This window comes from Rhodovulum sp. BSW8 (assembly GCF_003314725.1).
GTDB lineage: Bacteria > Pseudomonadota > Alphaproteobacteria > Rhodobacterales > Rhodobacteraceae > Rhodovulum > Rhodovulum visakhapatnamense.
This window is the reverse complement of sequence record NZ_QNVX01000004.1, coordinates 1-57671: the sequence shown is the minus strand read 5'-3', so window position 1 is coordinate 57671 and position 57671 is coordinate 1. Positions and strand designations below refer to the sequence as shown.

Genomic DNA, 57671 nt, shown 5'->3' with positions numbered 1-57671 from the left:
CGATCACTGCCAGACCGTGCAGATGGTGTCCTCGGCCAATGGCGGGGCGGTGACCGGCCCGGCCGGGGTGACCAACCCGACCCAGGCGCTGGACGAACAGTTCTGCAGTGCCAGCACCTATGCCGTCAGCACCACCGAAAGCATGCTGAGCGGCGCCGGGGTCAGCGACGATCAGCTGGCCCAGAACTGCCAGCAGGTCGTCGACTTCATGCAGCCCGAGACCGACGCGCTGAGCGGCCGACAGGCCTCGGATCTGGCCGCCGCGGCCGAACAGAAGATCCGGCAATCCGCGGGCGCCGATCCGCAGGGTCTGATCCAGACCGGCGAGGTCTGCCTGGGCTATGGCTACCGCACCGACGATTCCGATCTGGTGCTGGCCGCCTCGATGCTTCTGGTCGGCGCCGGTGCCCGGCCCTATGCCGAGCTTCTGGGCCACCATCTGCGCGACGGGTTCGGGGTCGGGTCCGATCCGGCCAGGGCGCGCGGCTGGTATGACACGGCCTTCGCCGCGCTCGATAGCGGCGCCACGCCGGTCTTCCTGCCGAGCCAGAGCGCCCAGCGCGTGGCGATCATGCGGGCCGCCCTCGATGGCGGAGCGCCCGCCCCGGTGCTGACCGGTGCCTCGGCCGCGGGGGCCGCAGCGCCGGCCCCGGCCGCGCTGCCGAGCTTCAACATCGGCAACTGAGCCGGAGAAGCGGGCGGGGCGCCTCCGGAGCCCTGCCCGCCACAAGACCCGCCACGGGCATCAAGCCCAAGGGGCCGTCCTCGCCCGGGTCCCGGATCGGCGGGCGCCTGCCGGGACGGGGTCCAACCGCCGCCTCCGACGCCGATCAGCGGTCGACCCCGGCTGACGATACGCTATGTTCGGGCAAAACACCGTCCGGTCGCCGGATGTCAGTTGGAGGACATCGAGATGACACCCAGGGCTTTCCTGATCGCCGCCACCGCCACAGCCCTCAGCCTGCCGGCCCCGGCCCCCCTGCGGGCCGATACCGGCGATGTCGTCAAGCTGGGCATCGCCGCAGGCGCCTTCTTCTGCATGGCCAATCCGGGCCGCTGCGGGCTTGGCGGAAACCGCCAGACCCAACCCAGCGGCACCCCGCAGCGCGCTGCCGCGCCTGCGCCCGCCCCCCGGGCGGTCGCCGATCCGACGGTGCGCACCGACCAGCAGGCGCTGAACTATTTCGGCTATGAGGCGGGCGGCGCCGACGGCGTGATGGGCCGCAACACCCGCCAGGCGATCTCGCGCTATCAGACCTACATGGGCTATCCGGCGACCGGCCAGCTCGACCCCTATCAGCGGCAGACTCTCGTCGGCGCCTATAACTGGGCGCAGGCGGGCCGCGGTGCAGCCTATCCCGGGATCTACGGTCAGGAGCTCTTGCGCGCCTATCAGACCGAGACGCGCGGCGGCGACTATTGCCGCGAGACCGGACGCTGCCCGGTGCAGGGGGCTTCCACCGGCCAAACCACACAGCCCCGCCTGCCCGAGATGCCGACGCCCAGCGCCTCGATGGCCAATGCCTGCGCCAGCAGCCAGATGGTCACCAATGCCAGCGGTCCGGTCCTGACCCCGGCCGGGATCACCGGCCCCGACCGCGCGCGCCAGGCGATGGACGAACAATTCTGCAGCGCCAGCAGCTATGCCCTCAGCCGGTCCGAAAACCTGCTGGACGGCAGCGGCATGACCGATCAGACCCTGTCCGAGAACTGCCGCTGGGTCGTGGACCGGATGGCCGACCAGATCGGGCAGCTTGGCAGCCGCTCGGCGGTGGAACTGACCGAGGCCGCCGACCGGCGCGTTCGCGACATCGGCGCCGACATGCGCCAGATCACCGACGCGGCGACGGTCTGCCTGGGCTATGGCTATCGCACCGACGATGCCCGGGTCGCGCTGGCCTCGGCGCTGATGCTGGTGGGCACCGGCGCCCGGCCCTATGCCGAGCTGGTCGGCCACCACCTGCGCGGCGGCTACGGCACCGCGCGCAATCCCGATCAGGCGCAGGGCTGGTACGACATCGCCTTCGACGCGCTCGACCGGGGCGCCGATCCCGCCGTCCGGCCCAGCCAGAGCGGCGAGCGCGTGGCGGTGATGCGCGCCGCGCTGCGGACCGGGGGCCTTGCCGGTGGCGGCAATGCGACCTCGTCGACCGGGACCGGCATGCCGAATTTCAACCTCCGGCAGAACTGACCGGCGTCCGGACGCGATCCGGGTCCGTGCAGTCCCGGGCCGTCGGGTCCGGGACCCGCGCGGCGGTTGACCCGCTGTTTCAAATGCCATTAACTCAAGGCATAATTTCGCTTTGCGAATGCGTTTGATGACGGCGGATTGAGATGCTGCGTGCGGCGATTTTGGGAATGGCGCTGGGACTTCTGGCCATTGTCGGCGCAGCCGGATATGCGGCCCTTGCCGCCTGCCGGATCGAACTTGCGGTGCTGGACAGATGGCTTCCGCAAAGCTGCCCGTCGGATGCCGACATCGCGGCGGCCGCGCGGCTCGACGCGCTGCGCGACCTCAATCTGGCGCTCACGCGCGATATCCGCCGGACCGAGAACGAACTGGCCGCGCTGCAATGCGAAGCGGTGCCGCCCGCGCCCCCGCCCGCCCCTCTGCCCGCCCCTCTGCCCGAGCCCGAACCGGCCCCCGCGCCGGACAGCGCCGGGATCGACCCGGGCAGCTGGAACCGGGGCGACATCCGCGTGCTGGACGGCTGCTGGGAACTCGATTCCGATTTCCGCACCCGCGACATCCAGACCGGCCGGATCACCCATTACACCCAGTGGGAGATGTGCTTCGACCGCCAGGGCAACGGCCGCGAGACGATGACCGCCACCAATGGCACCACCTGCCGGGGCGCGGTCTCGGGCCAGTTCCTCGACCCAAGCGGCGCGGCGGCCGGCGACCAGCGTCTCGAGGTTCGCGAGCCGGGCAATCTGCGCTGTTCCGACGGCGGCTACATCCATCAGCGCATCATCACCTGCGAGCTGGCGGGCGACGGCAGCGCCAGTTGCGTGAACTTCCAGCCCGAGACCGGCGGCCGCGGCGAGGTCCGCCTGCGCCGCAGAACCGAGGACCAGTGACCATGGCCGAGCATTTCCTGACCAAGTGCCAGATCGAGCTGAGCCAGTGCCTCGAGATCGGCGGCGGGCTGGCGCTGGAAAGCCATGGCGCGCTGACCCAGGCGCTGCGCGAGCGGGTCTCGCCGGAGGCCGCCGCGCTGTTTGCCGAGCCGCTGCTGAGCCGCGGCAACGATTCCGCCCCGGCCAGCGTCGCCTGGTACACCGATCATCCCGGCGAAGGCCGGCCGCTGCGGGCGCTGGACGAGGCCGACCGGGTCAGGGCCGAAGCGGCGCTGAGCGAACGGCTGCGCGGCATCCGCGCCCATCTGGGCGATCCGGAGGACGGGCCGCTCTTTGGCGCGGCGCTGCATCTGGCAAACCATCCCGATGGCGATATCTGGGTGGTCGACGGCCAGCCGGTGATCCTGAACTGGGGCATGCTGCCCCCCGGCATGAGCCGCGACCCCGACACCCGGGGCGCCCATGTCGCGGCGACGCTGGGGCGGTTCCTGCCGCTGGCCGGGGCCCCGCCCCTGAGTGCCGCCGAGGCACTGGCCCGCCGGGGCGATGCCGCGCCCGCCGGGGCCGAGGCGGCGCCTCCGGTCTCTGGCGCCGGTCCCGCCGGGGCCGTCATCGCGCCCGACCCGGTCGCGCCCGAGCCCGTGCGGCGCGTCTGGCCCGGCCCCATCGCCTGGGTGCCGCTTCTGGTCCTGCTTCTGATCGCGGGCGGCGCGCTGGCCTGGCTGCTCATGCCCGGCACCCGGATCTTTCCGGCCCGCGCCCCCGACCCGGCCATCGACCGCGCCGAGGCCGCAGCCGCCGTGGCCGAGATCAACGCCTCGCTCGAACAGCGGCTGGCGCGGCTGCAGGCCGCGCTGGACGGCGCGCAATGCCGCCCCGACGGGACGCTGACCATGCCCGACGGGCGCACCATCGAGGGGCTGCTGCCGCCCGATCCGACCAACCCCGCCGACGCCCCCGGCAGCCGTGCCGCCGCAGATCCGCGCCCGATCCTGCCGCCCGATCCGGCGCGGGTGCAGGTGCCCTCGGACGGCGCCTCGGCGATGGACCTGACCTCGCTGCTGGAGCTGATCGAGGCGCGCACGGTGATGGTCGTGCGCTATATGGCCGATGCCGATACCCAGCCCGGCCAGCAGGTGCGGGCCGAGCGCGGATCGGGCTTCTTCGTCGGCCCCGACCTTGTGGTGACCAACAACCATGTGGTCGAGGGCGCGCCCGAGGACCGGATCTTCGTCACCAATCGCGGCCTTGGCCAGCAATATCCGGTGACGGTCATCAAGACCGCGGGCCCCTTCGGCAGCACCGGGCGCGATTTCGCCCTGTTGCGGGTGCATGGGGTGAACGCGCCCTATTTCACCCTGCTCAAGCCCGACCATTCGCTGAAGCTGCAAAGCGTGATCGCGGCGGGCTATCCCGACGACCTGCTGGGCGACTGGCGGGGCGGCACCGACCCGGTGCCGGACCTCGCGGTTACCGACGGCACCGTCAATGCCGAACAGGTGCTGACGCAGGGCACGCCCGCCATCGTGCATTCGGCGCCGATCTCGCAGGGCAATTCCGGCGGGCCGCTGGTCGACATGTGCGGCCGGGTCGTGGGGGTCAACACCTTCGTGCGGCAGGGCGCGCTGCGCAATCTGAACTTTGCGCTCTCTTCGGACGATCTGCTGGCCTTCCTCGAATCCGCCGCGCTGACACCTGCGACCGTCACCCGGCCCTGCCAGCCGCAACTGCTGCGCCCGATGGTGACGCCCGCAACACCCGACACGCCGGAGGATGCAGGCGCGGCCGCGCCCTCGACCGGGGTGCCGAACTTCAACCTCCGTTCCTCTCCCAGCGAATAGGACGGCGGCGATGTTCGAGGCGCTCATCGTCACCACCTCGTCGGCCGGGCTGACCGCGCTGGGCAGCCGCGAACAGCGGTCCTACGAACTGATCGCCGATACCGTGCGCGACCGGCTCGGCCCCGATCACGCGGCGCTGTTCGCCGAGCCGGTGGCGACCGAACAGGGCGACCGCTACGACTGGTACGCGCCGGTGCCGGGCCGGGTACGGCGGCTCGATGCGCTGACCCCCGAAGAGCGCGGGGCACTGCTGCAAAGGCTCGAGGCACTGCGCGCGGATATCGGGGCGCTGGCCGACGAGATCGGCGCCGAGGGGAGCCCGGCCGCCGAACGGCTGTCCGAGGCGTTGCGGAATGCGCTGCAGGTGCCGGGCGAGGACTGCATCCATGCCATCGGAGACGGTCCTGCACCGCAGCCGGTTCTGGTCAACTGGGCCTGGACCGGCGACCGCCAGCGGTCCGAGCGCGGGCAGTTGACCGGCGCGGCCCGGACCCCGCCGCGCGCCCCGGTCGCTGCGGCTGCGGCCGGGGCGTCGGCCACCGGCGCCGGGATCGGCACGGTGCCCGACGGCGCCGCCGCTGCGGTCGCGGCGCGGGGCGGCGGAATCGGGCTTTGGCCGCTGCTGCTCTGGCTCGGCTGGCTGATCCTTGCGCTGATGCTGGCCGCGATCGTGGCGCTTCTGGTCCCGGCCTGCGGATTGCGCGGGCTTGCGGGTGTCTCGTTCTGCCCCGCGCCGCCGCCCGAGGCCTCGGCCGCCGATGCCAGCACGCTGATCCTGCAGGATCAGATCGACCGGATCGAGCGCGAGATCGCCATTGCCGACCGGGCCTGCCAGCCAGCCCCCCCTCCGCCGCCACCGGCCGCCGCGCCCGTCGAGGAAAGCCGCTATGACCGCGCGCTCGACGATGCGGGGGCGACGCGGGGCGATCTGAACTTCTCGCTGTTCTGGACCGGCGCCTCGGATATCGACCTGGCGGTCACCTGCCCGACCGGCGCCCGCATTTCCTATCGTGCCAAGAACGTCTGCAACGGCCGACTGGATGTCGACAGCAATGTCGACGATATCCGTCCCGACCCGGTCGAAAACGTCTATTTCAACGGTCCGGCCGCCGGCGGCTACCGCGCCACGGTCACCCTGTTCTCGGACCGCACGCGCGGTCCCGACAGCTTCAAGCTGCTGATCCGCCATGGCGACGTGTCGCGGATCGAAGAAGGCACCCTCGGCCGTCAGGGCGAAAGCTGGACCACCACCATCAACTATCCCGGATTGCCATGATCTCTGACCGCAAGGAACAGCTTCGGCCGCTCGTGAACTGGCACGAGGACATCACCGTGGTGCCCTTTTCCGGCATCCAGATGCTGGATTTCGGCTTTGCCATCGACAAGCTGACCGCGCGCCCCTGGCGGTTCATCGAGCGCACCGTCGATGACGCGCCCGAAGAACGGATGCTGATCCCGCTGACCGGCAACGAAGACCTCGACGCGCCGCTCGAAGCTGCCGCCAGGCCCGATGACGATGAATATTCGGTCCGTCCCGCCGCAGCGCTGGAACCCTTCCTGTCGAAATGGGTGCCGGTGCCGGTCCTGCGGATGAAATCCGAACGCGGCCCCGCGGGCGAGGAACGCTTCGATCCCGGCCCCTCGACCTGGGCGCGGATGCGGGTGGTCGAGCTGGCCGCCCCCGACCCCGAGACCGGCCATACCCACCGGGTGCAGATCGCGCTCGATACCGCGCTGACCGCGCAGGATCAGTCGGCCCATTACGTCGCCCCCCAGATCGCCGATGCCGAGAACCCGCGCGATTTCCGCTTCGTCTCGGACCCCGCACAGATGGACTGGTTCCTGCGCCGGATCGAGGACGGCGAAGACGGCCAGCCACGCGACCCGCAACTCTGGGTGTCGGACTGGCTGAAGGAGCTGTTCCTGGGCTTCAAGCGGGCCGAACGGCCCGGGCGCAACATTTCCGAGGACACCCTGCCGCATCAGTTCGAGCACTGGGCGCGCTATCTCACCTGTCTGCAAGTCATCGACCAGGCGGTGAAGATCCCGAAGATCCGCTTCGTCAACACCGTCTCGGAACGCGATGCGGTGACGCCGGTCGATGTCGATCTGGTGCTGGATGTGGGCAATTCGCGCACCTGCGGCATCCTGATCGAACGCTTCCCGGGGGAATCCCGGGTCGATCTGGTGCGCTCCTTCCCGCTCGAGATCCGCGATCTGTCGCGGCCAGAGCTTTACTATTCGGGCCTGTTCGAAAGCCGGGTCGAATTCGCCGAGCTGAAATTCGGCGATGACCGCTTCGCCAGCCGCTCGGGGCGCCGGAACGCCTTCATGTGGCCGGGCTTCGTGCGCGTCGGCCCCGAGGCGCTGAGGCTGATCCAGCGCGAGGAAGGCACCGAGACGATGTCGGGGCTTTCGTCCCCGAAACGCTATCTCTGGGATGACGAGGCGCGCCAGCAGGACTGGCGCTTTCACAACCATGTCGACCCGAACAACCTGCCCAAATCGGTGCGCGCCGCGATGCGCCAGCTGAACGAGGCGGGCGACGTGATCGAACAGGTCCGCCATGAGGAAAAGCAACGCCTGCGCCGCCGCGGCCGCACGCCCTCGGACCGCGCGATCCGGCCGCGCTTTTCACGCTCGTCGCTGTTCGGCTTCATGCTGGCCGAGATCTTCAGCCATGCGCTGGTGCAGATCAACGACCCCGCCTCGCGGTCGCGCCGGGCGCAGTCGGACCTGCCGCGCAGGCTGAACCGCATCATCCTGACCCTGCCCACCGCGACGTCCGTTCAGGAACAGGCGATCATGCGCAGCCGCGCCGAGGGCGCGCTGAAGATGGTCTGGGCGATGCTGGGCATGGACGAGGCGCTGGACCGCTACAAGACCAAGCCCGCCGTCACCGTCGAATGGGACGAGGCCAGCTGCACCCAGCTGGTCTATCTTTACAGCGAGATCACCCAGAAATTCGACGGCAATATCGACGCCTTCCTGCGTCTGAAGGGCCGCGACCGGGTCCGCCCCGGCGAGGCCGCGCCCAGCCCCAGCCTGCGCCTCGCCTGCATCGACATCGGCGGCGGCACCACGGACCTGATGATCTCGACCTACTGGTCCGAGGCCAACCGCGTGCTGCACCCGGTGCAGACCTTCCGCGAGGGCTTTCGGGTTGCGGGCGACGACATGCTGCAACGCGTGGTCTCGGGCATCGTGCTGCCGCGTCTGCAAACCTCGATCGAGGCCGCGGGCGGGCGCTATGTCGGCGAGAAGCTGCGCGAGCTTTTCGCGGGCGATATCGGCGGGCAGGACCAGCAGGTGGTGCAGAAACGCCGCCAGTTCGCGCTGCGCGCGCTGATGCCGCTGGCGGTCGCGATCCTGACCCATTCCGAGACCGCCGCCGAATACGACCGCTTCGATCTGTCGGTGGCCGAAACGCTGGGCCTGCCCCGGCCTGCGCCCGAACCCGACGAGGATGGCGTGGCGCCGCCCCGGACCGGCCCGGCCGAGCCGCTGATCTCGACCGAGATCCTGGCCTATATCGAACAGGCCGCGCGCGATGTGGGCGCCCCGGACTGGCGGTTTGCCGATGTGGTGCTGACCACCTCGCGCGAGGATGTCGACGCCATCGCCCGCGAGGCCTTCCAGAAGGTGCTGGGCAACATGGCCGAGGTGATCGACCATCTGGGCGTCGATGTGGTGCTGCTGACGGGTCGGCCCTCGCGGCTGCCGGCGGTGCGGTCCATCGTCGAGGAACTGCTGGTGGTGCCGCCCTATCGGCTGGTCTCGATGCATACCTACAAGACCGGGCGCTGGTATCCGTTCCGCGACCCGATCACCCAGCGCATCGGCGACCCGAAAAGCACGGTCGCGGTGGGCGGCATGCTGATCGCGCTGTCCGAAAGCCGGATCCCGAACTTCAAGGTCACGACCGGCGCCTTCCAGATGAAATCGACCGCCCGGTTCGTGGGCGAGATGGATTACAATGGCCAGATCCTCGACGAAAAGCTGATGTTCTCGGAACTCGATCTCGATACGAAGGGCGGCGCGCAGGAAGCCACGGTCGCCATGTTCTCGCCCGTCCATATCGGCTCGCGGCAATTGCCCATCGAACGCTGGACGACGACGCCGCTGTTCCGGCTCGACTTCGCCAACCCGAATGCCCAGCGGCGGCCGACGCCGATCCGGGTGACCTTCGAAAAGGCCGATTACGACGATGACGACCGCGAGGATTCAGAAGCCAAGCTGCGACGCGAGGCGCTGCGCGAGGCCTTCGAGATCACGCAGGTCGAGGATGGCGACGGCGGCGGGATGAAGAATGGCGATGTCGTGCTGAAGCTGCACACGCTGGGCTTTGACGACGAATACTGGATCGACACCGGCGTGTTCCGGTACTGAGGGGGCAGGATGACGACGAAGGACCAGCTTGCCGAACGATGCGCCCGGGTCGAGGGCGCGGCCCGCCGGGCGCTTGACTGGGTGGCCGACCCCGAGAATGCCGAAACCGTCGGGCTCGAGCGCAAGTCGCTGGTGCAGGCCTTGCGCAAGGGCGCGCGCCGGGCGCAGAAGCTGGGGCGCGCGGCACGGACCAAGATGTCGGTCAGCGTCTTCGGCCCGTCGCAGGCGGGGAAATCCTTCCTGGTCTCGGTGCTGGCGCGGCCCGAAAACGGCCGTCTGGTGGCCGATTTCCAGGGGCCCGGCGGCCAGCTCGACTATATCCGCGAGATCAACCCAGAGGGCGAAGGCGAATCGACCGGGCTTGTCACCCGCTTCACCATGACCAAGGCGCCCTGTCCCGAGGGATTTCCGATCCGGCTGGTGCTGCTGTCCGAGGCCGATGTCGCGCGGACCATCGTCAATTCCTTCTACATGGATGGCGACCAGTCCGAACCCGTGCCCGAGCCCGAGGCGATCACCGCGCATCTGGCCGCCTTCCGCGCGAAAGCGGGCGGCGCCGAGGTGCCGGGGGTCAGTTACGAGGACGTTCTGGAAATCGCCGATTACGTCAATCGCAGCTTCGGGCGCGCGGCCTATGCCGCCGGGCTCAAGACCTTCTGGGAGGATGCCGCCCTGATCGCGCCGAAGCTGGCCGTCGCCGACCGCGCCGCCCTCTTCGCGATCCTCTGGGGCGGGCATGCGCCGCTGACCGATCTTTACATCCGTCTGGGCGAGGCGCTGCAGACGATCCGGAACGCCGAGGAAGTGCATGCGCCGCTGGCCGCCCTGACCCCGCGCGAGACCTCGATCATCGACGTGAAGACGCTGCACGGGCTTTATGGCGAGGCGGGCGACAGCCTGCCGCTGTGCCTGCCCTCGGGCGCCCGGGTCGAGCTGCCGCGCGCGCTGGTCTGCGCGCTGGCGGCCGAGCTGGTGATGCCGATGCAGACCCGGCCCTACGATCTGTTCGACGAAACCGACCTGCTGGACTTCCCCGGCGCGCGCAACCGGTTCGAACAGCCGCTGTCGAAGACCCTGATCGAGCCCGAGAAGACGGTCACCCAGCTCTTGCTGCGCGGCAAGGTCGCCTATCTTTTCGACCGCTATGTCGAGAACCAGGAAATCACCTCGATGCTGCTCTGCGTGCCGGACAGCAATATGGAAACGCTGGACCTGCCGGGGTTGGTCGAAAACTGGATCGCGATGACCCATGGCGCCAGCGCGAAACAGCGCGCGGCAAGCCGCTGCATCCTGTTCTTCGTTCTGACCAAGTTCGACAAGCATCTGGGCGAAAGCGCTGCCGGCGGCGGCGAGGAAACCCGGTTCGAACGCCGGATGCAGGCCTCGCTTCTGGAGAAATTCGGCCGGGGCAAGGACCCCTGGGTCGACAGCTGGACGCCGGGGCGGCCCTTCGACAATTGCTACTGGCTGCGCAACCCCAACTTCTTCGTCGAAGGGCTGATCGACTATGACGACGCCAAACGCGAAATCCGCATCCGCCCCGAAAAGGAGGCGCGGCTGGCCGAGCTGCGCGCGGGCTGCCTGGAGGCCGCCAGCGTCCAGCGCCATTTCGCCGATCCCGCCGCCGCCTGGGACGCGGCACTCGGGCTGAACGATGGCGGCGTCAGCTACCTGATCGGGCGGCTGGCCGAGGTCTGCACCCCGGACAGCAAGATCGGCCAGATCGGCGTGCAGCTCGACAAGCTGGCGGGCGATCTCGCCGCCGATCTGGCGCCCTTCCATGTCTCGGACGATATCGGTCGGCGCATCGAGGAAAAGCGCGAGGCGGCGGCGGCGATCATCGACGAGTTGGAAATCGCGCTGCAGCGGCATCGCTTCGGCGCGGTGCTGGCGGCGCTGATGGTCGATCAGGATCTGGTGCAGGACCGGATCTCGCGGGTGCCCTCGTCGATCCGGATCTCGCAGGCGGTCTCGAGCGCGGCCATCGCCCGCCCCTCGGCCGACACCGCGCACGCGGCCGCACCCGCGCGCCCCGGACGGCCGCTGCGCCCCGGACGGGCCGCGGGCGCCGATCTGGCGCTGGCCGAGGCGCCCGCCGCCGCCCCCAAGTCCGGCAATGGCAATGGCACTGGCAACGGCACCGACATCCGCACCATGACCGCCGAGACCTTCCAGGCCGAAAGCGCGGTCGAGGTCTGGATCGAGGGGCTCAAGCGGTTCCGCGAGGATGTCGAGACGGTGGGCCATTTCGGGCTGAGCCCCGCATCGGTCGCGACGCTCTCGGCCGAGCTGACCCATGCGCTGCGGCGGATCGGCGTGGTCGACCGGGCCCGCGCCCAGCTCAAGGCGATGGCCTTCGGGCTGACCGTCGACAAGCAGGCCGAGCCCGCCGCCATCGTCTGTGCCGAGCATATCAACCGCTTCGTCTCGGTGCTGGGCACCGACGCCCTGCCCGAGGCCCAGCGCGCCCGGGTCGAGCTTCCGGAGGGCGGCAGCCGCCCGGTCTTCGCGCCCCGCCCCGGCGCCGAGGATGCCGACGGCCTGCCGCCCGAGCCGCGCCCGACTGCCGAAGAGACCTGGACCGACTGGGTCTTCGCGCTCGATGCGATGTTCGTCGCCAATGCCAAGGACACCGATGCGGGCACGGTCAATATCGCGCAGAACCTCAGGCTGGGCGAGATCCTGGCCGATTTCGGCGCGGGAGGCGCATAGGCCATGGCCCTGACGGTCCGCCCCGATCCGCACCGCCCCTCGGGGGGCTATGCCGAACTGTCGGCCGCGTCCGACGCGCTGCCCGAGACCGAGGCCACGGTGTCGGTCTTCGACGCCTTTTCGGAACGCTTCCTCGGGATTGACGGCTGGCAGTCGGACCGGGCCGAGTTCGGACCCTATCCGGTGGTGCAGGACGGCGGCCGCGCGACGCTGGTGATCGGCCCCGAGATCGTCAACCGGATCGAGGAATATGCCGCGCTGAAGATCCGGGTGAACCGGGTCGAGGCCGATATCAGCTGGCCCGACGACGTGGTCCCGATGCCGGGCGCCGCCCGGATCGGCGGGCTTGCCGTCGCACGCGCCGCTCCGGCGCGGGGGGCCGGGGCGCTGACCGGCAAGGCGCCGGGCGCCGGGACGCCGACGCCCGGGACACCCGAAACGCCCGGGACCGCCACCGAGACCGCAACCGAGACCGCAACCGGGACCGCTGCCCCCAAAGCCCGCTCGCGCCTGCCGCTGATCGCCGGGCTGTCGGTGCTGGCGCTGCTGATCGCGGGCGGTGCGCTGGCCTGGTTCCTGATGCAGCCGCCCGCGCCGATCGTCACCGAGACCCGCAAGACAGCCCCCGCGCCTCCGCCGCCCCCCGACCCCTGCGACGCCGAGGCGCTGGCCGGGCTCGCCGGTCTGCCCTTCGCCGAAGGCCGGGCGCTGATGACCAGTTGCGGGGCGCGGGTGACGCCGCAACAGGCGCTGGCGGCCCTTGAGGCCGGGGCCGATGCGGGCGACGCCGGGGCACTGCTGCTTTTCGGCGAGATCTACGACGAAGGCGCCAATGACGACCCAGTCGAGACCGAGATCGGGCTAAGCCTGACGCCCAGCGGCTCGAAAGCCGCCGACTATTATGCCCGGGCACGGGCCGCAGGCAGCGCCGAGGCCGGGGCCCGTCTTGACCGTCTCTGTCCCGAGTTGCGCGCGGCCTCGGACACGCTGTCGCGAAGCGCCGCCGAGGAGTATTGCCGTCCATGATCCGCGCCCGCCTTTGCCCGGCTCTGTCCGCCTTCGCCCTGTCGCTGGCCCTGATCCAGACGGGACCGGCGCTGGCCCGGCCCCTGCTGATCGAGGGCACCTCGACCGTCTATCAGCGCGTTCTGACCCGGCCGGGGGCGGCGCTTCACGACGCGCCGGGCGGCCCGGTTTCCAGCCGCTATCCGGCCTTCCAGCCGCTTTACGTCTTTGCCCGGCAGGACGGCTGGGTCCAGATCGGCCCGTCCTCGGCCGCGGCCCCCGCCGGCTGGGTCGAGACCGAGACCGTGGTCGACTGGAACCAGAACATCGTCGCGGCCTTCACCAACCCCGCCGACCGCGCCCGGTCGCTGATGTTCAGGACCGAAGGGGGCTTGCGCGGCTTCATGGAGGACGAGGCGCTGGTCGACACCCTGGCCCGGCTGATCGAGAAGGCCGAAACCGGGATGCTGACGCCCGAGGATGGCGTCGTCTCGATCGAGCCCGAGAATTTCGTCAATATCCGCGACCGCTTCTACATCCTGCCGATCCTCGATTTCGTCGAGGACCTGCACCCGATGACCTATGACCCGAACCTGCTTCTGAAGGTGGCCTCGGTGCCGCTGCGGGACGAATTGCCCGCGGCGGCGGCCGAGGCCTCGTCCTCGGCCGGAAGCTTCGATACCGGCGTCGTCTTCGTCTTCGACACCACCAAGTCGATGCAGCCCTATATCGAGCTGACCCGCAAGGCGCTGGCCAAGATCATCTTCGACATCAACGGCACCGATATCGGCGACCGGATCAATTTCGGCATCGAGGCCTTCCGCGACAATCCAGAGGCCGCCCCGGGGCTCGACTACCGCACCCGCCAGGTGATCCCGCTGGCACGCCGCATCAACCAGCTGCCGGTGCTGGAGGCAATCGACAACACCCGCGCCGCGACCGTGTCATCGCCGGGCTTCAACGAGGACAGTCTGGCCGGGGTCGAGGACGCGATCCGCCAGACCGACTGGGACCAGACGGCCTCGGGCGACCCGTTCGACGCGCGCTACATCATCCTCGTGACCGATGCCGGCCCCAAGGACCCGCGCGATCCCAATGCCCGGTCGGAAATCGGCCCGGTCGAGATCCAGCGCGATGCCGAGGACCGCAACATCGTCATCATGACGCTGCACCTCAAGACCGATGCCGGGGCCGCCAATCACGATTATGCCGCCGACCGCTACCGGCAGCTGTCGCGCTTTGCCGGGCGGCAGTTCTACTACCCCATCGAGGGCGGCTCGGAACAGGCTTTCGAGGATACCGTGACGTTGCTGGTCACGGCCCTGACCGATCATGTGCGGATGGCACTGGGGCAGGCCCGGGTGCAGGCCCCCGAGGACCGCGACGACGATCTGGAGTTCCTCGGCCACGCGCTGCAACTGGCCTGGCTGGGCACGCGCGAGGGCACCCGCGCGCCCGATGTCTTCGAAAGCTGGGTGACCGAACGGGCGGCCGAAAAGCCGCAGGCGCTGGCCATCGAGCCGCGGCTTCTGGTCACCAAGAACGAGATGGCGACCATGGCGGAGCTGCTCGACAACCTGACCCGGATCGCCGAGACGACGCGCGGCGAGGACGAGGCGCGGGATTTCTTCCGGCAGGTGCGCGGCGTCATCGCGCAGATGGCCCAGAACCCCGACCGGCTGGTCGCGACCGATGCCGACAGCCTCGGCGGCGCGCTCGAATATCTCGAGCGGCTGCCCTATCGCAGCCAGCTTCTGCAAACCGACGAAACCCGCTGGATGTCGGGGCCGATGGTGCGGCGCGAGATCATCGACGGCATGCGCCAGAAGCTGACCCAATATCGCAAATGGCTGTACGATCCGTCCGTCTGGACCGCGCTTTACGAGGGCGCGCCCGATGGCGAGCAGGTCTTCGCCATGCCCTTCGACATCCTGCCCTGAGCCGATGGCGGACGCGCTTGTCCTCCGCGATCTCGGGGTCTCGCTTGCCGATGGCGACCGGGGCTTCGCGTTGCGGGTGCCGGAGCTTTCCATTGCCGCGGGCGAGACCGTCGGCCTGACGGGACCCAGCGGCACCGGCAAGACGCTGTTGCTGGAACTTCTGGGCCTCTTGCGCGTGCCCGATGCGGGCGGGGTCTACCGGCTCTGCCCGGGCGATGCGCCAGAGCGCGATCTGACGGCACTCTGGACCCGGCGGGGCCGGATCGCGCGTCTGCGCGGGCGGCTTTTCGGTTTCGTGCCGCAAACGGGCGGGCTTTTGCCCTTCCTGACGCTTTCCGAGAATGTCGCTCTGCCCCAGCGGATCTGCGGCCGTCCCGACCCCGGTCTGGTCCGCGACCTGATCGACCGGCTCGGGCTTGGCCCGGTCGCGGGGCTGCGTCCCGAACGGCTGTCGATCGGCCAGCGCCAGCGCACGGCCATCGCCCGGGCACTGGCACACCGGCCGCGCTTCGTGATCGCGGATGAACCGACCGCGGCGCTCGACCCGGAAAATGCCGCCGAGGCGATGACGCTTCTGTTCGAGGCCGCCGGGCGCACCGGCAGCGCGGTGATCGTCTCGTCGCACGATCTGGACCTGCTTGGCCGCTTTGCGCTGACCCGCTACCGGCTGGCGCTTGACCCCGACCATGCACCGGGCCGCCCGGTCAGCCGCCTGATCGCCGCAGAAGACGGACAGGAGGCGGCATGACACTGCTGGTCACACTCGCGCTTCGGGCGCTTTTCCGCGACTGGATCTTTGTCTTTTGCAATGTCGCGGTGCTGGCCGGCGTGATCGTGCCGCTGCTGGTGCTTTATGGGGTGCGGAACGGGGTCTATGACGCGCTGATCGGCGATCTGATGGCAAACCCTGCGACGCTGCAGATCGACACCGCGGGCAATCAGAGCTTCACCCCCGCCGATCTGGCCGAGGTGCAGGGCTGGGAGGATGTGCGCTTTGCCACGCTCAAGACCCGCAGCCTCTTCGATTACGTGAACGTCCGTGCGACCGGCGGGCGCGGGCGGCAGGAGGCGCTGATCGCGCCCTCCGGCACGGGCGATCCGATGATCGCGCCGCTGCCCGGGCTGGGGCCCGACGAGGTCGCGGTCTCGCCCGCGCTGGCCACTCAACTCGGACTGTCTGCGGGCGATGGGGTCGAGATCTTCACCCAGGCCGAAAACCGGCCGCGTCAGCTGGTGCTGAACGCGCGGGTTGCGGGTGTGCTGCCCCCCGGGCGGATCGACGGGCGGGTGGTGATGGCCGATATCGTCCTGCTCGATCTGATCGAGGCCTTCTATGACGGCTACGCCCTGCCCGACCATGGCATCGACAGCGGCAAGCCGCTGGCCGGGCGCGCCGGAAGCTTCGAGGGGATGCGGGTCTATGCCGCCGCGCTCGACCGGCTGGCGCCCTTGCAGGACCGGCTGGAAACCCGCTTTGGCGTTCGGACGCTGGCGCGCACCGCCGAAGTGACCTCGGTGCTGACGCTCGGGCGCAATCTGGGGCTGGCGCTGGCGCTGACCGTGGCCGTGGCGGCGGCGGGGCTTGCCGCCTCGCTGATCTTCGGCTTCTGGGGCGAGGTCGTGCGCACGCGCCGGACGCTGGCCAATCTGGGGCTCTTGGGCCTGCCGCAATGGCAGCTGTCGCTGTTCCCGGTGGTGCAGGCGCTGGTCACAGCCGTTCTGGGGCTTTGCGTGTCCTTCCTGCTGTTCCGCCTGACCGCCGCGCTGGCCGAGCGGCTGTTCGAGACCGGGCTGACCGAGCGCGGCGGGCTGGTCTCGGTGTCGCCCGCCGAAGCCTTGGCCATCGCGGCGGCCGTGATCGCCTTCGTCGGCTGCGCCTCGCTGGCGGCGGCGCGGGCGGCGCTGACAACCGACCCGGCCACCGTCCTGAGGGAAGAGACATGAAAGCTGCGGCCCTTGCCATGTCGCTTCTGCTGGCCGCGCCCGCCGCTGCCGGGGTCACCTGGGACAGGGACCAGTACGATCCGGGCGGTGCGACCGCGTCTGCCGACCTGATCCTGCCGATGCCCTGCGGCGGAGCGATGGCCTTCCAGCGCGTCGTGGTCCCGGTCGAGGCCGACGACCCGCTGGCCGACCGCCGGATCCGGGTCGGCCAGTCCGACCCCGAGACCGGCTATTCCGACTATCTGCGCACCGCCTATCTGCGCGGCGCCTTCCCCGGCCCCGCGCCTGGCGACAGCGTCTATTACATCGCCCGCTACGAGATGACCCGCGCCCAGGGCCGGGCGCTCATGGGCGATTGCAGCCCGCCCAAACGGATTGACCGGACCGCGCTGGGGGGGCTGTCCTGGTTTCGCGCGGTCGAGCTGTCGCGGCGCTATTCCGAGTGGTTGTTGACCGAGGCCCGCGACGCGCTGCCGCCCGAAACCGACGGCCGGGCCTATCTGCGGCTGCCGACCGAGACCGAATGGGAATTCGCCGCCCGCGGCGGAGCGGCCGTCGACCCCACGGTCTTTCCCTCGCGGCGCTTCTTCGGCGAGGGCGATCTGTTCGATTATGCCAAGGTGGTGGGCTCGGCGCGCGGCGCGCTGCTGCCCGTGGGGCTGACGAGGCCCAACCCGCTGGGGCTTTACGACATCTACGGCAATGCCGAGGAACTGATGCTGGAGCCCTACCGGCTGAACGCGGTCGGGCGCGAGCATGGCCAGGCGGGCGGGCTGGTCACACGCGGCGGCTCGGTCCTGTCGGCGCCCGCGCAGGTCTATTCGGCCGAGCGCACCGAATACCCGCTTTACAGCGCCTCGGACGGCAGCGCGACGGCAGGCGAGACCTTCGGTCTGCGGCTGGTGCTCAGCCGAAGCGTCGCCTGGTCCGACCCGGTCCTGCGCGAGATCAAGGCGGGCTGGATCGCGCGAACCGAAGATACGGGCCGCGGCGGGGCCGACCAGACCCCCCTGGGTACGCTGACCGAAATGATCGACGAGGAAATCGACCCCCGCCGGAAGGCCGCGTTGCAGGAATTGCAACTCGAGGTCCGCCGTTCGGCCGAGGAAGCGACCGCGGCCTTCGGCGAGGCTGCCAAGTCGAACCTTCTGAACGGCGCGGTTCTGGTCGGCGCGATGCTTGCGGGCCGCCAGGAAGAAGCACGGATGAGCAGCGAACTGATCGGCATCGCCGACCAGACCCGGCTGTGCAGCCGCCCCGAGCAATGCACAGCCCTGCGGGGCGCGGGTGCCCAGCTGATGACCAAGCTCGCCACCCTGCGCGAGGTACAGAAAACCTACCTGCTGTCGCTGCGCTCGGCGGTCGAATCCCTGACCGAAGGCGCCGATTCTCAATTGACCGGCGATGCGTTGCGGCTTTTGCAGGGCGAGCTTTCGGCCTCGTCGCAACGCCAGATCCTCGACAACCTGACCCGATTCTCGGCAGTGCTCGACGCCTACCGCGATCATCCCGACATGTCAGAGGACGAATTGCACGCGCTGGTGCTCTCTCGCTGAACGCAACCGGAGCGACCTGCCCGGTGCGACGTCGGGCCGCGGGAAAAGCGCAGTTCCCGCCGCATGTATTGGTGTCGGGGGCCCCCCTTTGAACTGAATGTTAAGACCCCGAACGGTATCGCATTTCGGAATTGCTCACGAAACCGGGTGTCCGATGCGCGCCGTTTCCTTCCTGCTGCTCATGCTCGTCCTTGCCTGCCCGCCGACCCCCGGCCGGGCCGCCGGGGGCATCGACCGCGATTCCGTCCGCTTCGCCCAGCTCGCCACGACCGAGGGGCCGTCGGGCGATATGGGCGCCGACATCCGCGACGGCCTTCTGGCCGCCTTCGATGAAGTCAACCGCGCAGGCGGTGTGCGCGGCCGCAAGCTTCTGCTCGACACCTTCGACGATCATTACGAACCCGGTCGGGCGATCGTGCTGGCCCGCGATGTGGCCGAGGGCGACACCCATGCGGCCTTCATCGGCCAGGTGGGCACCGCGACACTGAAAGCGGTGCTGCCGGTCGCGAACCGCTCGGGCATGCCGATGATCGCGCCCTTCACCGGCGCCGATTTCGCCCGGGCAGAAACGGCCGGACGGGTGTTGAACCTGCGCCCGAGCTACGATCAGGAGACCGAGGCCGCCGTGGCCGAACTGGTCGACCGGATCGGGCTGAAACGGATCGCGGTCTTCTATCAGGACGACTATTTCGGGGCGGCCGGGCGCGACGGGGTGATCCGGGCGCTGGCCCGGCGCGATCTCGAAATGGTCGCCGAGGGGCGCTACACGCGCAACACCGTGGCGGTCAAGGTCGCCGCACTGATGCTGGCCGATGCGGCGCCCGACGCGGTGATCCTGGTCGCCAGTGCGGGTCCCGCCGCACGCATGATGGGCATCGCACGCGAGCTGGGCCTTGAGACCCGGTATCTGGCGCTGTCGACCGTCGATCCCGCGACGCTCGCGGCCGAGGCCGGGGCGGACGCGGCCGGGACATTGTTCTGCGAGGCCGTGCCCTCGCCCTTCGACACGGATCTGCCGGTGGCTGCGGACTACCGCGCCGCGCTGAAGGCGGCGCTGCCCGAGGCGACGCCCGGCTTCGGGTCGTTCGAGGGGTATCTGTCGGGCCGGCTGGCCATCGAGGCCCTGCGCGAGGCAGGGGCAGAGCCCACGCGCGACAAGCTTGCCGAGGCGCTCGACCGGCTTGGCGACATCGATCTTGGCGGTCTCGTGCTGCGCTTCGGCCCAGGCGACCGGCAGGGGCTCGATGCGGTCGGGATCTACCGCCTGACCGGGGATGGCACCCTCGTCCCCGCAGGGACCGCTCCCTCGGGGACGTGACATGCCCCGCGGGGCCGAAGGGATCCGCAGGGCAAAGAGGACTTTCGCACGCCGGAGGATACGATGGCGAGTTTCATTTCAAGAGTGTTCGGAAGCATAGCGCTCAAGGTCGCGACCGGCTTCCTCGCCATGGGCGCCATGACGGGCGGCGCGATCGCGATCAGCCTCATGGTGTTCGCCGCGATGTCGGGTGCGCTCGACCGTCTGCTGGGCGAACAGCTGCCCGGCATCAAGGACAGCGTCTCGGTGATCGAGAATACGGGCGAGATCCGCGGCGCGCTGACCGGCATGCTGTTGGCGGGCAGTCCCGCCGCCGTCGACGTTTCCTTCGCCGCGCTGAAGGCGCGCGAGGAAGACCTCGGCCGGTCGATCGACAACCTTTCGCCCGAGGTCGCGCGCGATCTTCACCCGATGCTGAACAGTCTCGATGCGGCGGCGCACGAGATGCGCGCGGCGCTGGGGCTTCGCTTCGACAGCAGCGACCGGATGACCGGCCAGGTGGTCAGCTTCACGCGCCTGGCCGAAGAGACCCGCGCCCGGCTCTTTCAGCTCAGCGACGACGCGGCCTATGACATGACGCTTGCCGGCCAGCAGACCGGCGAAACCGTCACCTACACCCTCGACCATCTGGTTGGCACCGACTTCGTCGCGGCAACCCTGATCCTGAAGGTCCGCGCCGAAATCAACTTTCTGGGCGGTCTGGCGCTGGCGATCTCGAAGTCCGAGGATGCCGCCTATACCGCGATCATGCGCGACATGGCCGATACCAGCCTCAACGCCCTCGACGTGGCGCTCGGCCGCCTCGCCGAGATGCAGACGGTCGAGGACTACCTGCCCGCCCTGGTCGAGACGCACGAGTCCTTCGAAAAGCTCGCCCGGCGCGGCTTCCGCCTGCGCAAGGGGTTGACCGAACTGGTCCTGGAACAACGCGAAACCAGCGAGAAGGCCCTGAGCGGCGCGATGGACGACCTGACCTTCGACCTGATGACCGGCGCGCGCGATGCGGCCCAGTTCAACGGCGAGGCGATCGAGCGGCTTCTGACCAACGAGGTGCAGCAGATCCGCGACACCGCCGATATCGGCCTGTCGGTCGAGAAACTGATCGCGACCGCCTTCCTCGGGGCCATCGCCCAGGATGTCGACGAGGCGGCGAAGATCCAGGACACGCTCGATGGGCTTGTCGCCGAACTCGAGGCGGTGGTCGCCCGCAGCTACGTGCCCGACGACCTGCAAGAGTTGATCGCCCGGATCGCGGGCGAAACCTCGGCCGAGACCGGCATCGTTGCCACCCGTCTGGCGCTTCTCGATGCCCAGGACCAGGCCGAAGACCGGTCCCTGACCGCCAATGACCGGCTTGGCGAGATCGCGGCGGCCGTCCGGCTCACCAGCGAAGAGGCCATCGCCAATGCACATGAGGCGGGCGATGCCATCCTGCTTCAGGCGGGTGAGGCGCGCGACCGGCTGATGATGCTGGCCGTCGCCAGCGGCACCGTCGCAGTGCTGGCCATCGTGCTGTCCTGGGCGCTGATCGTCTGGCCGATCGGACGGCTGACCGGCATCACCGACCGCCTGGCCCGGGGCGAGATGACCGAAATTCCGGGTTTCCGGCTTTTTGGCGGCGAAGTCGCGCGGCTCGCCGGCGCGCTTCTGGTCTTCCGCGACAACCTCGCCGAACGTGAGCGGCTGCGCGCCCATGAACGCGAGGCCGAAGCCGAGGAACGGCGCCGCGCCGACGAGCAGAAGGCCATGGTCAGGGAATTGGCCGGCGGCTTGCAGGCGCTGGCGGCGGGCGATCTCACCCGGACCCTTTCGACCCCCTTCCCGCCCGATTACGAGGCGCTGCGGGCCGATTTCAACGCGACCCTCGCCACACTCAACGACATGATGGCGACCATCGCGCTCAATGCAACCGCGATCCGGTCGCGGGCGGCCGAGATGGGCGCCTCGTCGGACGACCTGTCGCGCCGGACCGAGAATCAGGCCGCCACGCTTGAGGAAACCGCAGCGGCGCTCGACCAGCTGACCGCCAGCGTGCGCGCGGCCGCCGAAGGCGCGGCCGAAGTCGACCGCGTGGTCAAGGAGGCCCATGACCAGGCCGAGCAAAGCAACACGGTGGTGGTCGAGGCCGTGGCGGCGATGACCGGCATCAAGGATTCGTCGGATTCGATTTCCCAGATCATCGGGGTGATCGACGACATCGCCTTCCAGACCAATCTGCTGGCCCTGAACGCAGGCGTCGAGGCGGCGCGGGCGGGCGAGGCGGGCCGGGGCTTTGCCGTTGTTGCCTCCGAGGTGCGGGCGCTCGCCCAGCGCTCGTCTGACGCGGCCAAAGAAATCAAGGGCCTGATCGCGGCCAGCACCGACCATGTCGCATCCGGCGTGACGCTGGTGAACCGCACCGGCGAGGTGCTGACCGACATGGCGGCGCGGATCGGCAATATTGCCGAACTGGTCGACGCCATCGCCACGGGCGCGCGCGAACAGTCGGTCGGCATCGCCGAGATCAACGCGGGCACGGCGCAGCTCGATCAGGTGACCCAGCAGAACGCCGCCATGGTCGAGGAAGCGACCGCCGCCAGCATGCAATTGCGCGAAGAGGCGACCACCATGGCCGACCTTGTCGCGCGGTTCCGGCTGGATCAGGGCGGCACGTCGCTTTCATCGCCGGCCAATGCCGAACCGGATTGGGCCAGCGGTCCCGCAAACGAGGCCCCGCGCCGCGCGGCGGCCGGAACCGGCTGGGCCGACTTCTGAACCATTTCGGGCCGCCGCCCAAAGCGGCGGCCCGGACGACCTCTTTCCGTCACATGAAATGCCGTGGCGGGACCTGCGTCGCGACCTGCCCGTTTCCGCCGCAGGATCTGGGGCGACGGGCGCCATACCCCGTATCGGATCCTGCACAAGAGGATCGGGTCCCGGGTGGTGGTGTCGTTCGCGATGAGCCTCGCGCTGACCGGCAGGCCAAGCCGGTCAGCTGACCGCGACACTGACCTCTCGGGGACAGTCTCGACCGCTCGGGAACAGTCTCCTCAGTCCGGGACCGGACTCGCCTGCCGCGCCCCCCCATTCCGGACCGACGCATGAACCGACTGCGCCCCTCCGACACCCGAACGGGGTGTCCGGACGGACCGAGGACCGGACCCGCCGGAAGCCGGGCGCAGGGCAAGGGCCTCCGGCTGGCCGAGTGCCCAGGCGGCGACTTGCGCCACGTCCCCGCCGAGGAACCGGCGCGCCTTCCTGTCTAATCGGGTCCTGCGCGCGGCCCCGATCCGCGTCCGGCCGGAAATTGGACGAACCGCAAGGCGCCTCAGTTCGACTGGATCGCCGCCTCGAACTCGCGCCACTCGCCCTTCGACATGCCCGAGTTTTCCTGCGTCACCGGCTCACCTTTCAGCATGCGACGGACGCAGTCCATGGCCGGGGCCGACAGGGTGACGCCGCCCATGCGGTAATCCTCGAAGGCCTTGAACGCCAGGGGCACCCAGTCGGCCACGATCTCGCACATGGTCTGGGCATAGACCCGGATTTCATATTGCGCATGGCTGTCGGCGCGAAGCCGCAGGAAATGGAACAGGTTGTGCAGGTCGCATTTCCAGTACCATTGGGTATAGATGTTCGCGGGCAGGTTCATGCGTGCCAGCTCGCGGGCCAGCCCCCTCTGGCCGTCCTGGCTCAGCATCGCTTCGTAATTGTCGTAGCTGCGCGCCGAATCCGCTTTCAGGATCTCGAGAACCCGGGCCGCCTCTTCGCCTTCAAGCACCTCGCCCCGGCCCTGGTGGTTGACCGTCGACTGGGCTGCCAGCGCATCGGGCGCGGGAATGTAGAATTCGCGGTCGAGGATCGAGTAGCGCGCGGAATATTCGTTCACATTGGCCGTGCGATGCCGGATCCATTGCCGGGCGACGAAGACTGGCAGCTTGACGTGGAATTTCACCTCGCACATCTCGAAGGGCGTCGAGTGCCAGTGCCGCATCAGGTAGCGGATCAGGCCCTCGTCATTGCTGACTGCCTTTGTGCCCCGGCCATAGCTGACCCGGGCAGCCTGACAGATGGCGGCATCGTCGCCCATGTAGTCGATCACCCGCACAAAGCCGTGATCCAGCACCGGATGCAGGGTATAAAGACGCTCTTCCATCCCGCGCGCCACGACACGGCGGGTGGGCGCGGTCTCGGCGCGCTGCGCCTCGATCTCGGCAAGCTGGTCCTCGGTGACGGGCATCAAGCGTCCTTTCCGGCAGAAGGTGAGTCGGACCAGACTATATCTATGCAAGCCGGACTACAAAACAGCGACATGCAGTAGGGCGCGCGGGGTCCTCAGCGAGGCTTTCCTGCAACGCCCACAGCGGTCAAAGCCACCGCGGCCACGCGCGACTGTCTGTCATAAACGAACACCAAGGCTGCATTTAGCGGCGTACTCTATGCCAATACGGCGCCCATATTGATGCCATGCCCGGCGGCGCTGCGGCTCTGGACAGAAGACATCATGACGGACCCCGGCCAGCATGTCCCGTACCGATCGCACGCAAAAACAAGAACGGTACGGCGCACCTTCCCTCAGGCCCGCCGGGCTTCGGTCCCGACAAACGATCAAAGGAAAGGACTTTCGCATGACAAATGTCGCTCTTGTCGGGGCGTCCGGGAACGCGGGCTCGGAAATTCTCAAGGAATTGTCGGCCCGGGGCCATCGGGTGACCGCCATCGCGCGCAACCCCGAGCGGATCGCGGCGCTGCCCGGGGTCACCGCCGAGGCGGCCGACCTGCATGACCGGGACCGGATCGTCGGGCTTCTGTCCGGCCATGACGCCGCGATCTCGGCCGTGCATTTCACCGCGACCGACCTGCCCGCGCTGTTGGCGGCGGTTCGGGTCTCGGGCGTCAAGCGCTATCTGGTGGTCGGCGGGGCGGGCAGCCTCGAGATCGCTCCGGGGCAACGGTTGATCGACACGCCCGATTTCCCCGAAGCCTACAAACCCGAGGCCGCCCGGGGCGCCGACTATCTTGAGATGCTGCGCAAGGCCGACGATCTGGACTGGACCTTCCTGTCGCCCCCGGCGCTGTTCGAGCAGGGCGCGCGGACCGGAACCTTCCGCCTTGGCAAGGACCGGCTTCTGACCGGCAAGGATGGCAGCCGCATCAGCTTCGCGGATTACGCCATCGCGATGGTCGACGAGCTGGAACGGCCCGCGCATCGCCGCGAACGCTTTACCGTCGGCTATTGACGGCCCCCGCCCGTCAGGGTGCCGGGTGCCGGGTGTCGGAGCCGAGACCTGCGAGATGGCGTTTCAGGACCGCCGCGAAGGCATCGACCTTTTCCAGCCGGAAGGCCGTGGGCAAGGTCAGCAGGTTCAAAGGATGTGCAGCCGTCCCATGGCCGGGCAACAGCTCGACCAGCGCACCCGATGCCAGATGCGGCGCAAGAAAGATGTCGGGCGCCCGCATCACGCCTTCCCCCGCCAGCGCGGCCCGGATCGTCTGCGAGGCGCTGTTGACGGCGAACCGCCCCGAGACCGTGACGGTCAGCGGACCGTTCGCATCCCGGAACTGCCAGCGCCCCGCCGGGTGCTCGTTCAGGTCCAGAAGTGCCGTATGGCCTTCCAGATCGCGCGGATGCTGCGGCCGCCCGGCCCGCGCCAGATAGGCCGGGCTGGCCGCCACGCAAAGCCGTGTCGTCCCGATCCGCCGCATCTTCAGGCTGGAATCCTGTGGAATGCCGATCCGCACCGCCAGATCGAACCCGCCGGCCGCCAGATCGGCCAGCGCGTCCGACAGGTGCAATTCGACCTGCATTGCCGGGTTTTCGTCCAGAAAGCCACGCACCGCGTCGGCCACGACCAGCTCGCCCATCGTGGTGCCGCAGGTCAGCCGAAGCCGCCCCGACAGCCCGTCGGCCGGATCGCGCAGCGCGCTGTCCGCCTCTTCCAGCGCGGCCAGGACCTTGCGGGCATGGGGCAGCCATTTCGTACCCTCATGGGTCAGCGAGACCGCGCGCGTGGTCCGGTAGAAAAGCACGTGCCCCAACCGCTCTTCCAGCGCGGCCACGTATTTGCTGGCCACCTTGTTGGTGATGCCCAGCTGTTCTCCGGCCCGGGTGAAAGACCCGCTTTCGGCCACAGCCACGAAGGTGCGGAGTCCGTCGACCAGATCCATGCTTTTATCCCCATTTCGGCGATAGTGTTCCCCAGTTTCATATCATTCCTGCGACAATCGCAAGCCGCTATCTCGGGGTCATCGCACAACGCCGCCACTGGCGGCACCGCAATGGGACACAGATCATGACCACTCTGCTTCAAGACCTCGGCTTCGGCTCTGCCACCGCCATCGACGTCGCCGCCCTGCTGCTTCGCGTTGCTCTGGGCGCGCTTTTTCTCGCCCATGCCTGGCTGAAGATCTTCGTCTTCAGACCGGCGGGCGCGGCGGGCTTCTTCCGCTCGCTCGGCCTGCCCGGCGTCCTTGCCTATCTGACCATGGCTGCCGAGATCCTGGGCGGGCTTGCCCTGATCGTCGGGCTCTGGACCAGCCTCGTCTCGATCCTGCTGATCCCGGTGATCGCCGGTGCGGGCTGGTTCGCCCACCGCGCCAACGGATTCTGGTTCAACAACCAGAACGGCGGCTGGGAATACCCGGCCTTCTGGACCCTGACCCTGCTGGTGCAGGCCCTGCTGGGCAGCGGCGCCCTGGCCCTGACCGCGATCTGACCGCCACGCGGCCCGGACCGCCGGGCCGCGCCCCTCTTCCTCGCATTCGAGAAAGGCTTTCGCCGTGACCACCAACACCGTTTCCGAAACCGTTTCCAAGATTGCCCCCGTCGCCATCGACCGCGTCGCCCTGACCGTCCGCGACCTCGACCTGATCGGCGACTTCTACCAGCGCATCCTCGGGCTCGACCACATCTCCGGCTCGGGCGAAGAGCTGATCCTCGGGCAGGGCGGCCGCGCGCTGATCGAGCTGCGCCGCGACGCGGCCGCCCGCCCCTACCCCCATGCCGCGGGCCTGTTCCACACCGCCTTCCTGCTGCCCCACCGCGACGATCTGGGCCGCTGGCTGCGCCATGCCCATGCGCGGAAGGTCCGGATGTCGGGGGCCTCGGATCACCTGGTCAGCGAGGCGCTTTACCTGCGCGACCCCGAGGGCAACGGCATCGAGATCTACGCCGACCGGCCGCGCGCGAGCTGGCTGCATGACGGCGACCGCGTGGTGATGGATACCCTGCCGCTCGATCTTGCCAGCCTCCGCCGCGCAGAGGGCCACTGGACCGGCGCGCCCGAAGGCACGGTAATCGGCCATGTCCATCTGCAGGTGGGCGCCATCCCCGAGGCCCGCGCCTTCTATGCCGGCGAGCTGGGCTTCGATGTCACCGCCGAGATCCCGCAGGCCAGCTTCTTCTCGACCGGCGGCTATCACCACCATGTGGCAACCAATACATGGAACAGCGCGGGCGCCGGGATGCGGCCCGCCGATGCGACCGGGCTTGCCGAACTGGTGCTGGCCGCAACCGACCCCGCCGCGAGCCGCTCCGGGCGTTCGGTCGACGACCCCTGGGGCAACCGCATCCGCGTGGCCTGAGGATCGCCCGCAAAGCCCAAGGCGCACGGTCGGCCTTTCAGCCCGCAAAACCGAAAGGCCGGTTCCCGGCCGCACCGCCCCGGTCACCGTCGGACCGGGGCGGTGGCGTTTCGGCGCGGCAGAGGCGCCAGGCGACGCACGGGAAAGGCCCGCCCCTCGCCGCCGCGCCGATCCGTTCTAGATGGCAGCCCACAAGACGGAGAGACGCATGAAAGTTCGCTACCTGCATACCATGGTCCGCGTGAAGGACCTTGACGCATCGATGGCTTTCTACCAGCTGCTCGGCCTGACCGAGACCCGACGGATCGAGAACGACAAGGGCCGCTTTACCCTCGTTTTCCTGGCGCCCCCCGGACAGGAGGACTGTCCGGTCGAGCTGACCTACAACTGGGACGGAGACGACGGCCTGCCGTCGGACAGCCGCCATTTCGGCCATCTCGCCTACGGGGTCGAGAACATCTACGACATGTGCGACCGCCTGATGAAAGCGGGCGTCACCATCAACCGCCCGCCGCGCGACGGGCATATGGCCTTCGTGCGCAGCCCCGACAACATTTCGGTCGAGCTGTTGCAGATCGGCGAGTCGCTGCCCCCGGCCGAGCCCTGGGCCAGCATGCCCAATACGGGGCATTGGTAAGGCTCGCCGCCCTTCTGGCGCTTGCGCCCATCCAGGCAGAGGCCGGCTGCCGGCTGGCCCTGCTGCTGGCTCTGGACATTTCGTCTTCGGTCGATCCGGGCGAGGACGCGCTGCAGCGGGCCGGACTTGCGGCTGCGCTGAAGTCCTCCGAAGTCCAGGCCGCTATCCTGTCGGTGCCCGACCGTCCAGTGGCGCTGGCGGTCTACGAATGGAGCGGGCGCTATCAGCAACGCGTGGTGGTGCCCTGGCGCCTGCTGGAAAGCCCGTCGGCCATTCTGGGCGCAGCCGAAGCCATCGCGGGGTCGCGCCGGTCCTATGCCGCATTCCCGACCGCGATGGGCTTCGGCCTGGCCTTCGGGGCCAGGCTGTTCGACAGCGCGCCCGACTGCACCGAACGCACGCTCGACATGTCGGGCGACGGCATCAACAATGACGGTTTCGGGCCCGAGCTGGCCTATGCCAGCTTTCCCTTCGGCGACATCACCGTGAACGGGCTGGCCATCGGTGGCGGCAGCCCGAACGACGCCGAGGTGTTCGACTTTTACCGCGACCGGGTGATCCGCGGACCCGGCGCCTTCGTCGAGACCGCCCGCGACTTTTCCGATTTCGAACGCGCGATCCGGCGCAAGCTGATGCGCGAGGTGGCCGCGCGGGTCTATGGCGGGACCAGCCTGCTGCCCCGGGACGGGGGCTGAGCGGTGCGGGCGGGACCGGGGCTGTGTCGGGTCTTGGTCGCGCTGGCGGGAAGTGCGCATGCCCCCGCATCGGCCGGTGCCGCCGAGTGCCGCCAGGCGCTGGCCATCGGGCTTGACGTCTCGGGGTCGGTCGATGCCGAGGAATACCGGCTGCAGCGCGACGGGCTGGCCGCGGCGCTGATCCATCCCGACATTCAGGCCGCCTTCCTGCAGATCCCCTCGGCACCGGTGGCGCTGGCGATCTATGAATGGAGCGGGACGCTGGACCAGCGGCTGATCCTGCCCTGGACGGTCATCGACAGCCCGGCCGCGCTGGCAGAGGCCTCGGCCACGCTGAGGCGCGCGGGTCGCAATTCGGCGGCGCGGACGACGGCGATCGGCACGGCGCTGACCTGGGGCGCCGCCCTGTTGGCCGACCGGCCCCAGTGCTGGCAGGCCACGCTCGATCTGACCGGCGACGGAAGCTCGAACGAGGGGCCGCGTCCGGCGGCGGTCGAGATCGGCGAGGTGACGGTGAATGCGCTGGCCATCGGGATCGGTTCGTCCCTGCGGCTGGATCAGGCCGAAACCGAACTCGACGAGCTGGTCGCCTATTTCGAGGCCGAGGTAATCCGCGGCCCCGGCGCCTTTGTCGAGGTTGCCAGCGGCTTTTCCGACTTCGAGGCCGCGATGGAGCGCAAGCTGTTGCGCGAGTTGCAGACCATGGCCGTCGGACAGGCGCCGTCAGGGCCGGGACCGGGCCCGCGACGGGCTCAGTAGATGTAGCGGATCTGGTCCGACCAGTAGCGTTCCATCCGCTTGAGCGCGGCGGTGATCTCGCGCAGGCCGTCATCGTCGACCACGTTGCGGGCGACCAGCCCCTCGGCATGGCGCGCGAAAAGCCCGCCCACGACTTCGCGGATCTCGCGGCCCTTGGGGGTCAGGCGGACACGCACGGCGCGGCGGTCGATCTCGCAGCGCTGATGGTGCATGTAGCCTTTCTCGACCAGTTTCTTGAGGTTGTAGGACACGTTCGAGCCCTGATAGTAGCCGCGGGATTTCAGTTCGCCCGCGGTCACCTCGTTTTCGCCGATATTGAACAGCAGAAGGGCCTGGACCGAGTTCAGCTCGAGAACGCCGAGGCGTTCGAACTCGTCCTTGATCACGTCCAGCAGCAGCCGGTGCAGCCGCTCGACCAGGGAAAGCGCCTCGAGATAGTCGGTCATGACTTCCCGATGATCGCCCTCCGGGATGGGGGAATGGATGCTCATACTTGTCTCCGCCGTTCGCAGTGTCCGGACAGGAATATGAAATGAGTCGCGAATATTCGGTTAAAACGTGGAAAAGGCAGGAATTCCCTACCCGTTCACCGGGCGTGCGACGAGCCTTTCGATCAGCGGCGCGAACTCGTCCGGCGCCGCGACCTGACCCGTAACCCATTGATAAAGATCGTGATCGTCTTGGGCCAGCAGCGCATCGAAGGCCTCCAGCGCGGCGGCGTCCATTGCGGCAAGATGGGCATCGGCATAGCGGCCCAGGATCAGGTCCATCTCTTTGGTGCCCCGCCGCCAGGCGCGGATATGCATCCGCTTGCGGCGGGATTCGGTCGACTCGGTCATCTCAGCCATGCTCCTTCAATGCGTGCCGAAGCCGCTTTTCGAGCACGCCGAGCCGGTTCGCAAGCCGCGCCATGTCGGCCCGGACCGCCCGGATCTCGCCCAGGATGCCGCGCACGTCGCCCGGGATGACAGCCTCTTCGCCGGGCCCGTCCAGCCCGTCGCCATGCCCGTTCAGCAGCCACATGATCGACACGTTCAGGACCCCGGCCAGCATCTGCAGCTTGTTCGAGCGGGGCTCGGAGACATCGTCCTCCCAGCCGCGCACGGTCTCGAGCTTGACGCCCAGCCGCTTGGCCAGTTCGGTCTGGGTCATGCCCAGCGCCTCGCGCGCGGCGACCACCCGGTCGCCGAAGGTCGCGGCATCCTCGGAATACCAGTCGGCGGCGTCTGTCTCGGAAGTGTCCATCGGTGCAAGCTCCTTTCGGCAAAGCCGCTTGAACGGTGTCCTGAGGCACCCTATGAGAAAGCGATCCCAACTTCAAACCGGAGACGACCATGTCCTTCCTGTCTGCGACACTCGCGCGTGTGAAACCCTCGCCGACCATCGCGGTAAGCACCAAGGCGCGGGAACTCAAGGCCGCGGGCAAGGACGTCATCGGTCTTGGCGCGGGCGAGCCCGATTTCGACACGCCGCAGAACATCAAGGACGCGGCCAAGGCCGCCATCGACCGGGGCGAGACGAAATACACCGCCGTCGACGGCCTGCCCGAGCTGAAAAAGGCGATCTGCGCCAAGTTCAAACGCGACAACGGCCTGGATTACGAGCCCTCTCAGGTCAGCGTCGGCGCGGGCGGCAAGCAAATCCTCTACAACGCCCTGATGGCGACGCTGAACCCCGGCGACGAGGTGATCATCCCCGCGCCCTACTGGGTCAGCTACCCCGACATGGTGCTGCTTGCGGGCGGCGAGCCGGTCTTCGTCGAGGGCCGGATGGAAGACGGCTTCCGGATCACGCCCGAGGCGCTGGAAGCCGCGATCACGCCCAAGACCAAGTGGTTCATCTTCAACTCGCCCTCGAACCCGACCGGCGCGGGCTACACGCGCGCGCAGCTGAAGGCGCTGACCGACGTGCTGATGATGCATCCGCATGTGCACATCATGTCGGACGACATGTATGAAAAGCTGACCTATGGCGATTTCGAGTTCTGCACCCCCGCCGAAGTCGAGCCCGGGCTTTACGACCGCACGCTGACCTGCAACGGCGTGTCCAAGGCCTATGCGATGACCGGCTGGCGGATCGGCTATGCCGCGGGCCCCGCCCCCCTGATCAAGGCGATGGGCAAGATCCAGTCGCAATCGACCTCGAACCCGTCCTCGATCGCGCAATGGGCGGCGCTTGAGGCGCTGAACGGGCCGCAGGATTTCATCGCCGAAAACAACGCGGTGTTCCAGCGTCGCCGGGACATGGTGGTCGAGATGCTGAACCAGGCCGAGGGCATCGACTGCCCGGTGCCGGAAGGGGCGTTCTACGTCTACCCCTCGATTGCGGGCTGCATCGGCAAGACCACGCCCGCCGGTGTGAAGATCGAGAATGACGAGGTCTTCGCGACCGCGCTTCTGGAGGAAAAGGGCGTGGCCGTGGTCTTCGGCGCGGCCTTCGGTCTGTCGCCCAACTTCCGCGTCAGCTACGCGACCTCGGATGAGGCGCTGAAAGAGGCCTGCACCCGGATCCAGGACTTCTGCGCCAGCCTGAGCTGAACAGTCGCCCGCTGCCCCTTCCGGGGCGGCGGGCCTTTTTCTCAGCGTGCGGGCACCCAGTCCCGCGACCAGAACCGGGTCATCATCAGCACACCGGCCAGCGCCAGCCCCGAGGCGAGCCCCAGCCAGATGCCGATGCCGCCCCAGCCCAGCCCGAACCCGAGCCCGTAGCTGACCGGCATCCCCACCAGCCAGTAGCTGATCCCCGCCATCACCATCGGGACCCGCGTATCCTGTACCCCGCGCAGAAGGCCAAGAGCCATCACCTGCGCCGCATCGACCAGCTGGAACAGCGCGGCCGCCGCCAGAAGCCCGGTGCCGACGGCCATGACCGCCGCCCGGTCGGGCGAGGCCGGGTCGAGGAAGAACCCCACCAGCACCTCGGGCCAGGCGAGGAAGGCCACCACGGAGACCGCGACCGCGACGGCCGACACCCCGAAGGCCGCCACCGCGCCGCGGTAAAGCCCGGTCCGGTCCCCCCGCCCCAGCGCCGCGCCCGCCCGGATCGTCGCCGCGTTCGACAGCCCCAGATGAACCATGAAGATCGCCGAGGAGATCTGCACGGCAATCCCGTGCGCCGCCAGCGCGACCTCGCCGATCCAGCCCATCATCACAGACGAGGCGACGAAGAGCCCGACCTCGGCAAGGCTCGTCAGCCCGATGGGCCAGCCCAGCCGGAAGACGCGCCAGAACGCCTCCCAGTCGGGGCGCCAGATCCGGCGGAACAGCTCGTGTTCCGGCGTGGCCAAGAGCGCGTAAAGCACCACCGCCGCCATCGACAGGACGTTCACGATCAGAGAGGACAGTGCCGCGCCTTGCAGACCCAGCTCGGGCAGGCCGAAATGGCCGAAGATCAGCAGGTAGTTCCCGACCGCGTTGACCGCGACCGCCCCCAGCGTGATCCACAGCACGACGCGGGCGCGTTCCAGAGCCGAGAGATAGCTTTTCAGCACCATCACCACCAGCGCGGGCAAAAGACCCGGCCCGGCGATGGCCAGATAGTCCTGCGCCATCGCCGACAGATCGGCGGTCTGGCCCAGCGCGAGGAAAAGCCGTTCCGAGACGAAGAAGACCGGCAGGCTCAGCAGCCCGACGCCAAGGCAGATCCACAGCGCCATCCGGGTCACGCGCCGCACCTGGGTTTCGTCGCCCGCCGCCGCGGCGGTGGCGATCATCGGCATCACCGCCCAGGCAAAGCCCGAGATCACGATGAACAGCACGAAGAACAACGAGGTTGCCAGCACCTCGGCCGCCAGCGCGCCCACGTCGTACCAGCCCAGCATGACCGCATCGGTCAGCGAGATGCCGAATTGCGCGAGGTGGCTGCCGACAAGCGGCAGCCCAAGCACGAGGGTCGCGCGCAGATGCGCGGACAGGGGAAGGGGCGAAACGGAGGCCATCCCCGGGGCATATCGCCGCCCCGCGCGCCCGGCAAGAGGCCCCGCCGGAGCGACCGGTTTCAGCCCTCCGGGCGCGGCTTTCGGGCAACCATCTCGACCAGCGCCGAGCGGCCGGAATGGCCCCGCCCTTCGGCAAGATCGGTGTCGTAATCGCGCAGCAGCAGGATCTCGAACCCGGCGAAGCGGTCGCGCAGGAGCGGCTCGGTATACATCTGCGCCGGATCGCCGGGCCCGCCGGTGCCATAGCCCACCTGCCGCGGTGCATAGCCCTGCAGCAAGACCAGCCCGCCCGGCCTCAGCGTCTGGCGCATCCCCGCGAAGAGCCGGTCCTGGGCTGCGCGGTCGCCGAACTGGATGAAGACGCCCAGAACCGCATCGAAGGCGCCCGGTGCCCAGTCCCAGCGGTCGATATCGGCCTCACGCAGGTCGAGCGTCACGCCGCGCGCCTCGGCCAGCCGCCGCGCCTTGGCCAGCGCATTGGGCGCGGCCTCGACCGCAGTCACCTTGTGCCCCTGCCCGGCCAGCCAGACCGCGTTCCGCCCCTCGCCCTCGGCGACCGACAGCACCTCGGCGCCGGGTGGCAGGCGGGAGGCCTCGTGCCTCAGCAGGGTCGAGGGCTCGGTCCCGAACAGATAGTCCTCTCCGGCGTATCGGTCGTTCCACATCGGCAGGTCCCCCTGCCCGCCGATATGGCGCGCCGGGCGGGGCGGGCAAGGCGGGCGGGCAGGATCAGTCCTCGCGCCCCTTGCGCAGGTCGGGATGCAGCGAAGTGCCGAGGATATGCTCGGCCTTGTGGATCACATGTTCGGCCCGGCCGACGATCAGCGGGTCGGGGGCATGGGCGACCCTGGGGTTCTTGCCCGGATAGTCGAGCCCGTGCAGGAAATGGCGCATGCAGTTCAGCCGGGCGCGCTTCTTGTCGTTCGACTTGATGATCGTCCAGGGGGCGTCGGCGGTGTCGGTATAGAAGAACATCGCCTCCTTGGCCTCGGTATAGTCGTCCCACTTGTCGAGGCTGGCCTTGTCGATGGGCGACAGTTTCCAGCGCTTCAGCGGATCGGTCTCGCGCGACTTGAAGCGTCGCCGCTGTTCTTCCTGGGTCACCGAGAACCAGTATTTGAACAGCCGCACCCCCGAGCGCACCAGCATGCGTTCAAGTTCGGGGGTCTGGCGCATGAATTCGAGATAGTCGTTCGGGGTGCAGAACCCCATCACCCGCTCGACCCCCGCCCGGTTGTACCAGGAGCGGTCGTAGAACACCATTTCGCCCGCGGTCGGCAACTCGCGCACATAGCGCTGAAAGAACCACTGGCCCTTTTCTTCCTCGGTCGGCTTGTTCAGCGCCACGACCCGGGCGGTCCGCGGGTTGAGATGTTCCATGAACCGCTTGATCGTGCCGCCCTTGCCGGCAGCGTCGCGGCCCTCGAACAGGATCACGAATTTCTGGCCGGTCTCCTGCGCCCAGAGCTGGACCTTCAGCAGTTCGGCCTGCAGCTTGGCCTTCTGCGCCTCGTAGCTGCGGCGCGACATCTTCGTGCGATAGGGATATTCGCCGGATTCGAAGGCATGCGCGATATTGGCCGCCGTGGCCACCGGCGGCGCGGCCTTCGGAGTGGATTTGCGCGGGACCGACGCCGGGGCGGCAGGCTCTGCGACGGTCGGCAGGGGCGCCTGACCCGTCTCGTTCTCCTCCGTCTTGGGCAACGCCGCAGATGTCTGCGCCGCCGGCGGGGTGAGCTGATCCATGCACGACTCCTTCCCGGGGAACTGGAATAAGCCTAACCCGAAACGGTGGGCTCCGGTTTGAGAAAGTCAAAAAACGGTTACAAAACCCTGACCCCGCACGATAAATGGCCCGAAATCGAGGAAGGTGCTTTGTTTCGAGCCGGTTTGTCGCGTGAGACTTGCTGTCTTTCGGGGCAGCACGGCAAGGAGAGGCCACCCTTTCCCCCGCCCCCCAAACCTGCGATGATGCTGTCGCACATCCACAAGATAGAGCGAAGAATGCCTGACGATCTGCTCTCCGGCGCCAGCCGGGACACCTATGATGCCTCCTCGATCGAGGTGCTGGAGGGGCTTGAGCCCGTCCGCAAGCGCCCCGGCATGTATATCGGCGGCACGGACGAGCGGGCGTTGCACCATCTGGTGGCCGAGGTGCTGGACAATGCCATGGACGAGGCGGTCGCGGGCCATGCCACCCGGATCGAGGTCGAGCTGCATGTCGATCATTCGGTGACGATCCGCGACAACGGCCGCGGCATCCCGGTCGATCCGCATCCGAAATTCCCCGGCAAGTCGGCGCTCGAGGTGATCCTCTGCACGCTGCATGCGGGCGGCAAGTTCTCGGGCAAGGCCTACGAGACCTCGGGCGGGCTGCATGGCGTGGGTGTGTCGGTCGTCAACGCGCTGTCGGATCGGCTTCGGGTCGAGGTGGCGCGCAACCGCGAACTGTTCGCGCAGGATTTCTCGCGCGGGGTGCCGCTTGGCCCGGTCGAGAAGCTGGGCGCCACCGCGAACCGGCGCGGCACCACCGTGACCTTCCATGCCGACGAACAGATCTTCGGCCATCACCGGTTCCGCCCGGCGCGGATGCTGAAGATGGTCCGATCCAAGGCCTATCTCTTTTCGGGCGTCGAGATCCGCTGGAAGTCGGCCATTCCAGACGGCGACACGCCGATGGAGGCGGTGTTTCACTTCCCCGGCGGGCTGTCGGACTACCTGACCGAGACGCTGGAAGGCGCCTCGACCTATGCCGACCGCCCGTTCTCCGGCAAGGTCGGCTTTCAGGAAAAGTTCGGCCAGCCCGGCTCGGTCGAATGGGCGGTCAACTGGACGCCCTCGCGCGACGGTTTCATCCAGTCCTATTGCAACACCATCCCCACGCCCGAGGGCGGCACCCATGAGGCCGGCTTCTGGTCGGCGATCCTGAAGGGGCTGCGGGCCTATGGCGAACTGGCCAACAACCGCAAGGCCGCCCAGATCACCCGCGACGACCTGATGACGGGCGGCTGCGCGATCGTGTCGACCTTCATCCGCGAGCCCGAATTCGTCGGCCAGACCAAGGATCGCCTTGCCACCACCGAGGCCCAGCGCATGGTCGAGGGTGCGGTGCGCGACCATTTCGACAACTGGCTGGCCTCGGACACCAAGGCCGCGGGGGCGATCCTCGATTTCCTCGTGCTGCGGGCCGAGGAACGGCTGCGCCGCCGGGCCGAGAAGGAAACCCAGCGCAAATCGGCCACCAAGCGGCTGCGCCTGCCCGGAAAGCTGGTCGACTGTTCGGCCACCAGCCGCGACGGCACCGAGTTGTTCATCGTCGAGGGCGACTCGGCGGGCGGGTCGGCCAAGATGGCGCGCGACCGCAAGACCCAGGCGCTGCTGCCCTTGCGCGGCAAGATCCTGAACGTGCTGGGGGCGGCCTCGTCCAAGCTGGGCTCCAACGCCGAGATCAACGACCTGACCCAGGCACTGGGGACCGGGCTGGGGACGCGCTTCAACATCGACGATCTGCGCTATGACAAGGTCATCATCATGACCGATGCCGATGTCGACGGCGCCCATATCGCCTCGCTGCTGATGACCTTCTTCTTCACCCAGATGCGCCCGCTGATCGACCAGGGGCACCTGTACCTCGCCTGCCCGCCGCTGTTCCGCCTGACCCAGGGGCCGAAACGGATCTACGCGCTGGACGAGGCCGAGAAAGAGATGTGGCTGGCCAAGGGGTTGGGCGGCAAGGGCAAGATCGACGTCAGCCGGTTCAAGGGCCTGGGCGAGATGGATGCCAAGGACCTGAAGGAAACCACCATGGACCCGGCCTCGCGCAAGCTGATCCGGGTCTCGATCGACGAGGACGAACCGGGCGAGACCGCCGATCTGGTCGAACGGCTGATGGGAAAGAAACCCGAGCTGCGCTTTCAGTATATCCAGGAAAATGCCCGTTTCGTCGACGAGGTCGATGTCTAGCCCGGGCGGGCCGGAATACACGCGGTTTTAACCGCACGGTGGTCATCTGGCGGCGATATCGTCAAAGGACAGAAACCGCCCATGTCGATCCATACCAGACCCATCCCAAGTCGCGCCCGGGTTGGGGCGAAACCGCCGCGCGGAAGCGTATCGGCGGCGCTTGCGGCACTCGACCGCGCACCGTCCGACCCGGCCGCGCTGCGCGCCTTCGTCGCGACGCTGGCCAAGGCGGACATGGAACGCGCCCGGTCCGCCCGGTTCGAGGCCGCGCTGGCCCGGGCTCTGGCCGAGCCCTCGGTCTGCAATCTGACCATCCAGAGCTTCGCTTCGGCCTATCTGGCCGGGCGTTTCATGGCGGCCGCAGACAAGGCCGACGGAAAAGTCGACGTGCCGCCGGGTCTTCTGAACCTGACCATCGCCCATCTCTATCACCGGCTCAACGTCAGCCTCGCGCTGGAACCCTTCCTGATCGCGTTCCGCCGCGACCTGCTTGAGGCCGCGCGGGACGGCCGTGCGGTGTCGGCCCAACAGATCGCGCTGGCCGAGGCGCTGGCGCGGCACAGCTTCACCTGCGAATACATCTGGCTCGAGGCCGAGGCCGAAACCAAGGCGCTTGAAACGGTCCAGCGCCAGGTCGAGACTGCCATTGCCCAAGGCGCGGACGTTCCGGCGCTGCCGCTTTTCGTGCTGGGCGCCTACCGGCCGCTCGACCGCATCCCCGCGCTGCGCGCCTGGGTCGCGCTGCAGGCGGCGCAGGGGCTCGAGAGGCTCGACCCGACGCTGCGGCTGCTGGTCTTCGACCGGCTGCAGGAAGAGGCCCTGATCCCCCGGATCGAGACGTTGACCGCGATCGAGGATGCCACCTCGGCCGCCGTCCAGGCGCAATACGAGGAAAATCCCTATCCGCGCTGGCGCCACCTGGGCCGCCGCACACCGGTCGATTTCAAGACCTATCTGAGCAGAGAGCTTGCGCTCGCTCCCGCCCTGACCGCCTCTGCCCCCGCGCAGGCCCGGGTGCTGGTGGCGGGCTGCGGGACCGGCCAGCATCCCATCTCGCTGGCCCTGAGCCTGACTGGCGCGACGGTGCTGGCCATCGACCTCAGCCGGGCAAGCCTGGCCTATGCCTCGCGCGAGGCGCGGGTTCGCGGCGTCGAGAATCTGGGCTTTGCCCATGCCGACATCCTCAAGCTCGACGGGCTCGAAGACGCCTTCGACCTGATCGAGGCGATGGGCGTGCTGCACCACATGCGCGACCCCGAGGCCGGCCTTGCGGTTCTGGTCAAGGCGCTCCGTCCTGGCGGGTTCCTGCGCCTGGGTCTTTACAGCCGCCTCGCCCGCCGGGCCGTGATCGCGATGCGCAGCCGCATCGCCACGGTCGGCTATCGTCCCGATCTTGAAGGCATGCGGGCCTTCCGGCGAGATTTCTTCCTCGACCGGCTTTATGCCGAAGCGCCCGAGCTTTGCAGCTTTCGCGACTTTTACGCGACTTCGGAACTGCGCGACCTGATCTTTCACGTGCAGGAACGCGATTACACCACCTCTGAACTGGCCGAGATGCTGGATCGGAACGGCCTGGAATTCCTGGGCTTTTCCGGGCTCGACGCGGATATCATGCAGCGCTATCGCGCCGAGACGCCCGACGATCCCACCGGCACCGATCTCGCGGCCTGGGGCCGGTTCGAGGACCGCCACCCCGAGACCTTTCGGGGCATGTACCGGCTTTCGTGCCGCAAGGCTGCGCCCTCTGCCGTCAGCCCGGCCTAGGCGGGCCCAGGCGGGCCGTGTGCCCGGCTGCGGCAAACGCGGGACAGAAAAGCTTGTCCTGCGGAAGGAAAGGCGTCGCCCCGGGTCCAACGGGGCGACACGCGCGCGCCTTGTCCGGCGTGCCTCGGAAAGGAGGCGAACCGGACAAGGCCGGTCTGCCCGGACCCAGCCCGGCAGTGCGGTCTGGCCCCCCGGCCGCACCCGCCGGACGCACCCGTCGCCGGGGTGCGTCGCCCCTCCGGGGGTCTGTCCCCTCGGCCGGGCCCAAAGGGGTGTGGTCCCGACACAGAATGGCGCAGGCCGCCCTCGCGGTCATTCCAGACTGGCGAACCGGCCGCATAAAGGGCACCGCTCTCAGGACGAAGGCGCCCCTGTGAGACGCCCGGCGCGGCCGTTCCCTTGCGGCGGCACCTCTGCCGCATCGAACAGATCGAGCTGCTGCCCGGTCTCGCCCGCTGGCGGCTCGAAACCCGAAAGCGTCACACCCAGCAGCCGGACCGGACGGCGGAACGGATGGAGGTCCTCCAGCAGGCTCTCGGCCACCGCCAGAATCTCTTCGGCCCCGGCCAGCGGCCGCGGCAGGGTGCGGCGCCGGGTGAGCTGCTCGAAATCGGTGAAACGGACCTTCACGGTCACCGTCCGACCGGACAGCCGCTTTTCGGCGGCGGGCCGCGCAACCTTCCCAGCCAGACGGCGCAGCACCTCGACCGCCGCCCCGAACTCGCGCAGATCCTCCGACAGCGTCGTCTCGGCACCGATCGACTTGCGCCGCCGGTCGGGCCGCACCGGGCGCGTGTCGATCCCCCGCGAGATGGCGTGATAATGCACGGCCGAAGACCCGAAATGGGCCTGCAGGAACGCGAAGCTCCGGGCCCGAAGATCGGCGCCGGTGCGGATGCCGAGACGGTGCATCTTCTGTTCGGTCACCGGACCCACGCCGTGAAACCGCCCGACCGGCAACGCCGCCACGAAGGCCTGGGCGCGGTGGGGCGGGATGACGGTCAGCCCGTCGGGCTTGTTCTGGTCCGAGGCGAGCTTGGCGAGGAACTTGTTGTAGCTGACCCCGGCCGAGGCGGTCAGCCCGGTCGCCGCGCGGATCTCGGCCCGGATCTCCTCGGCGATCCCGGTGGCGGGGCGCCCGGCGGCACAGGCCCCGGTCACGTCGAGATAGGCCTCGTCCAGCGACAGCGGCTCGACCAGATCGGTATGGGCGGCGAAGATGGCGTGGATCTGGGCCGAGACCGCCTTGTAGACCTCGAAGCGGGGCGGCACGAAAATCAGCTCGGGGCATTTCCGCAGAGCCGTGACCGAGGGCATGGCCGACCGCACACCGAAGGCCCGTGCCTCGTAGCTGGCCGCCGCCACCACCCCCCGCGCCCGGCCATGCCCGACCGCGACCGGGCGGCCGCGCAGCTCGGGCCGGTCGCGCTGTTCGACCGAGGCAAAGAAGGCGTCCATGTCGACATGGATGATGCGCCGCTGGTCCGCTGCCGCCGCTGGGGCGCCCCCGGGATCGGTCTCGGGATCGGTCCCGGTTGCCGGATCGTCGCCATGGCCGACCTCCATCGCCCCGCTCTCCCGGATTGCGCGCCAGTTCTGCGTCTTGCGGGTCAGACCCCCGCCGGATCGCGGCCAAGCATACCGCCTCGGTCCTCCGGGCTCAACGCGACCCGGGTCCGGGTCTCGCGCTGCCGCGCGCCCGATCATTGACGAAACATCACTTTGGCGCGAAGAGTCCCGCATGGCGCGAAGTACATTCGAGCTCGAATGCCTTCTGCATGCACCGCACGAGGTGCAGGAAACCCAGGCGCGCCGCCCCGGCATCGCCCGCTTCGCCATCGAGCGGGTGACCGGGACCGATGCGCGCAAGGCTGTCTTTGTCGGCCGCCAAGACGGCCACCCGGCCGAACTGCCCCTGCTGCGCGGCCCGAAGGGACCCGAGCGCACCCGCGCGTTCCACCGCGACCTGCAGCGTCTGGCGCTTCATATGGGACATGACCCGGTCCGGGTGCCGCCGCGGGTCGCGGCCTGGCCCGGCGAGGGGCTTCCGGTGCAGCGCCTGACCGAGGGCCGTCCGATGAGCCAGGCGCTGGCCGGGCCCGAGCGCGACGAGATGATCGGGCGCGCCGGTGGCTGGCTGGCCCATCTGGTCTCGACCGAACGACGGCGGCTTTCCCTTGGCGGACGTTACTGGCCGCGGCGGCGCGGCGCGGAACTGGCCGCCAAGCGGGCCCAGCCGACCGACCGGCGTCTGGCGGACGAGTTGTCGAACCGGCTCGAGGCGCTTCTGACGACCGTCGCGGGCCGGCCGATCACCCAGGCCCGCTGGAGCGGCGGCTTTCGGCCGCGCAACCTGCTTCTGCGCGACGGCGCGGTCTATGGGCTGGCATCGGGCGACCCGGGCCGGATGCAGCTGGTTCGCGACACCGCGCGGTTTCTGGTGGCGCTGCGCATCGGTCACCCGCGCGCCGAGACCGGAGATATCCGCTTTGGTATCCATGGCGCCGATCTCGATGCGTTGCTGGCGCCGATCGCGGCGATTCCGGCGGGCGAACGGGCGCGGCACCTGCCCTTCTTCATCGGGGTCGAACTGGCCGGGGCCTTCGCGCTCTGTCCGCCGGACTTGCCAGAAACCGCAGCGCTCTGCGACGCCATCGGGCATTTCCTCGGCGGAATCGGTCCCCCGACCCTTTGAGCCAGCCCCTTCAGACCAGCCGTCCGGCCTCCAGATGCAGGGTCCGGTCCATCCGCGCGGCCAGATCGAGGTTATGGGTCGCGATCAGCGCGGCCAGTCCGGTCTCGCGCACCAGCTCCATCAGCGCCCCGAAGACGGTATCGGAAGTGCCGGGATCGAGATTGCCGGTGGGCTCGTCGGCCAGCAGCAGCCGCGGACGGTTGGCCAGCGCCCGGCAGAAGGCCACGCGCTGTTGTTCGCCCCCCGACAGCGCGGCCGGGCGGTGCCCGGCACGGGGCGCGATGCCGACCCGGGTCAGAAGGTCCATCGCCCGCGCCTCGGCCGCCGCGCGGGGCGTACCCGCCGCCATCTGCGGCAGCAGGATGTTCTCCAGCGCGGTGAATTCCGGCAGCAGGTGGTGAAACTGATAGACGAAGCCGATATCGGCCCGGCGTGCGGCGGTGCGGCGGCGGTCGCTTTGCCCGGTCATGTCGGCCCCCGCGATCCGCACCGCGCCGCTGTCGGGCGTGTCGAGCAGCCCCGCGATATGCAGAAGCGTCGACTTGCCCGCCCCCGAGGGCGCGACCAGGGCCACGACCTCGCCCGGCGCCACCGACAGCGAGGCGCCCCGCAGCACCGAGACCTCGCCGGGAAGGCCGCGATTATAGCATTTCTCGACCGCATCGAGGCTCAGGACAGGATCACTCATACCGCAGGGCCTCGACCGGGTTCATCCGGGCCGCGCGGCGGGCCGGGAAGATCGTGATGACGAAGGACAGGCCCAGCGACAGCAGGACCGCCGACAGCACGTCCTGCAGTTCCAGCTTGGCGGGCAGGTTGTAGATGCCCCGGATCGACGGGTCCCAGACGCCCCCGCCCGACACGTAGTTCACCAAGGAGAAGATCGGGTCGATATAGATCGCGAAAAGACAGCCGAGGATCACCCCGAACAGCGTCCCCGCCAGTCCGACCGACGCACCGCAGATGAAGAATACCCTGAGGATCGAGCCCTCGGACAGCCCCATGGTCCGCAGGATGCCGATGTCGCGGCCCTTGTTCTTGACCAGCATGATCAGCCCCGAGACGATGTTCATGGTCGCGATCAGCACGAGGATCGAGAGGATGATGAACATCACGTTGTCCTCGACATCGAGCGCACGCAGGAAGGACCCCGAGGCATCGCGCCAGCTCCAGATCAGCGCCCGGTCGCCCGCCGCGCGCAAAAGCGCCGAGGTCAGGTCGTCGACATGTTCGGGGTCCTCGACCATCACCTCGAACTCGTCGGCGACGCTCTCGCGGTTGAAGTAGCTCTGGGCCTCGGCGAAGGGCATGTAGACCCGGGTGCGGTCGATGTCGTAGCGCCCGGCGGTGAAGATGTAGGTGACCTCGTAGGCGTTGACCCGGGGCGAGGTGCCGAAGGGCGTCTTGACCCCGTCGGGCGAAATCAGCCGGACCCGGTCGCCGATGCCGACCCCCAGCTCGCGCGCGACACCAGAACCGATGGCGATGCCCTCGCCGAAGCGGTCGAGCGTGCCCGCATGCGCCTCGGGATGGGCGATGCGCGGGATCGTGGCCAGATCGGCGGGCGCGATGCCGAAGACCTCGACGCCCGCTGTGCCGCCGGGCGCGGCCGCCATCACCTGCCCCTTGATCAGCGGGGCCACCCGGGTCACGCCGGGCACCGTCCGCAGCCTTTCGGCGATGGGTTCGTAATCGGGGATGGTGCGGGTCCGCACGCCGGCGGCGTTCACCTCGCTTGCGGCATAGACCGTGACATGGGCATTGGCGCCGAGGATGGTGTCGACGAATTCCTCGCGAAAGCCCGAGCGCACGGCGAGCGTCGCGATAAGCGCAAACACGGCAAGCGTGATGCCCAGCAGGCTGATCCAGGTCATGGTGCTGACCCCGCCCTCGGCCTTGCGGGCGCGCAGATAGCGCCAGGCGATCATCCATTCGAAGCGGGCGAAGGGGGCGGCGGTCATGGGCTCTCCGGTCGGCGTTCCGGGCGCAAAGAGCAGGATTTGCGGATCGGGGTCAAGGCCGCGCCGGAACGCCCGCGCGTTCGTGAAGGCTTGACGGGCGCGGGCCATGGCGGGCCCTCTCGGGCCAGGGACGCTCTTGTCCCTGTCGCAGAAAAGGCCCGCCTGCCGATGACGACGGCCCTCTCCGACGCGCCGCGCGTGATCCCGAGGATCGCGCCCTATCATTCTGGCCCCTACCGGCTGGGCGCCATCCTGCAAGACCCGGGCACCCTTCCCGGATCGGGCTGCAACGCCCAGAAGACCGGCGAAATCGGGGTTCTGAACGGCGATCCGAGCGCGACCCTTTGCAGGCCAGGCTCTGGAGGCCAACGGCATTCCCTTGTCCGCCTATCTGCCGATGAACGCCATTCCCTGGTACGATGGCCCGGCCAGTCGGCCCGCGCGGCTGCTGAAGGAGGGCGCCGCTTATAACCGTCGGCTCATTCTGGAGGCGGGCGTGGATCTGGTGCTGCTTCTCGGGCGGCAGGCCTGGACAAGCGCGCGGTATCTGAACCTGCCGGACCGGATCGGGATCCGGAGGCTGCCGCATCCCGGGCGTCTCGGACTTATCAACTATCGCGAGAACGGCAAGATCGTTGGCGCTCGCGAGGCACAAAAACGGCTGATCGCGGGGTTCGCCCTGCGCTGATCCGGCTTCCGCGTCCAGCCCAACGGCAATCTGTTGTTTCTAATGTACGAAAATTGGCCCCCGCCTGAACAGGCCCCGGCCTCAAGGCTCTGGCGGGCCGCACTATCGGACCGGGGGAGCAATCGTGAACCGAGAGGGATATCCCGACCAAACTCCGGCTTCGACGGGCTTTTGAGGCCGATTTCCGCCTCGATCCCGCAAGCCATCGGCCCCCTCGCGCATCGACCAGCCAGGCGGAGCGCCGATCCGCGCGTCCCGGTCCCGCCGGGCACAAATAAAACCGGCACGCCCGTTACACGCGCCGGCTTTCATTTCGACGATCCGGGCGCTGCCCCCGAACCCGGACCTCCGCCTCCGCCGTTCAGAGCCAGGTGTGGAAGCTCGATTTCGCCATCGGCTCCCAGTGCGACCCGGTCCGGTGGGGCGCGTAGATCTCGGCGATCTTCGCCACGGCGGCTTCGGGGCTCATCTCTTCGCTATCGCCGGTGCGGCGCGAGGTCAGCTCGACCACGCCGGTCTTCAGCCCGCGCGGGCCCACGGTGATCCGCCAGGGCAGGCCGATCAGGTCCATGGTCGCGAACTTGGCGCCGGCGCGTTCCTCGCGGTCGTCGTAAAGCGGCTCGAGCCCCTTGTCGGACAGCGCCTTGTAGATCCCCTTGCAGGCGCCATCGGCCTCGGCATCGCCCTGCTTGAGATTGACGATGCCGCAATGGAAGGGCGTCACGCCCTCGGGCCAGATGATGCCCCGGTCGTCATGGTTGGCCTCGATCAGCGCGCCGACCAGGCGCGAGACGCCGATGCCGTGGCTGCCCATGTGAACCGGCACCCGTTCGCCCTTGTCGTTGACGACGGTGGCCCCCATCGGTTCGGAATACTTGGTGCCGAAATAGAAGATCTGGCCGACCTCGATCCCGCGCGAGCTGCGCCGCCGCGCCTCGGGGATCGCCTCGTAAAGCGCCGCGTCATGGGTTTCGTCGGTGCGGGCGTAGGGCGTCGTCCATTCCTTGACGATCTGCGCGCATTCGGCGCGGTCGTCGTAGTTCACGTTCCGGTCGCCGAAGGTCAGATCGAGGATTGCACTGTCATAGAAGACCTCGGATTCGCCGGTATCGGCCAGCACCAGGAATTCATGGGTGTCGTCGCCGCCGATCGGTCCGCTGTCGGCGCGCATCGGGATCGCCTTCAGCCCCATCCGTTCATAGGTGCGCAGATAGCTGACCATGTGCCGGTTATAGGCATGGATCGCGCTGTCATAGTCGATATCGAAGTTGTAGCCGTCCTTCATGTAGAATTCGCGGCCCCGCATCACGCCGAAGCGCGGGCGGACCTCGTCGCGGAATTTCCACTGGATGTGGTACAGCGTCAGCGGCAGGTCCTTGTAGCTGCCCACATGCGACCGGAAGATGTCGGTGATCATCTCTTCGTTGGTGGGGCCGTACAGCATGTCGCGGTCGTGACGGTCGCGGATCCGCAGCATCTCGGGGCCGTAGGCGTCATAGCGCCCGCTCTCGCGCCACAGATCGGCCGATTGCAGCGTCGGCATCAGCATCGGGATATGACCCGCGCGGATCTGTTCTTCGTGCACGATGGCCTCGAGCTTCTTGAGCACCTTGAAGCCCAGCGGCAGCCAGGAATAGATCCCGGCCGAGGCCTGCTTGATCATTCCCGCCCTCAGCATCAGCCGGTGGCTTGCGATCTGGGCTTCGGAAGGGGTCTCCTTCAGGACGGGCAGGAAATAGCGGGACAGGCGCATTTTCGGGTCGGGCCTCGTGAATTGACGTCCCTGCCCTCCTATGTCATCGCGGACGGCCAGACAAGCGCCGCCCTTGCAAGGCAGGCCGGTCTGGGCGAAGACGGATTGCAACCGATACGGGAGAGGGCGGATGGGCTTGCCGGTCCGGGCACAGGCGAAATACTGGGGCATCGCGGCTGCGGCGATCGTGCTGATCCTGATGCTGCTGGGCGATGTGATGATGCCTTTCCTGGTGGGGATGGCGGTTGCCTATTTCCTCGACCCGGTGGCCGACCGGCTGGAACGGGCGGGGTTCTCGCGGGTGGGCGCGACGGTCACGATCACGCTCTGCGCGCTGGTGATCTTCGTGCTGGGCGCACTGCTGGTGTTGCCCTCGATGATCGAACAGGCGGTGGCGCTGGTCAATGCCGCGCCCGATCTCGCCAGCCATCTGCATGCCTTCCTGACCGAACGCTTCCCGTCGCTTGCGGATAACGGCTCGACCGTCCGAAAGACCCTGACGGGCATCGGCGAGGCGGTGCAGGCCAAGGGCGGCGAGCTTCTGAACGGGGTGCTGACCTCGGTCGTCAGCATCGTCGACATGGTGGTGCTGGTCGTGCTGGTGCCGGTCATCACCTTCTACCTGCTGATGGACTGGGACCGGATGGTGGCCGAGGTCGACCGGCTTCTGCCGCGCGACCATGCGCCGGTGATCCGCCGTCTCGCGGGCGAGATCGACCGGACGCTCGCGGGTTTCATCCGCGGCCAGGGTACGGTCTGCCTGATCCTGGGCGTCTTCTATGCGGTGGCGCTGGGCCTGCTGGGGCTGAATTACGGGCTGATCGTGGGCTTCGTCGCCGGGATGATCTCGTTCATTCCTTACGTTGGCGCGGTGGTCGGCGGCGTCCTGGCGCTGGGGCTCGCGCTGTTCCAGTTCTGGGGCGAGTGGTGGATGATCGCCATCGCGGGCGGCATCTTCTTCGCGGGCCAGCAGATCGAGGGCCATATCCTGACGCCGAAGCTCGTCGGCGGGTCGGTCGGGCTGCATCCGGTCTGGCTGATCTTCGCGCTGTCGGCCTTCGGATCGCTGTTCGGTTTCGTCGGGCTGCTGGCCGCGGTGCCGGTGGCGGCGGCTCTGGGCGTGCTGACCCGATTCTTCATCGCCCAATACATGGACAGCCGACTTTACCGGGGCATGGCCGGGCGCGACGACGCGCCCGCCCCCGACAGCGACGAGGACGCGGCCTGAGATGGTACGGCAACTGGCCCTCGAGCTTCCGGTGCGTCCGGCCCGCGGCCGGGCCGCCTTCTTCGTGGCCCCGCCCAATGCGCTGGCGGTGCAGCAGATCGACGCCTGGCGCGACTGGCCCGCGCGCAAGCTGGTGCTGATCGGCCCCGAGGCCTCGGGCAAGACCCATCTGGTGCATGTCTGGGCCGATCTCGCCTCGGCCGAGGTGATCCATGCCCGCGACCTGCCGCAGGCCGAATTGCCCGCGCTGGCGGCCGCCGGGGCCGTGGCGGTCGAGGATGCCGACCGGATCGCGGGCCGCAGACAGGCCGAGGATGCGCTTTTTCATCTGCACAACCTTCTGGCGGCCGAGGGCGGCACGCTCTTGATGACCGCGCGCCGGGCGCCGCGCGACTGGGGGCTGTGCCTGCCCGATCTGGCCAGCCGGGTGCAGGCCGCCGCCACCGCCCATCTGGAGCCGCCCGACGACACGCTGCTGGCCGCAGTGCTGGTCAAGCTGTTCGCAGACCGCCAGATCGCCGTCAGCCCCGACCTGATCGGCTATCTGGTGGACCGGATGGAACGGTCCTTCGCCGCCGCCGCCGAGACCGTTGCCGCCATCGACCGCGAGGCCTTGGCCAGCCGCCGCAAGCCCGGCCCCCGCCTGGCCCGCGAGGTGCTGGACAACGGCCCCGGAGGGGATGATTAACTGTCATGCATCCGTCACAGTGATTGCTCATAAGCCCGCCATGACCCAAGCCGATTTCCTCGTTGCCCCGTTCCCCGAACCGGTCGAGATCCCCGAACCCCAACGGATCGGCCCCAAGCGGTTCTATAACCGCGAACTGTCCTGGCTGGGGTTCAACTGGCGGGTGCTTGAAGAGGCGTCGAACCCGCGGGTGCCGCTGCTGGAACGGGTGCGCTTCGTCTCGATTTCGGCGACGAACCTCGACGAATTCTATACCGTCCGGGTCGCGGGCCTGCGCGAGCTGGCCAAGAAGGGCAATATCGTGCCCGCGGCCGACGGGCTGACGCCCGCCGAACAGCTGGTGCTGATCGACCGCGACGCGCGCAAGCTCCTGCAATCGCAACAGACCGCCTGGAACAAGCTCAAGCGCGAGATGGAGGATGCGGGCATCCACATCCTGACCCGCTCGCGGCTGACCGCGGCCGACCGCGCGCATCTGGAAGACTATTTCCTGCGGAAGGTGTTTCCGGTGCTCTCGCCGCTCGCGATCGACCCGGCGCATCCCTTCCCCTTCATCCCCAACACGGGTTTCTGCCTGGCGCTCCAGCTTGAACGCGACCGCGACGGCCATCCGCTTCAGGCGCTGTTGCCGATCCCGCACCAGATCCAGCGCTTCGTGCGGCTGCCCGCCGAGGATGGCCAGCAGCGCTTCTTGCCGATGGAAGAGCTGTTGCTGGTGCATCTGGGCTCGCTCTTCCCGGGCTATCGCGAGGTCGGAAGCTGCACCTTCCGGGTGCTGCGCGACAGCGACCTCGAGGTCGAGGACGAGGCCGAGGATCTGGTGCGCGAATTCGAGGTGGCGCTGAAACGCCGCCGCCGCGGCGAGGTGGTGCGCATGAAGCTGTCGGCGGGCGCGCCCGAACAGCTGCGCTCGGTCATCATGCGCGAGCTGCACATCACTGAGGAAGAAGTTATCGAGGTGCGCGGCATCATCGGCGTCGCCGATCTGAAGGAACTGGTCATCGACGAGCGGCCCGACCTGCTCTGGCCGCCCTTCACGCCGCGCGTGCCGGAACGGGTCCAGGACCATGACGGCGACATGTTCGCCGCGATCCGGCAGAAGGACATGCTGCTGCACCACCCCTACGAGACCTTCGACATGGTGGTGCGCTTCCTGCAGCAGGCCGCGCGCGATCCCAACGTGGTGGCGATCAAGCAGACGCTTTACCGGACCTCGAAGAACTCGCCCATCGTCGAGGCGCTGTGCGAGGCGGCCGAGGACGGCAAGTCGGTCAGCGCGCTGGTCGAGCTGAAGGCGCGCTTCGACGAGGCCGCCAACATCCGCCAGTCGCGTCGGCTGGAGCGTGCGGGCGCGCATGTGATCTATGGCTTCATCAACTACAAGACCCATGCCAAGATCAGCACGGTCGTCCGGCGCGAGGGCGACCAGCTGGTGACCTATACCCATTTCGGCACCGGCAACTACCACCCGATCACCGCGCGGATCTATACCGACCTGTCGCTGTTCACCTGCGACGAGGCTCTGGGGCGCGACGCGACCAAGGTCTTCAACTATGTCGGCGGCTATGCCGAGCCCGCCCATCTGGAGAACCTGTCGATCTCGCCGCTGTCGCTGAAATCGACGCTGATGCAGCGGATCGCCGAGGAATCGGACCATGCCCGCAACGGGCGGCCCGCGCATATCTGGGCCAAGATGAACTCGCTGATCGAATCCGACGTGATCGACGCGCTTTACGCGGCCTCGAATGCGGGCGTGAAGATCGAGCTTGTGGTGCGCGGCATCTGCGGCATTCGGCCCGGCATCAAGGGCCTGTCCGAGAATATCCGGATCAAGTCGATCATCGGCCGGTTCCTCGAACATTCGCGCATCGTCTGCTTCGGCAACGGGCATGGCCTGCCCTCGCACCGCGCCCGGGTCTATATCTCGTCGGCCGACTGGATGGGCCGCAACCTCAACCGCCGGGTCGAGACGCTGGTCGAATGCACCAACCCCACCGTCAAGGCACAGATCACCGACCAGATCATGACCGCGAATTTCGCCGACGAGGCGCAAAGCTGGGTGATGCAGCCCGATGGCAGCTTCGTGCGCGCCGAAGCGGGACCCGATGCCTTCAACTGCCACCGCTTCTTCATGGAGAATGCCTCGCTCTCGGGGCGGGGCTCGGCCGGGGCGGCCGATGTGCGGCAGCTGGCGAAGGTCAAGGATTGACCCCACCTCGCCAGTTTTGGCAGAGTCCCCCTGCGGTCCCGAGGAGAGGCAATTCATGGACGGACAGGCCGAGGATCGCCCCGAGGCATGGGATCCTTTCGGACGCTCGCTGTTCGGCGGGCCAGAGGCCCGTGCGCTGTCGCGCGTCGGCGTCGTCGATATCGGGTCGAACTCGGTCCGGATGGTGGTGTTCGACGGCGCGGCGCGCAGCCCCGCCTATTTCTTCAACGAAAAGGTCATGTGCGCGCTTGGCGCGGGCCTGAGCGAAACCAACCGCCTGTCGCCCGAGGGGCGGCGCCGGGCGCTGGCCGCGCTGAAACGCTTCGAGATCCTGTCCGAAGCGATGGGCGCCGCGCCCTTGACCGTGGTCGCCACCGCCGCCATGCGCGACGCCGAGGACGGCCCCGAATTCCGCGCCGAGATCGAACGCGCCACCGGGCTGAAGATCTGGGTGATCGACGGCACCGAAGAGGCGCGGCTGTCGGCCCAGGGGGTGCTTCTGGGCTGGCCCGGCGCCGAGGGCATCGTCTGCGACATCGGCGGGTCCTCGATGGAGCTGGCGGAGCTGAAGGGCGGCATCGTCGGACAGCGCGGCACCTCGCCTCTGGGCCCGCTCAAGTTGCGCGACGTGCCGGGCGGCAAGAAGGGGCTCGACCGCTATATCGGGCAGGAGATCGAGCGTCTGGCCGCGCCGATGCCGATCGCGCCGCCCCGGCTTTATCTCGTCGGCGGGTCCTGGCGCGCCATCGCCCGGCTCGACATGGAACGGCGCGGCTATCCGCTGACGGTGCTGCACGAATACCGGATGACGCGAAGCTCGCTGTCGGAAACCATCGACTGGATCGCCACGTCGGATACCGAGGCGTTGCGCCAAAGGACCGGCACCTCGCCCGACCGCATGGCGCTGGTGCCCTATGCGGCGCAGGTGCTGAAGAAGCTTGTCGCCCATCTGCGCCCGCGCGAGATCGCGGTGTCGAGCTACGGCATCCGCGAGGGGCTGCTTTTCGAACAGATGCCCGCAGATCTGCGCGCCCGCGACCCGCTGATCGAGGCCTGCCGCTTTGCCGAACAGACCTCGGCGCGGCTTCCGGGCTTCGGCAACCGGCTTTACAACTTCATCCTGCCGCTGTTCGGCGCGGCCGGTCCGGAAAAGCGCCGTTTGATCCGCGCCGCCTGCCTGTTGCACGACACCGCCTGGCGCGCCCATCCCGACTATCGCCACGAGGTCTGCTTCGAATCCGCGACCCAGGCCAATCTGGGCGGGCTGGAACATTGGGAGCGGGTGTTTCTGGGGGTGTCGCTGCTGCATCGCTACAAGAACAGCCGCGCGGGCAGCCGGTTCGAGCCGCTATTCGCGCTGCTCGAGCCCGAGCAGATCCGCCAGGCCGAGGTGCTGGGCAAGGCGATGCGCTTCGGTGCGATGTTCTCGCTGCAGGCGCCCGACAGCCTGGCCGAGCTGCGTCATTACCCCAAGAAGAAGCAACTTGAACTGATCCTCGCCGCCGGGTCCGAGGCCCTGTTCGGCGAGGTGGCCGAGGCGCGGTTCGCCTCGCTCGCGAAGGCGCTGGGGGTCGAAACCAGCGTCCGCGTCCGCCGCCACTGAGCGGCGCGGCGCAGGCCAGAGGAGGCCGGAAGCATGGGCAGGGATCTTGTCTTTCGCGCCTCGGCACGGCTGATGGCTATGGACGATGCCGCCTGGGCGCGCCATGCCAATCCCTGGAGCGGCTGGTCGCGCCTGTCGGTTCTGCCGCTTCTGAGTGTTGCCGCCTGGAGCCGGATCTGGCTTGGTTGGGGCGCACTGGCACCGCTGGCGCTGGTGCTGGTCTGGACCTGGGCCAATCCCCGCCTCTTCCCGCCGCCCGCCTCGACCGGGTCCTGGATGTCGCGGGGGGTGCTAGGCGAGCGGATCTGGCTGACGCAGGGAACCGACCCCGCCTTCGCGCATCACCGCCCGGTGGTCCGCGCGCTCGGCCTGGCGGGGGCGCTGGGCCTTGGTCTGCTTCTGGCCGGGCTTGCCCTGCTGGCACCCGCGCCCACGGCCGCCGGGCTCGCGGTGGCGATGCTGTCAAAGCTCTGGCTGCTCGACCGGATGGTCTGGGTGCATCGCGATGCGGGCGCGCCCGGATTGCCGCCTGGCTGAGCCGTCCCTCCTGCCACCGGGACAGACGGAAGTCGGTATCGACCGGACCGGCCGCTCGGGCTTAGGCTCGGAATGTGCGGAGAGCTCTTTCCGCATGGAGGACCGGTTCGGCCGGGGGGCTGCGGACGCCAGAGCCTCGCGCATGTCGCGGGCCTTGCTACATGTGCGCCGACCGGATCGGACCCCGAGGGAGGAGATGACCCGATGTCCAGCTATGACGGCGGATGCGCCCATGTGCATGCCCATGCCGACCACGACCCGATCGACAACCACACCTGCCACTGTTCGGTCTGCAAGCGGGTGACCGGCCAGCCCACGACCCATGTGGTGTTCTTCAGGCATGGCGATCTTGCCGCCGAGGGCGGGCCGATGAAGCGGGTGCCCTTCAACGACCGGAACCCGGACGGGCCGCTGGAAATCTGCATCTGCGAGGAATGCGGCACGCCGATCATGCTGGACGACAAGCAGGGCCGCATCCGCGCCGTGGTGCCGAACCTGATGGGCTCCAGCGCCGAGATGCCCGCGACCTATCACGCCTTCTACGACGCCGCGACCGGGGTGCCGAAACCCGATGACGGGCGGCCGGTCTATGAGGGGCTCCGCCCCGATTTCGTCTGGCCCCAGCCGTCCTGACGGGCGGCGGGCCGGCGGGGGCGCCGGGACGCCCGGGTTCCGGCGCCCTTCCCGACCTCGGCCGTCTTCCCTTCGGCCGAGGCGTCAGAGCGTGGCGTCAGATCTCGATGTCGTCGGCGTGATCGGGATCTGCCAGCGGCGGCGCGCCGGGCTTGCGGCGGATGATGATATCGCCATTCGGCAGACGCTCGGGCATCTGATAGGCGTCGAGATCGTCGATCAGGTCCATCAACCGCGACAGCACCGGTTCGGCCGCCTCGGCGAAGTCCCTCATCCGGGGCTGGATCTCGTCGCCGAGCCCCTTGAAGAGCTTGCGCATCCCCTCGCCCAGAAGATCGAGCCCCTTATCCAGATCGCCCGGATCGTTGGCCCCGCCCGTGCCGTCGAGCGGCGCGCCGTCCTGGGCCGCGACAGGCGGTGCCGCAAGCGACAGGGCCAGCAGAAGGGCGATCAGCGGGGCATGGGCGGCCAGACGAGTCATGGCCCCAGTATAGGCGCCGCGCGGCGGAAAATGAACCGGCTGCGCACATCGGGTCGCGGGCGCGTCACAGCGCGATGTCGAGGCTGACCGGGAAATGGTCCGAGGCGGTCAACAGCGCCTCGCGCAGCTCGGGCACCCGGTAAAGCTCGGGGTCGTCGAAGGGATGCCAGATCCGCCAGACGGGGGCGCGCGCGCGCAGATCGGCCGAGACCAGTACATAGTCGAGCAGCGCCGACAGATAGCGCCCGGTCGTCGGCACATAGAACCGCGCCGAGGCCGGTTGCGCCGCCAGAAGCCCCTGCAACGCCGCGCGCGCATGGGGGTCGTAAAGCCGCCGGTCGGGCGGCCCGTCCTGCCCCAGCACGATCTCGAGCCCCGAGCGGCCAAAGAGCTTTTCGTATTCGTCGAGCCCCGGCCCGTCATTGAGATCGCCCAGAACGATCAGTGGTTCGCCCGCCTCAAGATGCGTCTCGACCCGCTGACGAAGCCAGATGCACTGGGCCAGTTGCTTGCGGCGGTTCTCGATCGAGATGCGGATCACCTCTTCGGGGCTGCGCGCCCCGTGCGGCGCCTTCGACTTGGCATGCACCCCGATCATCCGAAGCGACGCGCCCGAGGCGGTTTCGACCGCCAGTTCCAGCGGCGGCTTGGAAAACCGGATGAGGTCCGGCGCGGCATCGACATCGACGTCCCAGCGAAACACCCCGTCGAAGCGCGGCGCCTCGCGCGCCCCCTTGCGGCCGGTGGGCAGCCCCTGCGGGTCGTGCCGCGCCTCCAGCCGGTCGGGGTCGTAAAGCAGCGCGATTTCCTGCTGGGTGTCGTTCGCGAACCCGATCACCGCGCGCCGGGCCCTGAGGGCGAAGGCCTGCGCGAAACCTTCCAGCGCCCGCACCGTGCCGCGCCGCCCATTCTGGTCGGGTGCCTCGATCACCATCACCGCATCGGCGTCGAGCGCGGTAAAGACGATCCCCAGCGCCTCGATCTGGGCATGCCGCGTCAGCCCGTGCCGCCCCGATGGGCCGTCATCGTCCAGAAGCGCGCCCGCATCGTCGAAAAGCGCGTTGAACCATTCGACATTGTAGGTGGCGATCCTCACGCCGCGCGTTCCGCGACGATGGCCTCCCAGGCCTGATTGACCGCCACCAGCCGCCGTTCGGCCAGCTTGATCGCCTCTTCGGGCACGCCGCGCGCCTGCATCCGGTCGGGATGGGTCTCGCGGACCTCGGCGCGCCAGACCTTGCGGATGGCATCCAGATCGTCCTCGGGGTCGACCCCCAGCACCGCATAGGGATCGGGCACCGCGTCGGGCACGAAGCGGGCACGGAGCGTGCGGAACTGGCGGTCTGTCAGCCCGAAGATCTCGGCCACCCGGGCAAGGAAGGCATCCTCGTCGGGGTGATAGTCGCCATCGGCCAGCGCGATGAAGAAAAGCCCCTCCATCAGGTCGCAAAGCGGCGCCTCGGTCTCGCGGAACATGCGGCGGATACGGCGGGCGTAATCCTCGAAGCCCGCCACGTCCTGCCGGGCCAGATCGAAGACCCGGGCCGCATTGGCCTCTTCCCCCGGCGGGATGGTGAAGACCTCGCGGAAGGCCGCCACCTCGTCGCGGGTGACCCGGCCATCGGCCTTGGCCATCTTGGCGCCCAGCGCGATCACCGCGATGGTGAAAGCTACGGTGCGTTCGGGGGCGGTGCGCAGCCGGTCGAACACGGCCGCAAGGCCTTCGCCCTTGGCAAGGGCGGACAAAGCGTCGGCGATGCGGGACCAGAGCGACATGCGCAGAGCTTAGCCCGCCAGCGCGGCAGAGTCAGGTCGGGCATTCGGCCGCCCTGACGGTGTCGCAGCGGCAAGCCCCGCCGGTTTTCGGCAAATATTCGCCATCATTCGAGAATCCGGCGCCCATGGGGCGTGTCGATCAGCGCCCGAAGCGCCGGTTCCGGCCCCGGATGCACCGCCACCAGCGGATCGTCCAGCAGGCCTTCGAGGGCGTGGCACAGGTCGTCTGCGCGCGGGTGGTACAGTTCAAGCCCCACCAGACGGCACCCGGTATCGGGCAGCATCGCCACCGGATGCAGATCGCCCTGCCATTCGATCAGCGCAGGGAAGAGCCCGCCGAAGGACAGTTCTCCGTCTTCGGGTACCGCCATCCGCCAGCGTAGATCGCCGCGCGCGAAGGCCATGGGCCGCCCCGACCCGGCAGGCGCCCGCGCAAGCGCGGCCCCAAGGTCAGACGTGCGCGCCACCCAGGCGGCGGGGCGCGGCCGCCCCTCGAACCGGTCGAGCCCGAACCAGCGCGCCCGGCCGGGCGGCGGCGCTTCGGGGTCGATGGCAATCACCTCGAGATAAAGCGCGGGGCTCAGCCGCAGCAGCCGGTTATGGGTGCCCATCGCCTCATGCCGCCCGCCCGCGGCCAGACGCACCCCAAGCGCGGCCTCGACCGCGGCCACGCCCTCGTCCAGCGTCGCCGCCGCAATGGCCAGATGATCGAGTTCGAGCATCGCATGTCCCGCGTTTTGCGGCGGTTTCGGGGCCGGATCGCCCCACCCGCAATTGACTTCTCAAGGCCAGAACCCCATCTGGCAGACAGACAATCCAGTAAAAATCGGGAAGTTCAATGCTGCTCCGCGCGCTCGACAAGTTTTTCGGCCACGAAGCCTCTGGTGGTATTCTGCTCATGCTTGCGGCGCTGGCCGCGCTCATCGTCGCCAATTCCTCGCTGCAACCCGCCTATGACAGCGCGCTCGGCGCGACCTTCTCGGTGCTCTTGAATGGCGAGGGGTTGGAAAAACCCCTGATCCTGTGGATCAATGACGGGCTGATGGCGGTCTTTTTCTTCCTGATCGGTCTGGAGCTCAAGCGCGAGATGCGCGAGGGCAAGCTGAAGAAACCCGCCGACGTGGTCTTGCCGGGGATGGCAGCGGTCGGCGGCATGGTGGTGCCCGCGCTGATCTTCGCGGCCTTCAACTGGGGCAGCCCCGAAACCCTGTCAGGCTGGGCCATTCCGGCCGCGACCGACATCGCCTTCGCGCTGGGGGTGCTGGCGCTTCTGGGCGACCGGGTCCCGGCGGCGCTGAAGGTGTTCCTGCTGACGCTGGCCATCCTCGACGATCTGGGCGCCATCGTCATCATCGCGCTGTTCTACACAGCCGATCTGAAAGTCGACTACCTGTTCCTGGCGCTGATCCCGCTGGCCGGGCTGATCTGGCTGAACCTCCGGGGCGCGCACCGGATCGCGCCGATGATCCTGCTGGGCACGATCATGTGGTTCTTCGTGCTGAAATCGGGGGTGCATGCGACCATCGCGGGCGTGGTGACGGCCTTCTGCATCCCGCTGACCGACAAATGGGGGAAATCGCCCCTGCACGCGCTGGAACATGCGCTGTCGCCCTATGTGCTGTACCTGATCCTGCCGATCTTCGCCTTCGGGAATGCGGGCGTGGTGCTGACCGGCATCTCGCCGTCGGACCTGCTGCAGCCGCTGCCGCTGGGCGTGGCGCTGGGGCTGGTGATCGGCAAGCAGCTGGGCGTCTTCGCGGTGACCTTCGCCATGGTCAAGTCCGGGCTCGCCCGTCTGCCCGAGGGCGTCGGCTGGGTCCATATCTACGGGCTCTCCTGCCTCGCCGGGATCGGCTTCACGATGTCGCTTTTCATCGGCTCGCTCAGCTTTGGCGATCCGGCCCTGATGAACGACGTCCGTCTGGGCGTGCTGTGCGGCTCGGCGATCTCGGCGGTTCTGGGCTATGCAGCCTTGCGCCTGATCGCGAGCCCTGCCGGGGCAAAGCAGGTCGCCACGGCCCGATGACCGTCCCCGGTCCGCAGTCGCCCGTCCGTGGGCGACTGCGGACCGATCGGCCAGACGGCAAGCCGTCCCTTCCGACGCCAGACCCTAAATCACCGGAAGGTCGCGCGACCTCAGCGCTCTAACCGCCTGAGTTTTCCAGAACAACACATGCACATACCGTGAATCCGGGAAACAGATTCCGGCGCACATTTTCCTCAGCCAGCCACCCGGTCTGGGGGCTCCGAGCGACGACGCGGCATCGCGAAAACGACACTCACAGATCGCACGACAGGACACATCCGATCCCTGC

General features: G+C 68.6%; 48 protein-coding genes (1 of these 48 running past the window's edge). 32 read left to right on the top strand and 16 right to left on the bottom strand.

Annotated elements, in window-relative coordinates; translation table 11 throughout:
• From DSD19_RS01525 to DSD19_RS01460, 14 genes are all read left to right on the top strand, one after another.
• Positions 1-685: the 3' portion of a peptidoglycan-binding domain-containing protein gene (locus tag DSD19_RS01525; protein WP_165828017.1), read on the top strand. It extends 752 nt beyond the left edge of the window; the window shows 685 of its 1437 coding nt (coding positions 753-1437); its start codon lies beyond the left edge, outside the window; its stop codon occupies positions 683-685.
• A 228-nt stretch (positions 686-913) separates the two neighbouring features.
• Complete coding sequence (locus tag DSD19_RS21985; RefSeq protein WP_243627616.1) at positions 914-2191, top strand: peptidoglycan-binding domain-containing protein; 1278 nt, start codon at positions 914-916, stop codon at positions 2189-2191.
• A 167-nt stretch (positions 2192-2358) separates the two neighbouring features.
• Positions 2359-3081, top strand: coding sequence for a hypothetical protein (locus DSD19_RS01515; protein WP_243627614.1), 723 nt, complete (start codon positions 2359-2361; stop codon positions 3079-3081).
• Positions 3082-3083: 2 nt separating this feature from the next.
• Positions 3084-4922 carry a trypsin-like peptidase domain-containing protein gene (locus DSD19_RS01510; RefSeq protein WP_113668296.1) on the top strand — a complete coding sequence of 613 codons (1839 nt, stop codon included), beginning with the start codon at positions 3084-3086 and terminating at the stop codon, positions 4920-4922.
• 10 nt (positions 4923-4932) lie between these two features.
• Positions 4933-6198, top strand: coding sequence for a hypothetical protein (locus DSD19_RS01505; RefSeq protein WP_113668295.1), 1266 nt, complete (start codon positions 4933-4935; stop codon positions 6196-6198).
• The gene (locus tag DSD19_RS01500) at positions 6195-9311 is read left to right on the top strand and encodes a virulence factor SrfB (protein ID WP_113668294.1); all 3117 of its coding nucleotides are present in this window, start codon (positions 6195-6197) and stop codon (positions 9309-9311) included. The genes DSD19_RS01505 and DSD19_RS01500 overlap by 4 nt, the downstream gene beginning before the upstream one ends.
• 9 nt (positions 9312-9320) lie before the next feature.
• Positions 9321-12023: a virulence factor SrfC family protein gene (locus tag DSD19_RS01495; protein ID WP_113668293.1), complete on the top strand. Its 2703-nt coding sequence runs from the start codon at positions 9321-9323 to the stop codon at positions 12021-12023.
• A 3-nt stretch (positions 12024-12026) separates the two neighbouring features.
• The gene (locus tag DSD19_RS01490) at positions 12027-13049 is read left to right on the top strand and encodes a hypothetical protein (RefSeq protein WP_113668292.1); all 1023 of its coding nucleotides are present in this window, start codon (positions 12027-12029) and stop codon (positions 13047-13049) included.
• The gene (locus DSD19_RS01485) at positions 13046-14968 is read left to right on the top strand and encodes a vWA domain-containing protein (protein ID WP_207802402.1); all 1923 of its coding nucleotides are present in this window, start codon (positions 13046-13048) and stop codon (positions 14966-14968) included. The genes DSD19_RS01490 and DSD19_RS01485 overlap by 4 nt, the downstream gene beginning before the upstream one ends.
• A 4-nt stretch (positions 14969-14972) precedes the next feature.
• The gene (locus DSD19_RS01480) at positions 14973-15716 is read left to right on the top strand and encodes an ABC transporter ATP-binding protein (protein WP_113668291.1); all 744 of its coding nucleotides are present in this window, start codon (positions 14973-14975) and stop codon (positions 15714-15716) included.
• On the top strand, positions 15713-16912 hold the full coding sequence (locus DSD19_RS01475; RefSeq protein WP_113668290.1) for an ABC transporter permease: 1200 nt from the start codon (positions 15713-15715) through the stop codon (positions 16910-16912). Before DSD19_RS01480 ends, DSD19_RS01475 begins: the two co-directional genes overlap by 4 nt.
• A complete protein-coding gene (locus tag DSD19_RS01470) occupies positions 16909-18468 on the top strand; it encodes an SUMF1/EgtB/PvdO family nonheme iron enzyme (protein ID WP_113668289.1) in 1560 nt (519 codons plus the stop codon). Before DSD19_RS01475 ends, DSD19_RS01470 begins: the two co-directional genes overlap by 4 nt.
• Positions 18469-18622: 154 nt before the next feature.
• Positions 18623-19786, top strand: coding sequence for an ABC transporter substrate-binding protein (locus DSD19_RS01465; protein WP_165828016.1), 1164 nt, complete (start codon positions 18623-18625; stop codon positions 19784-19786).
• 84 nt (positions 19787-19870) lie between these two features.
• Complete coding sequence (locus DSD19_RS01460) at positions 19871-22540, top strand: methyl-accepting chemotaxis protein (RefSeq protein WP_243627613.1); 2670 nt, start codon at positions 19871-19873, stop codon at positions 22538-22540.
• 553 nt (positions 22541-23093) lie between these two features.
• Here the strand turns inward: DSD19_RS01460 and thyX are convergent.
• Positions 23094-24005, bottom strand: a complete 912-nt coding sequence (thyX, locus tag DSD19_RS01455; protein ID WP_075786142.1) for an FAD-dependent thymidylate synthase — start codon at positions 24003-24005, stop codon at positions 23094-23096.
• Positions 24006-24393: 388 nt separating this feature from the next.
• Here thyX and DSD19_RS01450 point away from each other — a divergent pair, with 388 nt between their 5' ends.
• Complete coding sequence (locus tag DSD19_RS01450) at positions 24394-25005, top strand: NAD(P)-dependent oxidoreductase (RefSeq protein WP_113668287.1); 612 nt, start codon at positions 24394-24396, stop codon at positions 25003-25005.
• A gap of 13 nt (positions 25006-25018) precedes the next feature.
• Here the strand turns inward: DSD19_RS01450 and DSD19_RS01445 are convergent, their stop codons facing one another.
• Positions 25019-25933, bottom strand: coding sequence for a LysR family transcriptional regulator (locus DSD19_RS01445; protein ID WP_113668286.1), 915 nt, complete (start codon positions 25931-25933; stop codon positions 25019-25021).
• Positions 25934-26058: 125 nt separating this feature from the next.
• Here DSD19_RS01445 and DSD19_RS01440 point away from each other — a divergent pair, with 125 nt between their 5' ends.
• The 5 genes from DSD19_RS01440 (at position 26059) to DSD19_RS01420 (ending at position 29440) form a co-directional block, all read left to right on the top strand.
• Entirely contained in the window at positions 26059-26481 is a 423-nt protein-coding gene (locus DSD19_RS01440; RefSeq protein WP_113668285.1) for a DoxX family protein, read from the top strand.
• A gap of 64 nt (positions 26482-26545) precedes the next feature.
• Positions 26546-27349 carry a VOC family protein gene (locus tag DSD19_RS01435; protein ID WP_243627610.1) on the top strand — a complete coding sequence of 268 codons (804 nt, stop codon included), beginning with the start codon at positions 26546-26548 and terminating at the stop codon, positions 27347-27349.
• Positions 27350-27557: 208 nt separating this feature from the next.
• On the top strand, positions 27558-27986 hold the full coding sequence (locus DSD19_RS01430) for a VOC family protein (RefSeq protein WP_113668284.1): 429 nt from the start codon (positions 27558-27560) through the stop codon (positions 27984-27986).
• Positions 27980-28681, top strand: a complete 702-nt coding sequence (locus DSD19_RS01425) for a DUF1194 domain-containing protein (protein WP_243627608.1) — start codon at positions 27980-27982, stop codon at positions 28679-28681. Before DSD19_RS01430 ends, DSD19_RS01425 begins: the two co-directional genes overlap by 7 nt.
• Before the next feature lie 3 nt (positions 28682-28684).
• Positions 28685-29440: a DUF1194 domain-containing protein gene (locus DSD19_RS01420; RefSeq protein WP_243627606.1), complete on the top strand. Its 756-nt coding sequence runs from the start codon at positions 28685-28687 to the stop codon at positions 29438-29440.
• Here DSD19_RS01420 and DSD19_RS01415 read toward each other — a convergent pair.
• The 3 genes from DSD19_RS01415 to DSD19_RS01405 form a co-directional block, all read right to left on the bottom strand.
• Positions 29434-29931, bottom strand: coding sequence for a MarR family winged helix-turn-helix transcriptional regulator (locus tag DSD19_RS01415; RefSeq protein ID WP_075786148.1), 498 nt, complete (start codon positions 29929-29931; stop codon positions 29434-29436). The two genes, DSD19_RS01420 and DSD19_RS01415, sit on opposite strands and share 7 nt — an antisense overlap.
• Positions 29932-30018: 87 nt before the next feature.
• On the bottom strand, positions 30019-30279 hold the full coding sequence (locus tag DSD19_RS01410) for a succinate dehydrogenase assembly factor 2 (protein ID WP_113668282.1): 261 nt from the start codon (positions 30277-30279) through the stop codon (positions 30019-30021).
• A gap of 1 nt (position 30280) precedes the next feature.
• Positions 30281-30685, bottom strand: coding sequence for a helix-turn-helix domain-containing protein (locus DSD19_RS01405; protein WP_075786150.1), 405 nt, complete (start codon positions 30683-30685; stop codon positions 30281-30283).
• 89 nt (positions 30686-30774) lie between these two features.
• Between DSD19_RS01405 and DSD19_RS01400 the strand changes: the two genes are divergently transcribed.
• Positions 30775-31977 carry a pyridoxal phosphate-dependent aminotransferase gene (locus tag DSD19_RS01400; RefSeq protein ID WP_113668281.1) on the top strand — a complete coding sequence of 401 codons (1203 nt, stop codon included), beginning with the start codon at positions 30775-30777 and terminating at the stop codon, positions 31975-31977.
• A gap of 41 nt (positions 31978-32018) precedes the next feature.
• On the opposite strand, the gene DSD19_RS01395 is transcribed toward DSD19_RS01400, so the two are convergent.
• The 3 genes from DSD19_RS01395 to ppk2 all read right to left on the bottom strand — a co-directional run bounded on the left by DSD19_RS01395 (position 32019) and on the right by ppk2 (position 35123).
• Entirely contained in the window at positions 32019-33377 is a 1359-nt protein-coding gene (locus DSD19_RS01395) for an MATE family efflux transporter (RefSeq protein WP_113668280.1), read from the bottom strand.
• A 59-nt stretch (positions 33378-33436) separates the two neighbouring features.
• The gene (locus DSD19_RS01390; RefSeq protein WP_113668279.1) at positions 33437-34042 is read right to left on the bottom strand and encodes a cyclopropane-fatty-acyl-phospholipid synthase family protein; all 606 of its coding nucleotides are present in this window, start codon (positions 34040-34042) and stop codon (positions 33437-33439) included.
• 64 nt (positions 34043-34106) lie between these two features.
• Positions 34107-35123: a polyphosphate kinase 2 gene (gene ppk2 / locus DSD19_RS01385; RefSeq protein ID WP_113668278.1), complete on the bottom strand. Its 1017-nt coding sequence runs from the start codon at positions 35121-35123 to the stop codon at positions 34107-34109.
• 258 nt (positions 35124-35381) lie between these two features.
• Here ppk2 and parE point away from each other — a divergent pair, with 258 nt between their 5' ends.
• Positions 35382-37340, top strand: coding sequence for a DNA topoisomerase IV subunit B (gene parE, locus DSD19_RS01380; RefSeq protein ID WP_075786154.1), 1959 nt, complete (start codon positions 35382-35384; stop codon positions 37338-37340).
• Positions 37341-37421: 81 nt separating this feature from the next.
• A complete protein-coding gene (locus DSD19_RS01375; RefSeq protein ID WP_113668277.1) occupies positions 37422-39104 on the top strand; it encodes a class I SAM-dependent methyltransferase in 1683 nt (560 codons plus the stop codon).
• 354 nt (positions 39105-39458) lie between these two features.
• Here the strand turns inward: DSD19_RS01375 and dinB are convergent, their stop codons facing one another.
• Entirely contained in the window at positions 39459-40670 is a 1212-nt protein-coding gene (dinB, locus tag DSD19_RS01370; RefSeq protein WP_113668276.1) for a DNA polymerase IV, read from the bottom strand.
• A 175-nt stretch (positions 40671-40845) separates the two neighbouring features.
• Between dinB and DSD19_RS01365 the strand changes: the two genes are divergently transcribed.
• On the top strand, positions 40846-41799 hold the full coding sequence (locus tag DSD19_RS01365) for a hypothetical protein (RefSeq protein WP_113668275.1): 954 nt from the start codon (positions 40846-40848) through the stop codon (positions 41797-41799).
• Positions 41800-41809: 10 nt separating this feature from the next.
• Here DSD19_RS01365 and DSD19_RS01360 read toward each other — a convergent pair whose 3' ends face one another.
• Together DSD19_RS01360 and DSD19_RS01355 are read right to left on the bottom strand one after the other, a co-directional pair.
• Positions 41810-42487, bottom strand: a complete 678-nt coding sequence (locus tag DSD19_RS01360) for an ABC transporter ATP-binding protein (RefSeq protein ID WP_113668274.1) — start codon at positions 42485-42487, stop codon at positions 41810-41812.
• Positions 42480-43760: a lipoprotein-releasing ABC transporter permease subunit gene (locus DSD19_RS01355; protein ID WP_075786159.1), complete on the bottom strand. Its 1281-nt coding sequence runs from the start codon at positions 43758-43760 to the stop codon at positions 42480-42482. The genes DSD19_RS01360 and DSD19_RS01355 overlap by 8 nt, the downstream gene beginning before the upstream one ends.
• 379 nt (positions 43761-44139) lie before the next feature.
• On the opposite strand from DSD19_RS01355, the gene DSD19_RS01350 reads away from it, so the two are divergent.
• Entirely contained in the window at positions 44140-44448 is a 309-nt protein-coding gene (locus tag DSD19_RS01350) for a hypothetical protein (protein ID WP_113668273.1), read from the top strand.
• Positions 44449-44809: 361 nt separating this feature from the next.
• Here the strand turns inward: DSD19_RS01350 and proS are convergent, their stop codons facing one another.
• Positions 44810-46201, bottom strand: a complete 1392-nt coding sequence (proS, locus tag DSD19_RS01345; protein ID WP_113668272.1) for a proline--tRNA ligase — start codon at positions 46199-46201, stop codon at positions 44810-44812.
• 130 nt (positions 46202-46331) lie between these two features.
• Between proS and DSD19_RS01340 the strand changes: the two genes are divergently transcribed.
• From DSD19_RS01340 to DSD19_RS01315, 6 genes are all read left to right on the top strand, one after another.
• Positions 46332-47429, top strand: a complete 1098-nt coding sequence (locus DSD19_RS01340; protein WP_075786162.1) for an AI-2E family transporter — start codon at positions 46332-46334, stop codon at positions 47427-47429.
• A gap of 1 nt (position 47430) precedes the next feature.
• Entirely contained in the window at positions 47431-48117 is a 687-nt protein-coding gene (locus DSD19_RS01335; protein ID WP_075786163.1) for a DnaA ATPase domain-containing protein, read from the top strand.
• A gap of 40 nt (positions 48118-48157) precedes the next feature.
• Complete coding sequence (locus tag DSD19_RS01330; protein ID WP_113668271.1) at positions 48158-50326, top strand: RNA degradosome polyphosphate kinase; 2169 nt, start codon at positions 48158-48160, stop codon at positions 50324-50326.
• A 55-nt stretch (positions 50327-50381) separates the two neighbouring features.
• Entirely contained in the window at positions 50382-51929 is a 1548-nt protein-coding gene (locus tag DSD19_RS01325) for a Ppx/GppA family phosphatase (RefSeq protein WP_075786165.1), read from the top strand.
• Between the two features lie 33 nt (positions 51930-51962).
• On the top strand, positions 51963-52466 hold the full coding sequence (locus tag DSD19_RS01320; protein WP_243627603.1) for a DUF6653 family protein: 504 nt from the start codon (positions 51963-51965) through the stop codon (positions 52464-52466).
• A 204-nt stretch (positions 52467-52670) separates the two neighbouring features.
• Positions 52671-53099, top strand: a complete 429-nt coding sequence (locus DSD19_RS01315) for a GFA family protein (protein ID WP_075786167.1) — start codon at positions 52671-52673, stop codon at positions 53097-53099.
• 97 nt (positions 53100-53196) lie between these two features.
• Here DSD19_RS01315 and DSD19_RS01310 read toward each other — a convergent pair whose 3' ends face one another.
• The 4 genes from DSD19_RS01310 to DSD19_RS01295 all read right to left on the bottom strand — a co-directional run bounded on the left by DSD19_RS01310 (position 53197) and on the right by DSD19_RS01295 (position 56078).
• Entirely contained in the window at positions 53197-53580 is a 384-nt protein-coding gene (locus DSD19_RS01310; protein ID WP_113668270.1) for an AAA+ family ATPase, read from the bottom strand.
• Between the two features lie 64 nt (positions 53581-53644).
• Complete coding sequence (locus tag DSD19_RS01305) at positions 53645-54676, bottom strand: endonuclease/exonuclease/phosphatase family protein (RefSeq protein ID WP_113668269.1); 1032 nt, start codon at positions 54674-54676, stop codon at positions 53645-53647.
• Complete coding sequence (locus DSD19_RS01300; protein WP_113668268.1) at positions 54673-55356, bottom strand: molecular chaperone DjiA; 684 nt, start codon at positions 55354-55356, stop codon at positions 54673-54675. The genes DSD19_RS01305 and DSD19_RS01300 overlap by 4 nt, the downstream gene beginning before the upstream one ends.
• 104 nt (positions 55357-55460) lie before the next feature.
• Complete coding sequence (locus DSD19_RS01295) at positions 55461-56078, bottom strand: VOC family protein (protein ID WP_113668267.1); 618 nt, start codon at positions 56076-56078, stop codon at positions 55461-55463.
• A 116-nt stretch (positions 56079-56194) separates the two neighbouring features.
• On the opposite strand from DSD19_RS01295, the gene nhaA reads away from it, so the two are divergent.
• Positions 56195-57382 carry a Na+/H+ antiporter NhaA gene (nhaA, locus tag DSD19_RS01290; RefSeq protein WP_113668266.1) on the top strand — a complete coding sequence of 396 codons (1188 nt, stop codon included), beginning with the start codon at positions 56195-56197 and terminating at the stop codon, positions 57380-57382.
• Positions 57383-57671: the final 289 nt, after the last annotated feature.

What these genes read in the sequence shown, in the direction of transcription:
- DSD19_RS21985 (WP_243627616.1), top strand. Translation starts at nt 914, where the DNA reads ATGACACCCAGGGCTTTCCTGATCGCCGCCACCGCCACAGCCCTCAGC.
- DSD19_RS01515 (WP_243627614.1), top strand. Translation starts at nt 2,359, where the DNA reads ATGGCGCTGGGACTTCTGGCCATTGTCGGCGCAGCCGGATATGCGGCC.
- DSD19_RS01510 (WP_113668296.1), top strand. Translation starts at nt 3,084, where the DNA reads ATGGCCGAGCATTTCCTGACCAAGTGCCAGATCGAGCTGAGCCAGTGC.
- DSD19_RS01505 (WP_113668295.1), top strand. Translation starts at nt 4,933, where the DNA reads ATGTTCGAGGCGCTCATCGTCACCACCTCGTCGGCCGGGCTGACCGCG.
- DSD19_RS01500 (WP_113668294.1), top strand. Translation starts at nt 6,195, where the DNA reads ATGATCTCTGACCGCAAGGAACAGCTTCGGCCGCTCGTGAACTGGCAC.
- DSD19_RS01495 (WP_113668293.1), top strand. Translation starts at nt 9,321, where the DNA reads ATGACGACGAAGGACCAGCTTGCCGAACGATGCGCCCGGGTCGAGGGC.
- DSD19_RS01490 (WP_113668292.1), top strand. Translation starts at nt 12,027, where the DNA reads ATGGCCCTGACGGTCCGCCCCGATCCGCACCGCCCCTCGGGGGGCTAT.
- DSD19_RS01485 (WP_207802402.1), top strand. Translation starts at nt 13,046, where the DNA reads ATGATCCGCGCCCGCCTTTGCCCGGCTCTGTCCGCCTTCGCCCTGTCG.
- DSD19_RS01480 (WP_113668291.1), top strand. Translation starts at nt 14,973, where the DNA reads ATGGCGGACGCGCTTGTCCTCCGCGATCTCGGGGTCTCGCTTGCCGAT.
- DSD19_RS01475 (WP_113668290.1), top strand. Translation starts at nt 15,713, where the DNA reads ATGACACTGCTGGTCACACTCGCGCTTCGGGCGCTTTTCCGCGACTGG.
- DSD19_RS01470 (WP_113668289.1), top strand. Translation starts at nt 16,909, where the DNA reads ATGAAAGCTGCGGCCCTTGCCATGTCGCTTCTGCTGGCCGCGCCCGCC.
- DSD19_RS01465 (WP_165828016.1), top strand. Translation starts at nt 18,623, where the DNA reads ATGCGCGCCGTTTCCTTCCTGCTGCTCATGCTCGTCCTTGCCTGCCCG.
- thyX (WP_075786142.1), bottom strand. Translation starts at nt 24,005, where the DNA reads ATGCCCGTCACCGAGGACCAGCTTGCCGAGATCGAGGCGCAGCGCGCC.
- DSD19_RS01450 (WP_113668287.1), top strand. Translation starts at nt 24,394, where the DNA reads ATGACAAATGTCGCTCTTGTCGGGGCGTCCGGGAACGCGGGCTCGGAA.
- DSD19_RS01445 (WP_113668286.1), bottom strand. Translation starts at nt 25,933, where the DNA reads ATGGATCTGGTCGACGGACTCCGCACCTTCGTGGCTGTGGCCGAAAGC.
- DSD19_RS01440 (WP_113668285.1), top strand. Translation starts at nt 26,059, where the DNA reads ATGACCACTCTGCTTCAAGACCTCGGCTTCGGCTCTGCCACCGCCATC.
- DSD19_RS01430 (WP_113668284.1), top strand. Translation starts at nt 27,558, where the DNA reads ATGAAAGTTCGCTACCTGCATACCATGGTCCGCGTGAAGGACCTTGAC.
- DSD19_RS01415 (WP_075786148.1), bottom strand. Translation starts at nt 29,931, where the DNA reads ATGAGCATCCATTCCCCCATCCCGGAGGGCGATCATCGGGAAGTCATG.
- DSD19_RS01410 (WP_113668282.1), bottom strand. Translation starts at nt 30,279, where the DNA reads ATGACCGAGTCGACCGAATCCCGCCGCAAGCGGATGCATATCCGCGCC.
- DSD19_RS01405 (WP_075786150.1), bottom strand. Translation starts at nt 30,685, where the DNA reads ATGGACACTTCCGAGACAGACGCCGCCGACTGGTATTCCGAGGATGCC.
- DSD19_RS01400 (WP_113668281.1), top strand. Translation starts at nt 30,775, where the DNA reads ATGTCCTTCCTGTCTGCGACACTCGCGCGTGTGAAACCCTCGCCGACC.
- DSD19_RS01395 (WP_113668280.1), bottom strand. Translation starts at nt 33,377, where the DNA reads ATGGCCTCCGTTTCGCCCCTTCCCCTGTCCGCGCATCTGCGCGCGACC.
- DSD19_RS01390 (WP_113668279.1), bottom strand. Translation starts at nt 34,042, where the DNA reads ATGTGGAACGACCGATACGCCGGAGAGGACTATCTGTTCGGGACCGAG.
- ppk2 (WP_113668278.1), bottom strand. Translation starts at nt 35,123, where the DNA reads ATGGATCAGCTCACCCCGCCGGCGGCGCAGACATCTGCGGCGTTGCCC.
- parE (WP_075786154.1), top strand. Translation starts at nt 35,382, where the DNA reads ATGCCTGACGATCTGCTCTCCGGCGCCAGCCGGGACACCTATGATGCC.
- DSD19_RS01375 (WP_113668277.1), top strand. Translation starts at nt 37,422, where the DNA reads ATGTCGATCCATACCAGACCCATCCCAAGTCGCGCCCGGGTTGGGGCG.
- dinB (WP_113668276.1), bottom strand. Translation starts at nt 40,670, where the DNA reads ATGGAGGTCGGCCATGGCGACGATCCGGCAACCGGGACCGATCCCGAG.
- DSD19_RS01365 (WP_113668275.1), top strand. Translation starts at nt 40,846, where the DNA reads ATGGCGCGAAGTACATTCGAGCTCGAATGCCTTCTGCATGCACCGCAC.
- DSD19_RS01360 (WP_113668274.1), bottom strand. Translation starts at nt 42,487, where the DNA reads ATGAGTGATCCTGTCCTGAGCCTCGATGCGGTCGAGAAATGCTATAAT.
- DSD19_RS01355 (WP_075786159.1), bottom strand. Translation starts at nt 43,760, where the DNA reads ATGACCGCCGCCCCCTTCGCCCGCTTCGAATGGATGATCGCCTGGCGC.
- proS (WP_113668272.1), bottom strand. Translation starts at nt 46,201, where the DNA reads ATGCGCCTGTCCCGCTATTTCCTGCCCGTCCTGAAGGAGACCCCTTCC.
- DSD19_RS01340 (WP_075786162.1), top strand. Translation starts at nt 46,332, where the DNA reads ATGGGCTTGCCGGTCCGGGCACAGGCGAAATACTGGGGCATCGCGGCT.
- DSD19_RS01335 (WP_075786163.1), top strand. Translation starts at nt 47,431, where the DNA reads ATGGTACGGCAACTGGCCCTCGAGCTTCCGGTGCGTCCGGCCCGCGGC.
- DSD19_RS01330 (WP_113668271.1), top strand. Translation starts at nt 48,158, where the DNA reads ATGACCCAAGCCGATTTCCTCGTTGCCCCGTTCCCCGAACCGGTCGAG.
- DSD19_RS01325 (WP_075786165.1), top strand. Translation starts at nt 50,382, where the DNA reads ATGGACGGACAGGCCGAGGATCGCCCCGAGGCATGGGATCCTTTCGGA.
- DSD19_RS01320 (WP_243627603.1), top strand. Translation starts at nt 51,963, where the DNA reads ATGGGCAGGGATCTTGTCTTTCGCGCCTCGGCACGGCTGATGGCTATG.
- DSD19_RS01315 (WP_075786167.1), top strand. Translation starts at nt 52,671, where the DNA reads ATGTCCAGCTATGACGGCGGATGCGCCCATGTGCATGCCCATGCCGAC.
- DSD19_RS01310 (WP_113668270.1), bottom strand. Translation starts at nt 53,580, where the DNA reads ATGACTCGTCTGGCCGCCCATGCCCCGCTGATCGCCCTTCTGCTGGCC.
- DSD19_RS01300 (WP_113668268.1), bottom strand. Translation starts at nt 55,356, where the DNA reads ATGTCGCTCTGGTCCCGCATCGCCGACGCTTTGTCCGCCCTTGCCAAG.
- DSD19_RS01295 (WP_113668267.1), bottom strand. Translation starts at nt 56,078, where the DNA reads ATGCTCGAACTCGATCATCTGGCCATTGCGGCGGCGACGCTGGACGAG.
- nhaA (WP_113668266.1), top strand. Translation starts at nt 56,195, where the DNA reads ATGCTGCTCCGCGCGCTCGACAAGTTTTTCGGCCACGAAGCCTCTGGT.